This is a genomic window from Microbulbifer sp. ARAS458-1 (assembly GCF_045348205.1).
In the GTDB taxonomy this organism is placed as follows: Bacteria; Pseudomonadota; Gammaproteobacteria; order Pseudomonadales; family Cellvibrionaceae; genus Microbulbifer.
In genome coordinates this window covers 705,470-762,760 of the sequence record NZ_CP155838.1, presented here as the reverse complement: position 1 = coordinate 762,760, position 57,291 = coordinate 705,470, and the positions used below count along the sequence as shown (strand labels likewise).

Here is a 57,291-nt window from a genome sequence, read left to right as displayed (position 1 = left end):
CAAAAAGTCGAAATCCTTACCAGCAAAAATGTGCAGCCAAACCCCAACTGGCTCAACTTTGTGGTGACGGCGAAGGCACGCAGTGCGATTCGCCACTACCTCAAGCATCAGCGCCATCACGACTCCATCGAGCTGGGGCGGCGCCTGCTGGAAAAAGCGCTGACCAAGTTCCATCTGAAAATTTCCGACTTGGAAGAAGAGCAGATCAAGCGCGGGGTAAAAGAGGCCAAGTGCGAGACGTTCGACAATCTTCTCGAGGAGATCGGGCTGGGGAATCGCGCGGCGTTTTCTGCAGCAAAACTGCTGGTGCCGCCGGGCACCATGGAGACAGAGGCGAGCAATATTTCATCGCCGCTGACCATCGATGCCCAGGAGGGCATGCTGATCAGCTTTGCCCGCTGCTGTCGCCCGATTCCGGGAGATACCATCATGGGGCACATCAGTTCCGGCAAGGGAGTGGTGGTGCACCGGGATACCTGCCGCAATGCGGCGGAGCTGCGCGAGCACCCGGAAAATATTATGGCGGTAGCCTGGTCGCCGGATGTGAAGGGTGAGTTTCTCGGCGATGTGCGGGTCGAAGTGGAATCCGAGCGGGGGATTATTGCCCGTCTGGCCACGCGTATTACCGAGGAGGGCGCCAGTATCGAGCAGATCCATGTCGACGAGAAAGACGCTCAGCACAGCGTGATAGCGCTCACGCTGGAGGTCGCTAACCGGGTGCATCTGGCGCAGGTTATGAAACGGCTTCGCAACCTGCCCGCGGTTATCAAGATCGCTCGTCCCTGATTCCCGGTAGTCCCCCCGCCCAAACAACCTCCTGGACACCCGTTTATCGGACGGGTACCGGAAGCGGACCTTCCCCGTTACGCCAGCCGCTTGAATTTTGGCGGACGCTTATTGCGACTAACTTGTGAATCTTGGTGGGCTTTTGCGGTAATTTTCCCGGATTGTGGACAGGTTCCGCATCTGGGGATTTCGACCTTTCCTCTGCTCCCCAAGCCTTTCAAACCGCGCTATATTCTCCCGCTTTCTTTTTCAGCTAAGTGGCCCCGTTCGGGCCGGGAGAGGTCATCCATGCCTAATCGTGCAGTGATAAAAACGGATAAAGCACCGGCGGCTATCGGCAGTTATTCACAGGCAGTGAAAGTCGATAACACTATCTATCTGTCCGGTCAGATCCCGCTGGTTCCGGAGACGATGGAGCTGGTTTCCGACGACTTCCGCGAGCAGGCAGTGCAGGTATTCAAGAATCTGCAGGCGGTGTGCGAGGCGGCCAATGGTTCGCTGGATGATCTGGTAAAACTGAATCTCTATCTCACCGACCTGAGCAATTTCGCCACGGTGAATGAGGTGATGGAAGAGATGTTCACCAAGCCGTTTCCGGCGCGCGCTGCGGTGGGTGTCAGCCAGCTGCCGAAAGGCGCGCAGTTCGAAGCGGAAGGGGTTCTGGTAATCTGAGACCATTTCCGGGGTTAACCCGGGGCATGCTTGCGCCGCTCGCGATTGGTCGACCAAGAGCGGCGCCGTTCGCTATAGACCCGTCTTTTTGAGCTGTTTTCCGGCTCAGTCGTTTTCCAGCAGGGTGCGGTAGCCAGCGCGGTAGTCGGGATACAGCATCTTGTACCCGCTATCCAGCATACGTTTGTTACTCATTTTCTTGGAGCGCCGCTCACTGGTGGCGACTTCTTCGCGCAGGTGCGCACTGGTGTAACCCATGGATTTGGCCAACCAGCTCTGCAGCTCGTACATGGGCACCGGCGTGCAGTCAGCGCCGATATACAGCTTCTCCAGTGGCATGCCCTTTTTCTGACCGTCGATGAGGTGCGCAAGGAAGCCGACCGCATCGTCTACGTGAATACGATTGCTGAACTGGGGCGGGGAGGGTGGTGCGCAGCGGCCGGCACGAACCTGAGACAAGAGCCGATCGCGACCCGGGCCATAGATTCCAGCAAAGCGCACCACACAGGTGTCGACCACGCTCTGCTGGGCGATTTTTTCTGCAGCGAGCAAGGCTTCACCCTGGAAGCTGCCGGGCAGGGGCTGTGAGCGCTCATCCAGCCACTGGTCTCCGCTTTGACCGTACACGCGAGTGGAGGAGATCCACAGCAACAGACGCGGAGGCCTTTCCATATCCGCGAGCGCCTGGCGCAGACAGGTGGCAGTTTCTACATAGGCGCGCTGGTATGCCTGAGGTGTACTGGCGCCGGGCGTAAAGGTGGCAATGACGACGTCGGCACCGTTTGCCAGGTGCCGATGAATATCTTCTGCCTTGGTGGCGTCACCACGACGCCAGTTGACCACATCGGCTCGACGCTTGCGGGCCAGCGCTTGCAGCGGATTGCGTCGCACACCAAAAACATCGTAGGCCTTGCGATCCAGCTTCAATGCCAGACGGGTCCCCAGATCCCCACAGCCGAAGATCCAGACTTTTTCCTTTGCCATAACCGCTCGATTAAACCCCCGGGTATCGAATTCCGATCCCAACAATTGCCGCGCCGCAATCTATCGGGCGCCACTTAGAATAGTTACTTGAGTGTAATCTGTGAATTACTGTGAGTATGCAGTCTATTGACCCTTTATAGCCAATTCAGACCATCAAGTCTGTGAACCGGGCCCACAGTACACTGCGAGCCCGGCATCCTTTTTGCTAACCGCTTGGCGGTCAGCCTCGGGATTTCACCAACCGATAGATGAACAGCAGAATCACTGCACCGACTACCGCGGTGATAATGCTGCCCAACGACAGCCCGCCGGTAGTTCCGAGGCCGACAAAGCTGCCAACCCAGCCGCCGATAAAGGCGCCGACAATACCGATGATCATGGTCACGATCCAACCACCCGGATCCGGGCCGGGCATGATCCACTTGGCCAGTGCGCCAGCAATTAAACCGAGAATAATCCAAGACAAGATTCCCATAGCGATTCTCCGCTTTGTGTATTTCGAACACTTGCCTTCCATGTATAGCAAAAAAAGCGCCAGATCACCGGTTCGGATCGGTAGTTAATAGCAAAAATTACTAACTATAAACATTTCTAATAGCATTTTTTTCTAGTTTGAGACATTTACACAGGCGACCAGCGGAGTGCCGGCAGTTTTACTGGCCGTAGGGGGGTGTTTATGAATAAACTCTATCGCCAAGATTCATCTGATTGCGTTTGCCATGACACTGAACGAACTTCGTTACATCGTCACCCTGGCTCAGGAACAGCATTTCGGCCGCGCTGCGGAGCGCTGTTTTGTGAGCCAGCCGACCCTGTCTATCGCGGTGAAAAAGCTGGAGAAGGAGCTGGGCGTCGCCCTGTTTGAACGCTCCAAGACCCGCGTCCAGGCCACGCCTCTGGGAGAGCGTATTGTCGCCCAGGCCCAACTGGTACTGGAGCAGTCCGCAGCCATCAAAGACATCGCCAGTGCTGGCAAAGATCAGCTGAGCAGCCCACTGTCCGTAGGGGCCATCTTTACCATCGGCCCCTACCTGTTCCCACACTTTATTCCCCAGCTTCAGCAACTGGCCCCACAGATGCCGCTGTACGTGGAAGAGGGCTACACCTCAACGCTGCGTCAGCGCCTGCGCAAGGGCGAGCTGGATGCGGTCATCATCGCATTGCCGTTCACCGAACCGGATGTGGTTACCCAACCTCTGTACGACGAGCCTTTCGTGGTACTGATGCCGTCGGATCACCCTCTGGCAGAGTTTGAGGCACTGAGCCCGGAACAGCTGTGTGAAGACAATGTCCTACTGCTGGGCGAAGGCCACTGTTTCCGGGATCAGGTGTTGGAAGCCTGCCCACAATTGCAGCAGTCCATCGAAAAAGAAGCCGGCAGCGGCCATATCCGCACTGCCGCCGACGGCAGCTCCCTGGAAACCCTGCGCCATATGGTGGCCTCGCGCCTTGGTATTACCGTGCTGCCGCTGTCCGCCGCCGCGGCCTCACAGTACGCCACCGGGGTACTGGTGACCCGCCCGTTTGTGACGCCAGCGCCGCAGCGCACCGTGGCCCTGGCCTGGCGTGCCAGCTTCCCGCGGCACCGCGCCATCGATATGCTGCGCGATGCCATCAACCAGTGCCAATTGCAGAGTCCGTGACTCCCAAGCAGCCAGACCCGCCCGCTCGAATGGCCCAGAAACTACTCGCCGAGATTCCCGTGACAGCCCTCAAGGGCGTGGGCGCCAAACTGGCGGAAACCCTCGCCAGGCTGCATATCAGATCTCTACAGGACCTGATGTTCCATCTACCCGCCCGCTATCAGGACCGCACCCGCGTGGTTCCACTGGCGGGCCTGCTCCCGGGAATGGATGCGGTAGTTGAAGGCGAGGTACGCGCCGCCGACGTCACCTTCGGTCGCCGCCGCAGCCTGGCGGTGCGCCTGCAGGACACCACCGGTAGCATTACCCTGCGCTTTTTCCATTTCACCGCCGCGCAGAAAAATCGCCTGTCCCCCGGCACCCGGGTCCGCTGTTACGGGGAAGCCCGCCGGGGCAGCGCGGGAATAGAACTTTATCACCCAGAAACCGAAATTCTTGGGGAAAATATTTCGCCAACCGCGCAAACTCTCACCCCCATTTATCCCCTGACGGAAGGTCTGGGGCAGGGGCGCCTGCGCGCCCTGATCGGTCAGGGACTTGGCTGGCTCGCCGACGGCAATGTCACCGAACTGCTGCCCGCAGACCTGCTTCCGCGCGCACTGCAGATGCCACTGGCCGGTGCGCTGATGTACCTGCACCAGCCGCCGGCGGACGCCGATCTGTCGCAACTGGCCGAAGGGCAGCACCCGGCACAACAGCGCCTAGCCCTGGAAGAACTGCTGGCCCACCACCTGAGCCTGCTGGAACTGCGCCGCAGCGCGTCGAAGGTAAACGCACCACCGCTGTCCGCGAATGCGGCACTGGATCGAGACTTTCTCGCGCGGCTACCGTTTGCGCCCACCAACGCGCAGCGGCGGGTGGGCGGCGAGATCGCCGAAGACCTGGCCAAAAGTACGCCGATGATGCGGCTGTTACAGGGCGATGTGGGCGCGGGCAAAACCCTGGTCGCGGCGCGCGCCGCGCTGCAGGCCATCGGCGCCGGCCACCAATGCGCGGTGATGGCGCCGACGGAAATTCTCGCCGAGCAGCACCGCATCAACTTCAGCGGCTGGCTGGAGCCTCTCGGTATTACCGTGGCCTGGCTTACCGGCAGTATGAAAGTATCGGAAAGACGCGCGCAGCTGGCCGCAATCAGAAGTGGCGAAGCCCAGTTGGTAGTAGGTACTCACGCACTGTTTCAGGAAGGTGTGGCGTTCCACCGCCTGGCCCTGGTGATCATCGATGAACAGCACCGCTTCGGCGTGGCCCAGCGACTGCAGTTGCGCGAAAAAGGTTCGGTTGAAGGTGCTACCGGTGAACAACAGCGCACACAACCCCACCAGCTGATCATGACCGCCACCCCGATCCCGCGCACCCTCGCCATGTCTGCATTCGCCGACCTGGACTGCTCGGTGATCGATGAACTGCCGCCTGGGCGCCAGCCCATCAACACCGTGGCCATCTCCAACGAGCGCCGCTACGACGTGATGGCGCGGGTGCACAGCGCAGTGCAGGAAGGGCGCCAGGCGTATTGGGTATGTACCCTCATCGAGGAATCGGAAACCCTGCAGGCCCAGGCCGCCGAATCCACCGCCGAGGAACTGGCAGACACTCTGAACGGAGTGCGCGTGGCACTGGTACACGGACGCATGAAGCCGGCAGAGAAAGACCAGGTGATGAAGGCCTTCAAGGCCGGTGAGGTGGATCTGCTGGTGGCCACCACGGTAATCGAGGTAGGCGTGGATGTACCCAATGCCAGTTTGATGATTATCGAGAACCCGGAGCGCCTGGGCCTCGCTCAACTGCATCAGTTAAGAGGTCGGGTTGGGCGGGGCAGTATCGCCAGCCACTGCGTACTGATGTACTCCACCCCGCTGTCTGCAAATGGCCGCGCCCGTCTGGAAGCACTGCGCAATCACGCGGATGGTTTTGCCATCGCCGAGGAAGACCTGCGCCTACGCGGTCCCGGAGAGATTCTCGGTACTCGTCAGACCGGCGAGATCCAGCATCGTATCGCCGACCTGCAGCGCGATGCCCACCTGCTACCTCAGGTACAGAAAATCGCCGCGGCACCACAACTAACCGCAGAGTCCCGCGCGGCCCTGGTACGCCGCTGGTTACACAACAAGCCCCGCTTCGCCGAAGCCTGAACCCGGCCGCCCCCGGCTCTCGCACAGGTCGCACTTCCCCCGGTTTTTGAGAACCGCCGCGCGCAAAACGCGGTGCCCCCATATGACTGAGACCATCTGGTCACATCGGGTCACTAATATTTTTGCGCTCCGGCCCCGGCAATGGCAGCCTGCGCCTACTAATAGGTTGCAACAACAGCTAACAGGCGGCCGACCGCCCCCACAGCAATCAGGAAACTCCCGGTGACCAGTTTTCTCCGCCCACGCCACTTAAATCTCCGCCGCAGCCTCAGCGCCATTGCAGTCCTGCTGGGTGCCGCATTGATGCACACATCGACACACGCGCAGGGTTTTTTCGGCGGTAGCGACGAACCTATCCCCCACCTCACCCTCGCCCGCACCGAAGTAGCCGCAGAGGTACCCACCCCACTGGTTGGCAATGATTTTGAAAGCATGCTCGCGCAGGCGACCAACAGTGGCACCCTGAGCGCGGCCAAAGAAACCGCGAACCGGGAGTTCGCCGACTACCTACGCGCCCGCCTGGATGGCGCCCTGCGCGAATTCTTCGCCGATGAAGACATCCCTCTGTACAGCGACAACAACTCGCTCATTCTGTACAACTTCATCGATATTTCCGTGGTGAAGCGATTAAGCGGCCTGAAAAACAGTGGCGATTACGAAATCGAAAGGGGCAGCCTGAGCGCCAGTGGTGACTACCACCTGCGCCTGCAGGCACCCGGGGAGCGGTTGCTGGTGGAGAGACGTGTCGACATTGCCGATCTGCGCCTGAAGGGTAAGTACCAGATCAAAACCTCACTACGCGGCGATGCCGGGGAAGACAACACCACCGAAGAATTGCGTCAGATGGCAGACCAGCTGGTTAAGCGCGTCATCGACCACATCGAAGACGACCTGGAAGCCGACGCTCTGCGCGAACTGCAGCACCGCAGCTGACGACTTTCTCGCGTCACCGCACCGGTGGCGCCTCCAGCACTGCCCATACAGCTCACTGCTAATTCACTCCCCCGTTGCCCGCCGCGACCCACCTCACACAACTGACTACTACTGACGCACAAGTCACCGAAATTTTTTGCTCTCTGCACCGATAAGTGGCAGCCTGTGACAGACGTCTAAAAATGATAGAGCGGATTCATCCGCCACAGAGCGCCCCATCAAACAGCGCCGATAAAAATTATCCCGGTATAAAAATCAAAACAGGGAGCGATGCATGAGAACCCAAGGACTCCGTCGGCTATTCGCCGCCGGTATGGTTAGCCTTGCGCTATCCACCAGTACCAGTGCCCAAGACAGCTTCTGGGGTGGCGATGACCACACCCCCAGCCTGGCCATAGCAGCCACTGAAATTCAACTCGATGTACCCATGCCGGTATCCAGTGGCGATATGCAGCTGATGCTTGCACTGGCTGGCAATGGCGGCGGTCTTGCGGACCTGAAAAAAGAAGCCATCCGCAATTACACCCAGCATATCCACAGCGAGCTGGCGCGTGTTCTGTACGGATATCTGGAGGATGAAGAGGTACCGCTGGTTGCGGAAAATGGCCTGCTCCAGCTGCAGAACAAACTCAACCTCAAGGTGATCAAACACCTGAGTGCCATGAAACCGAAAGGCGATCACGATCTTGAGCAGGGCAATGTGACCCTGAAGGGTGAATTCCGCTACATCCTGAGCAATCGCAGTGGAACCGCACTGCGCGAACAGCGCGTCAGTATCGACGACATGAAAATCACCGAGAAGTACCGGGTGCGCACCTATCACGACAATCGCGCCGGCGAAGACACCACCGAAGCGGCCATCAAGGAAGCCCTCACCGAAATGGTTGAAGAGCTGGTGGAGGCGATGGAGGACAATCTCGAGGCGGATGAATTGCGGGATATGGCCGCACTCTAGACCCCCTCCGACCGAACTGAAAAGGGCGAGCCGCACCAGCGGCTCGCCCTCTATTTATCTCGACTGACTTAAAGAAATCAGGCCGAAGAAGAGCTTCCTTCCCCGTTTGTCACGACGCTGTTGTAATTGTCGTCATTGAACGTATTTACATCCAGTGCACCCTCGCTGTTGGCCACAATGGTGCTCACCACCGAGTCACCGGTAATGTTCACCGCCGTGCGCACCATATCCAGCAGGCGATCCACGCCCATCACAATGGCAATGCCTTCCACCGGCAGGCCCACCTGACTCAGTACCATCGCCAGCATGATCAGGCCAACACCCGGCACACCGGCAGTACCCACAGATGCGAGCGTCGCAGTCAGGATTACCGTCAAGTAACCCATCAGGCCAATCTCGATACCGTACAGCTGAGAGATAAACACCGTCGCCACACCCTGCATGATCGCTGTGCCATCCATATTGATGGTCGCCCCCAGCGGAACAGTGAATGACGCAATCTTGTTATCCACACCCAGACGCTTTTCCACCGTCTGCAGGGTAACCGGAATCGTCGCCGCAGAAGACGCGGTACTGAATGCAAATGCCATCGCCGGGCGCATTTTCTTCAGTAACTTGACTGGATTCAAACCAGACAGCAACTTCAACAAAAGCGGGTATACCCCAAAAGCGTGAATCAGCAGCGCCAGCAGCACCACGCCAAAATACTTCGCCAGTGTCGGAATGGCATCTAGACCCAGCAGCGCAATCTTGTTCACCAACAGCGCAAACACCCCGTAAGGCGCAAACACCATCAGCACACCCACCATCCTCAGGATGACCTCGTTCAGATCATTAAAGAACGCCGCCACCCGCTGTCCCGGCTTGCCGCTGCGGGAAATCGCGTAACCCAACAGCAGGGCAAACACGATGATCTGCAGCATGTTGCCTTCTGCCATCGCCATTACCGGATTGGTCGGGAAAATATTTACCAGTACATCAGACAGGGGAGGGGATTCTTTCGCTTCGAACTGCGCATCCCCCGCCAGGTACTCCATACCCACACCGGGCTGAATCACCAGCGCCAATAGCAGCGCCAGGGAAATGGCCACGGCCGTCGTGCACAAGTAAAGCAGCAGTGTTTTCCCCGCCAACACCCCAACCCGGCTACCCTCAGACAGCGCACAGGCACCACAAATCAGCGATACCAGCACCAGCGGTACTACCATCAACTTCAGCGACGCAATGAAAATCCGCCCGATGATGTCGAACAGACCATTGGTGAGGTAGTTGTTGATAAATTCGGTAACCGTCGCACCCAACACCTGACTGGAGTTGAGTACATTGAACAACAGGCCAAGCAAGATCCCCGTGATCATGGCCAGTACGATTTTTTTGGTAAGCCCCATGGTCCGTCCTGTTTTTGCATCTACCTTTCAAATGGCAGATTTTCTGATCGTTTTCAGCGCTAATTATATTCGGGCGAAGGTGGTGATACCGGGTACAGTCTTGTGAGACCTTCAAAAACAGGATGTTTTTGCAGAGCCCCCATGGATGGATTCACGGGGGGCCGCCTAGGTCGTGTCTCACAAGACTGTGCCCGGTAGCGCCACCGCCACCGGGTTTGTTCAGAGCCTCTTATCTGGGTAAAGGCAGTGCGCCACTATATCCACCCCACCCCCAAGGGGCAAAGCGAGTTCCCCTGAAACCCTCGTCAGGTACAATGCGGTTAATTCAAACCAGCATAACCCCGCGCGGAGTCTGCGTTGTACCACTCCCCCTTTGAGGCCATCGGCGACTGGCACCCACAACCCCTCGAAAGCTTGCACGGCCACACCCCGCCGGACCACCTCCTGCCCTGGCTGCAACACAAAGGGTCCCTCACCGCCGCCCTCAAACACCTGAGCCACGGCGAGTTTAGCGTACAAATACTCAACCAGGGTTGGCACATCCCCAACCTCGAAGAGCGCCGCGCCCTCAACCTCAAGGAACGCACCCGCGCCCTGATCCGCGAAGTCCTGCTCTACGGCAGCGACACCCAGCCCTGGGTCTACGCCCGCAGCGTCCTCCCCGAGCGTACCCTCGCCGGGAAATCCCGCTACCTGCGCAGCCTCGACAACCGCCCCCTGGGCGAGCTCCTGTTCAGCCAGCCGGACATCCGCCGCGGCCCCATCGTCCTCAACCGGCTCAAACGCAACTCCCAGTGCCAGCTGGCAGAGCTGGACCAGAGCGAAGCCCATGCCTGGGGCCGCCGCTCCACCTTCTGGCTGCACGACAAACCTCTGCTGGTTGCAGAGACCTTCCTCAGCGGGTTCAATCCCCACAAACCGCCAATGACCTAGTGCCCTGAAGAAACGGGAAAGAATACGGGAACTGCCATGCAAGCCATTCGCCAACAAGTCCAGCAGCGCTTCGCGCAGCACTGGCCCAGCGTACAGCCCTACTGGCAACTGGCGCGACTGGACAGGCCCATCGGCTCACTGCTGTTGCTGTGGCCAACCTGGGCCGCACTGTGGATTGCCGCCAAAGGCTGGCCGGGGCTGCACCTGTTTGTGGTGTTTACCCTGGGTGTAATTCTTACCCGCGCCGCCGGCTGTGCCATCAATGACTTCGCCGACCGCGAGATCGACGGCCACGTAAAGCGCACCAGCCAGCGTCCCCTGGCCACTGGCGCCGCCACCCCAAAAGGCGCACTGATGCTGTTCGCCGGCCTGATGCTGCTGGCATTTCTGCTGGTGCTCACCACCAACAAACTGACCATTTTGCTGTCACTGCCGGCGCTGGTGCTGGCCTTCTGCTATCCCTTCGCCAAACGCTACACCCATTTGCCACAGGTGGTACTGGGTGCGGCGTTCAGTATGGGAATCCCTATGGCATTTGCCGCGGTCACCAACGCGGTGCCGGCGGTAGCCTGGGTGCTGTTTACCGCAAACCTGCTTTGGACCGTGGCCTACGATACCTTTTATGCCATGGTTGACCGGGACGACGATCTGAAGATCGGGGTGAAATCCACAGCCATCCTGTTCGGCGATATGGACCGGGCGATGACCGGCTGCCTGCAGGGCATGGTGATTCTGGCCTTACTGATGCTGGGAGGGCGCGCGGAGCTCGGTACGCTGTATTACTGCGGGGTTGCGGCGGCGGGCGGGCTATTTTGCTATCAGCAGTGGCTGATTCGCGATCGGCAACGGGAACCCTGCTTCAAGGCATTTCTCAATAACAACTGGGTCGGAATGGCAATTTTCCTGGGTATTTTTTCTCATTATCTGTGGAATTAGGCGCAAGCGGCCACCCGCAAACCGGGCTTCCCGTACGGCTGTCATATTTTTGTCACTAAAGTGACGTTAAATGGCCACTCTAGAATAGTCAGTTAAATGACAATCACTTCAGTTAGGGTATGGCAGGCAGATGCACAGCAAGACGATCCTCATAGTCGACGACGAAGCCCCGGTGCGGGATATGTTACGGGTAGCTCTGGAAATGGCGGATTACCGTTGTCTTGAGGCGGAAAATGCCCAGGCGGCCCACGCGCTGGTAATCGATGAAAAGCCGGATCTGATTCTGTTGGACTGGATGCTGCCGGATGTTTCCGGTGTTGAGCTGGCCCGCCGCCTGAAGCGGGATGAACTGACTTCTTCGCTGCCGATCATCATGCTTACCGCTAAGGGTGAGGAAGACCACAAGATCAAGGGTCTGGAGACCGGTGCGGACGATTACATTACCAAGCCGTTTTCACCCCGCGAGCTGGTAGCGCGCCTGAAGGCGGTGTTGCGCCGCGCGGGCCCGAGCACGCCGGAGGAGCCGCTGACCGCGGGTGGCCTGGTGCTGGATCCGATCAGCCACCGGGTGACGATCAATGGCAATCCGGTGGATATGGGCCCGACCGAGTTCCGCCTGCTGACGTTTTTCCTGAGTCATCAGGAGCGCGCTTACACCCGTACCCAGTTGCTGGACCATGTTTGGGGGGGCAACGTGTATGTTGAGGAGCGCACCGTGGATGTTCACATCCGTCGCCTGCGCAAAGCCCTGACCGTCGATGGCCACGAGCGCTACATCCAGACCGTGCGCGGCACCGGCTACCGCTTTTCTGTACAGACCGCGGAAAGGGTGTAACCTACACCCAAGAATTGTAGAGGGCTCCGTAGCGGGTCCTGTGGCGGTCGAGCCCCGGGTATAAGTTTTTGAAAAAATTGTCGGGAGCAATTTTCAGCAGCTTTAGCTGCCCGTAGGGCTGAGCACAGGGATGTGCTCAGCTAAACCGCTGTGAATACTTCCCTGTACGCTGCGTCGGCGACATCCCTGTCGCCGACGCTTTCAAAAACGCTTACCCGGCACTCGACCTTCGCTTAGAACCTCGGTAGTTTTTCCAGTTACCGGGTTTACCTACCTGAAACAAGATGGCCAAACCATCATGCTCGATCGCAGTATTGGCGAGTTTTCCCGCTTTATCATTATCGCCCTCGGCACCACCATTCTCGGTTTTGCCAGCGGCCACTGGTGGCTGGCGCTGTGCGCTGGTCTTGCCGCCTATGTTTTCTGGTTGCTGTGGCAACAAAATCAATTTGATCGCTGGCTCGCCAACGGCCGCCGCGGCCCGGCGCCGACGAATTTTGGCGTGTGGGGGGATATCACCGACGATTTCTACCGCATGCAGCGCCGTCACCGCAAAGAGAAGCAGAAGCTGCACGCGATGCTGCGGCGGGTTCAGGACAGCACCAGTGCATTGCGCGAGGGTATTGTGGCGCTGGAGGACGATGGCAATCTGGCGTGGTGGAATCCGGCCGCCGGGCAAATGTTGCGTTTACAGACGGACGATGCAGGCCAGCCACTGGTCAATTTTGTGCGCGACCCGCGTTTTGTCGAGCATATGTACGAGCGTATGGGTGGCGGCAAGCGGGCGAATCAGCAGCCGATCACGCTGCCGGCACCGGGGGATGATTCACGGATTCTACAAGTGGAGGTGACGCGCTTCGGCCAGGATGAGGCGCTGGTGATTGTGCGGGATATTACCCGGCTGCATAACCTGGAGCAGATGCGGCGGGATTTCGTGGCGAATGTTTCCCATGAGCTGCGCACGCCGCTGACGGTGATCGCCGGTTACCTGGAGACGCTGCAGATGAGTGGCCAGGCGCCGCGCAATTGGGACAGACCCCTGGGGCAGATGAGTGAGCAGACGGTGCGTATGACCAGTCTGGTCAACGATCTGCTGCTGCTGGCGCGGCTGGAGACATCCGAACGCGACAGTGGGCGCGACCAGGTTTCGGTGCGCGAGCTGATGGAGCGGGTGGCTGGCGAGGCCCGCTCACTGAGTGGCGAGCGCCACGTGATTTCCGTAGCCTGCGATGAGGATTGCACGATTACCGGCGACGCCGGCGAGCTGCACAGTGCTTTCGCCAACCTGGCGTTCAACGCGGTGAAGTACAGCCCGGATGGCGGGCCGATTGAGCTGCGCTGGCGCACTGATGCCAGCGGCGGGCATTTTTCGGTGAAGGACTCCGGTATCGGTATAGACCCGATGCATATTCCGCGCCTGACGGAACGCTTCTACCGGGTGGACGCCGGTCGCTCCCGCGAGAGTGGCGGCACCGGTCTGGGTCTGGCAATCGTGAAGCACGTGTTGCTGCGCCACAGCGCAAATATGAGTGTCACCAGTGTACCCGGCCGCGGCAGTACTTTTACTCTGAACTTCCCCACCCAGAAGCTGACCCAGGTCAGTTCTGAGGCGAGTTAATAAAGTAATCAAACAGAAAGGGGCCAGCAGGCCCCTTTTTTATTTTTGCCTGTTTATCAGCAGCGGAGTCTTACAGCTCCATACCAAACTGCAGCGCCGCACCCAGGGTGTCCCCTGAGGATTTGATCGCCGACAGATGGAAGTGCAACACATCGAATGGGCTGAATCCGATACCTGCGGTCAGTGCGCCATCGTAAGTGTCCTTGAGGTCGTGGCGGTAACCCACCCGCAGCTGCACCCAGTCGAACAGGTCCGCTTCCGCGCCCAGGCGCAGTACTTGCACTTCACCGGCACCATCAAACAGCTCTACGGCATTCAGATCAGCATCCGCCAGCAAAGTGAACACCTCACCGGTGTAGCCAACACCCGCAGTCAGCTGCGGATCCAGTTGGATCTCCACACCACCCTGCACGGTGTCGTATTCCTGAGCAATGGCATTTCGCAGGGAGACACCGCCCTGCAGCTGGCCGAAATTGATCGTAGCGCCCAGATCCAGGTTGAAATTGGTGTGTTCCAGGGTGTAGTCATCGACCTCGAAATCGTCGCTGTCGAAGTTGGCGATGGTTTCGATGTATTCGATGGACTCCACGCGCTGGTACTTGGGCGTTACGCCGAGGGACACCTGATAGTCCTTGAAGGTAAAGTTGCGTGCGGCGGCGAAACCGATCTCCTGCATCGAGTAACCGAAGGCTCCGGCCGCGGTTTCCAGATCATCCTCGTCGAATAGTTGTTCGCCAAAGTTTTCCAGCAGTGCAATATCCGCATCCGCCAGCTGCACATCGGTGGCAATAAACGCGGACTGGCGAACAAACAGCAGGCCAGAGGCAACACTGTTGGGAATGGCAACGGTCAGTTGCGCGCCAGCATCGGCGGTGAGACGGCCTTCGTCGAGCAACTGCAGCTGCTCGAGGATGTAGTCGGCGTCGTCCTGGTTGGCGGTGAAGCCATCCAGCTCATCGATAAAATCGGTAAGATCTTCGCTGGTATCGATAAAGTCATTCTGATCATTGGCGATCAGTCCGAAGTCAAAGGTCAGTGCAAAATCATCACTTTCGCCGAAATTCGTCGCGGTTGCGGGATTGATCAGCGCACTGTAGGTGTAGTCGCCCCCGGCAACTCCGGCACCGGCCATGGCGCTCCCGCGCCCGGAAAAAATTTCCGCAGCAACCGGCGTTGCACTCAGCATCGCCGTGGCGGTGAGTGCACCGGCCAATCGGTTTTTTGTCCACTGTTTCATCTAAGCCCCCAATAATAATCGTTTAATAGTCATCGCACCTTTCGGCGCACAGTCAGAAGTTTGCTTTTATGCCCGTTATGCGTGTTGTTATCGGCGGCGCAAAAATAAACGTGAGAGGGGAAAGGCACAATGGCCCTTTCGGGGTGTTTTGCGAACTACTTCTCAGGGATATTGTGACGCGAATTCGCTGAATGGCGGGTGGCAGAGGGAATTGACAGGCCCCAGGCGGGGCCTCCTGACGAAAAAATGTACTCTCGGTCCGACGCCCGGTGGGTTATTCCAGTTCCTGCAGGGGGCGCGCTTCGCCACCGGCAACATATTCCGGTGAACGGTCGTCTGCGAGCGCTTCCGCTTTGCGTTTCCCGATGGTGATATGCACCACTTTGCGCGCGCTGTCGCGGATCAGGATATGTTCGCGACCTTCATCGTCCACCGGCAGGTTGCGCTCGCCAATCAGGCCATCGCGCAGGGCGCGCAACTGCGGCACATCGCGGTAGCGGTCCAGGTCTTTGGACAGCTTGTGCTTCATGCGCTCGGATTCGTGCAATGCCGCCGACGTTTCACGGTATTTCGCAAAGAAAAACACCGCCGCGATGGCGGCGAAAATGGCGAGGGTGGTTTCAAACCATGGGGGCATAGTGTGGTTTCCTTAACTGTATTGGCTCGTTGTTCCGGTATCTCGAAGGCGCCTGCCCAGCTGGCTCCTACAAGGTGCGGTTCCTCGTCATCTGCCACACCAATAACTGGTTGTTGGCGGGCAGGTAATTGTTTTCGGTTCTTTGCAACCCCTGGGCCTCGGCGAGCTGGTCCAGCCACTCCAGATCGCGAATCCCGCGCAGCGGGTCCCGCTCTTTCAGCCACACATCAAAGTCCGCGTTGCCGGGGCCGATATACTCACCGTCAATTTTCACCGGGCCATAGACGATCAGTTGGCCGCCAGGCTGCAGCACCTGCGGCAACTTCTGAAAGAACATCTCCACCGCAGTAGCCGGCATAATGTGCAGTGTATTGGCGGTAAACACAGTGTCCACCCGCAGAGGTGGCCAGTCACTGCTGACATCCAGTGCAATCGGTGCGGGCAGGTTGGCCGCGGGGCTGTGGTGGAGCCAAGCCTGTACCTGGTGCAGGTTTTGCGGCCGCTCGCTGGTCTGCCAGTTAAGATGGGGCAGGTGCGGGGCGAAGTACACCGCGTGCTGGCCGGTGCCACTGCCGACTTCCAGTACCCGGCGACTGTCCGCCAGCAGGCGCTTTAGATGAGCCAGGATGGGTTCGCGATTGCGCGCGGTGGAGGGGGCGTCAGGAAGCTTGCTGTCGCTCATATTCAGGCGGGCTGTTCATCGCGCAGAAACACCCAGTCATTGCCCTTGGAGTGTTCTTCACTGAAATAGTAACCGGCGACATCGAAATCTTTCAGTTGTTCAGCCTTCTTCACCCGGTTGTCGATGGCCCAGCGGCTCATCATACCGCGGGCTTTTTTGGCGAAGAAACTGATCATCTTGTATTGGCCGTTTTTCCAGTCCTTGAAATGCGGGGTGAAGATCTCCCCCTGCAGCGCTTTTTTCTGCACCGATTTGAAGTACTCGTTGGAGGCCAGGTTCACCAGCTCTTTGCTCTTGAGCACCTGTAACTGTTCATTCAGCGCCGCAGTGATCTTGCCATCCCAGAATTCATACAGATTCTTGCCGCCGCTATTGGCAAACTTTGTGCCCATCTCCAGCCGATAGGGCTGCATCAGGTCCAGCGGGCGCAGCAGGCCGTAGAGGCCCGAGAGCATACGCAGGTGTTTTTGTGCAAAGGCAAAATCCCGCTTGCCCATGGTCTCCGCTTCCAGCCCGGTATACACATCGCCTTTGAAGGCGAGGAGGGCAGGGCGGGCGTTTTTATCCGTGAACGGACGCTTCCAGCTGTGGAAACGATCGTAGTTCAGTACCCCCAGCTTGTCAGAGATCTTCATCAGACTAGAGATATCCTGCGGACTCAGAGCCTTCAGTTCCTTGATCAACGCCGCGGACTCCTTGAGAAAATCCGGCTGGGTGGTGTCCAACGCGGGAATTTCACTGTCAAAATCGAGGGTTTTTGCGGGGGAGATAACGATTAGCATAGGGAATCACTACTGATGATTTTCGTCATTCCGGTCCAGAGCCTGTGCCGGACTTGATCCGGTATCGGGATCCAGAATCCGGAGTGCTGGATTCCGGCCTGCGCCGGAATGACGGTATTTAGAGGGCGTTGGATTATTCTGGCTTCAAAATGTGCTGCCACCAGTTGAGTGGCGTCTGCCCATCCACCGGATCGTACACATTACCGTAGTACCAGACACTGTTGGCACCGTCACAGACACTGTTGAGGATCTGCTCAATCTCGGCAAAGCCACAGCTTACATGGATGCTGTACACCAGCAGGCGCGGGCTTTCCAGATCCAGCTCGCCGCCAAGTTTTTCCAGCTGCGGGGTCAGTTGATCGGAGAGCCTGGTGCTGTCTTCGCGACAGAAGATACGCACCGCCAGGTTCCCGGAACGCTTGACCAGATCAAAACTGGGTTTTTCCGGGTCGTCGCGATTGACCTTGATGGTGTCACCGCTGGCGATGCCCTTGATAAAGGCCGGGGAGCGCACCAGCTGTACGCTGTCGTCCTCATTGACCCGCACCTGCATGCGCTCTACCACCGGCTCTCCATCGGGATTCATACCGGCAAACAATTCGATAATCTGCAGTGCGGTCGTCATAACCTCTCTCTCCGGACTGTGTACAATATTGTGCGAACCGCATTATACAGGGAGAGGATCATGTTTCCGCGTTCATTCACCAAGCGCCTCCTGGCCACCGCCACCGCCGCCTCTTTGACCGCCTCCATCTTTGGCTGTTCGGTCAATCCGGTTACCGGCAAGAAGGAGCTGTCGCTGATGTCCCAGAGCCAGGAAGTAGCCCTCGGTGAACAGCAATACCCCAAAGCCCAGCAGACCCAGGGTGGTGAATATCTGGTCGATCCCGCACTACAAAGCTACGTAAGCCGTGTGGGCCAAAAGCTGGCCAGAGTGTCCGACCAGCCCAATTTGCCTTACGAGTTCGTGGTTCTGAACAACTCGGTGCCCAACGCCTGGGCGCTGCCCGGTGGCAAGATCGCCATCAATCGCGGCCTGCTGGTGTTGCTGGAAGACGAGGCGGAGCTCGCAGCAGTTCTCGGCCACGAAATCGTGCACGCCGCCGCCCGTCACTCCGCCACCGCAATGTCTCAACAGCAGATTCTCGGCGCGGGCATTGCAATCCTGGGTGCCACCACTGAAAACACCGCCTACGGCGATCTGATTTCTCTGGGTAGCCAGTTCGGGGGCTCCGCCTATATTGCCAAGTACGGCCGCGATAACGAGCTGGAGTCCGATGAGTACGGCATGAAATACATGGCCGCCGCCGGCTACGACCCGCAGGGTGCGGTGCGTCTGCAGCAAAAATTCGTCGCGTTGTCTGAGGGCAAACAGGCGAGTGGCCTGGATGCGCTTTTCGCCAGCCATCCGCCATCACAATCCCGTGTCGATGCGAATATCCAGCACGCAAAAAACCTCGGCGGCGGTGTGACCAACCGCAATGAATACCAGCGTGCGATCGCGCAGCTCAAGAAAGATGCCGATGCTTACAAGAGCTATGACGCGGCAGTGGCTGCGGCACAGAAAAAGGATTATGACCGCGCTCTGATGCTGGCGCGCCAAGCGCAGAAGCAGCAACCAAAAGAAGCCGCATTCTTCGCATTGGAAGGGGATCTGCTGGCGCAGAAAAAGCAGTACCAGTCAGCACTGCAATCCTATGAAACCGCGGTGCAGAAAAATCCGACGCTATTTTCCAATTGGCTGATGCGCGGCATGCTGAACGCGCAGCTGAATAATTACACCGCCGCCGAGAGGGACCTGCAGCGCTCCACCAGCTATCTGGATACCCCCCATGCGCACTACTACCTGGGGCAGGTTTACGAAAAACAGGGCAACACCAAGAATGCCCTGAGCCAGTACCAGATTGCCGCACAGGACAGCGGAGATATTGGCACCAAGGCGCAGGCGCGGATGCAGGCGCTGGGTAGCCAGGGGTAAGCATCTCTATTTCTAAAATAAAAAAAGCGGGCGAATTTCTTCGCCCGCTTTTTTGTGCTTGATTTTCCGGAAGGAAATTACAGCTGAACGGTTACGCCCAGGCTGAAGATATCCAGATCGTCATCGTCGCGATTTGAAGTATAAGAGACTTTACCAGCCACATTGCGGTTAAAGAAGTGAGTTGCATTGAATTGGTAAGTTTCATTTTCCGCGTAAGCAGCACCCACTGAGGTGTCTTTATTGAAGTAAAACTCAACATTACCCCCCCAGTAGACGTCAGCGTCATCGCTGTCAGTCAAAGACAACCCTGCCGTCAGATACTGACCACCGGCCAGTGCGGTGAAGTATTTGGAAGAAACGCTGCGGTAGTCAAACTCATCATCCACTTCAGCGGTAAAGCCGATGTAGTCGGTTCCGCTCAGTTGGTGATTGTACTTGCCGCGGAAAAACAGCACGGTGTCAGAGTCTTCGACTTTCTGAGCTTCTACCTCGGCAAGCAGATTTGGAGTGAACAGAAAGCCAGCTCCGGCACTGTATACGTTAGTGGAGTTTAGATCTTCAAGCTCACCAAACACTTTCCACTGTCCGGTGTAGTATTCGCCACCAAGCTGCAGGCTATCGCTATCGCCGCCATCATAATCTGTGTAACGAAAGCCGCCATAGATATTGGAAACCGGCAGGATGTAGTTGAATTCCTTGCGTGGACCCAGAGTTTCCAGGGCGCCGAAATAGTACTGAGATCCGAAGCTCAGTGTATCAGTTTCAAAATTTCCGTAGTCAGCGGAAGTGTAATCAACATCGGTAAAAGAATTATATTGATCCGCGGAGGCAACCGCAGAGGCCAGCATCAGAGGCAGTGCTGCAAACTTGAACTTCATAGAAGCGTTCCCTGTTTAATTTACATCTGTACTTTCGTACCCATCCAACTCATCCGTTCGACCCTCTTCTGGGTCCCGGACAAATTCGGCGCGGATTCTAAGTGCAGGAAAATTTAAGTGCAACGAAAGAATTAATTGCGACGTGCGTCTCAAATACAGTTTGATTCCGGTAGTTTAGCTACAGTCGCAGGCGTATTTTGCTTGGGGACAACTGAACCAAAGCTGAATAGTATTTAAAGAGAGAAATTTACAGAATATGCGCCGTGAGGGGAGCTTCGGCCTGCCAAAGAGTTTTCTCGCTGTATATTGGCATTACCAAAACAGTATATTTTTATCGGTAACTAATTCTCAATTAAAACTGGTACGAAACACTGAAATGGAAAAAGGGCTGCAACTGCAGCCCTTTGTAAAAATAAAAACCATGGAAACTCAACTTATCCGAACTCTGCCGATGAATAAATCGGGGGGACTCTAGTGGCCCATGCGGGAAGTTGTGTAACGGTTCGCACGGGCCACTAGCGCATATTCTTTTCATTACCGTGGCGAATATCGGCACCTTTAACCAGGTACACCACCTGTTCGCAGATATTCTTCGCGTGATCGCCAATGCGTTCCAGTGAACGCAGGGTCCACAGCACATTCATCACCCGGGAAATACTGCGCGGGTCTTCCATCATATAGGTGACCATTTCGCGGATCGCGCTGCGGTAGTCCATGTCCACCTGCTCATCTTTGGCCAGGGTTTCCATGGCGGACTTGACGTCGAAGCGGGTGTAGGCGTCCAACGCGTCGTTCAGCATCTTGCGCACGGCGTTGGCGATATGGCGGATCTCGGTGTAGCCGCGGGGCGCCGTGCCTTCGTCGGTGAGGGCGATGGCCATCTTTGCGATCTTGCTGGCCTCGTCGCCGACGCGCTCCAGATCCCGGGCGATGCGGATAACCGACATCACCATGCGCAGGTCGGAGGCGGCCGGCTGGCGTTTGGCGATGATCAGGGTCGCGTGCTCGTCTACTTCCATTTCGCAGCGGTCGATTTCCTCTTCCACCTGCAAAACCTTTTCCGCCAGTTCGCTGTCGGCGTTGGCGAGGGCTTCTACGGCATCGGCTACCTGGCGGGTGACCAGGCCACCCATTTCCAGCATTTCCGTCTTGAGGCTTTCAAGGTCTTCGTTGAACTGGCGGGAGATGTGTTGATCGAAATGCATTTCCATAACTTTGTGTGGGCTCCCCCCAACCTTAGCCGAAACGGCCGGTAATGTAGGCTTCGGTGAGATCGTGTTCGGGATTGGTGAACACGGTCTCGGTGTCATTCACTTCCACCAGTTTTCCCAGGTGGAAGTAGGCGGTGCGCTGGCTGACCCGCGCGGCCTGCTGCATGGAGTGGGTAACGATGGCGATGGTGTAGTTCTCTCGCAGTTCGTCGATCAGCTCCTCGATGCGGGCGGTGGCAATCGGGTCCAGCGCGGAACAGGGCTCGTCCATCAGGATGACTTCCGGGCTCACGGCGATGGCGCGGGCGATACACAGGCGCTGCTGCTGACCACCGGAAAGGCCGGTGCCGGGCTTGTCCAGGCGATCCTTCACTTCGTTCCACAGGCCGGCGCGACGCAGGCTGTTTTCCACGATTTCATCCAGTTCCGCGCGGCGGCTGGCGATGCCGTGAATCTTGGGGCCGTAGGCGACGTTGTCGTAAATGGATTTGGGGAAGGGATTCGGCTTCTGGAACACCATACCGACACGGGCGCGCAGGGGAACCACGTCCACCTTGGGGCCGTAGATGGCTTCGCCGTCCAGGCTCAGTTCGCCTTCCACGCGACAGCCCTCGATGGTGTCGTTCATGCGGTTGAGACAGCGCAGGAAGGTGGATTTACCGCAGCCGGAAGGACCGATCATGGCCACCACCTGGTTGCGGCCGATATCCAGGCTCACATCGTGAATCGCCTGGGTCTCGCCGTAAAACACGTTCACATTGCGCATGCGCAGCTTGGCGTCGTCGCAAAACGGCGATCCGACGGTACCGTCCACTTGGCTATTTGGATTAGCCGCTCTGCTTTTCACTTCTGTCTGCTCCGCTACCGGTTGGGTGGCTTCTTTCTGCGCCGGTACAGCTTCGCCGGCGTTCAGGGTCATGGTACTCATGGCTCTTTCTCGATTCGCTATCTTAGCATTCACAGGTAACGGGGCGAGTTACCAGCGGCGCTCAAGTTTTTTACGCAGCCACACTGCGCAGGTGTTCATGGTGATCAGGACTGCCAGCAGTACCATGATCGCGGCGGAGGTGCGCTCCACGAAGGCGCGCTCGGGGCTGTCGGCCCACAGGAAAATCTGTACCGGCAATACGGTGGACGGGTCGGTGATGCCGTGGGGCACATCGACAATAAACGCCACCATACCGATCATCAGCAGCGGTGCGGTCTCACCCAGGGCCTGAGCCATACCGATAATCGCACCGGTGAGCATGCCGGGCATGGCCAGCGGCAATACATGGTGCAGCACCACCTGCATGCGCGACGCACCCATGCCCATGGCTGCTTCACGAATGGACGGCGGCACGGACTTGAGCGAGGCGCGGCTGGAAATAATGATCGTCGGCAACGTCATCAACGTCAGCACCAAGCCGCCCACCAGCGGCGCCGAGCGCGGCAGTTCGAAGAAGTTGATAAAGATCGCCAGGCCCAGCAAACCGAACACGATGGACGGTACCGCGGCGAGGTTGTTGATATTCACCTCGATCAGATCGGTCCAGCGGTTCTTCGGCGCGAATTCCTCCAGGTAGATGGCCGCGGCCACACCGATGGGGAATGACAATGTCAGGGTCACCAGCAGGGTGAACAGTGAGCCGACCAAAGCCGCGCGGATACCCGCCTGTTCCGGCTCGCGGGAGTCACCGTTGGTAAAGAAGGTGGTGTTGAAGCGCTTTTCCAGCTCACCGCTTTCGCGTAGTGCCAGAATCCATTGCGCTTTCTGCTCGGAGGTACGGCCGAGGAAACCCTCTTTGGTTTTGGACAGGCTTTTTACATAGGTGTCCACATCGTCATCGGCGTTAAACCACAGGGTTTCAGTTTTGCCCAGCAGCTGCGGGTTTTCCTGCAAACGCTCGCGCAGTTCAAAGCCGGCACCGTTGGACACCAGCGAGTAGAGCTCGCGCTTGTCGCGACGGCCGGTCACTTCCGGGAAGCGCTCGCGCAGGGCGTTGCGAATCACCGCATCAAAGTTGGCCCAGGCCAGGCTTTCCTCGTCCACGGTTTCGATGCCGAGGGCGGCCGGGTCGTAGGTCACCTGCAGCTGGATATCCGTCTGTACAAAGGCACTGCTGCCCTTGCTGATGATATCGGTGAACAGCACCAGTACCGCCAGCACGCCAAAGGCGATGCTCGCGATACCAAACCCGCGGAAGATTTTTTCCTTGCGGTGACGGCTGGCGAGCCGCGCTTCGATGCGCTCGCGGACCTGCTTCTGGGTCAAGTTGGATTGAGTCAGATCAGTCATACTGTTCCCGGTATTTTTTCACTACGTGCAGGGCGATAAAGTTCAGAATCAGGGTGCTGATAAACAGCATCAGGCCGAGGGCAAACGCGGCGAGGGTCTTGGGACTGTCAAATTCCTGGTCGCCCACCAGCAGGGTCACGATCTGCACCGTTACTGTGGTCACCGACTCCAGCGGGTTGGCGGTGAGGTTGGCAGCCAGACCCGCGGCCATCACCACAATCATGGTCTCGCCGATCGCGCGGGATACCGCCAGCAGCACGCCGCCGACAATGCCGGGCAGTGCAGCCGGAATCACCACCTTGCGCACGGTTTCCGATTTGGTGGAGCCGAGTCCCAGGGCGCCGTCACGCAGGGACTGAGGTACCGCGTTGATCACGTCGTCAGAGAGCGACGACACGAACGGAATAATCATCACCCCCATCACCAGGCCGGCGGCCAGGGCACTTTCACTGGAGGCTTCCATTCCCATGGACTGGGCCACTTCGCGCACGAAGGGTGCCACTGTGAGGGCGGCGAAGAAGCCGTATACCACGGTGGGTACGCCGGCGAGAATCTCGATCAGGGGCTTGGCAAATGCGCGCACCTTGTTGCCGGCGTATTCGGCGAGATAGATGGCGGACATCAGTCCCACCGGCACCGCCACAAACATGGCGATGGCAGATACCATCAGGGTACCGGTAAACAGGGGCACCGCACCGAAGGCGCCGCTGGAGCCGACCTGGTCCGAGCGCAGTGCCATCTGCGGGCTCCAGTGCAGGCCGAACAGGAATTCGGTCACCGGTACCGACTGGAAGAAACGCAGGGATTCAAATAGCACCGACATCAGAATGCCGACGGTGGTAAAGATCGCGGCGCAGGCGCAGGCCAGCAGGATTATCCGCAGAACTTTTTCCACTTTCTCACGGGCGCGCAGCTCCGGAGAAATACGCAGTAGGGTGTAGACACCCAGGCCGGCCGCCAGGATCAGGGTGATTGTGGTCTGCATCCAGCGGCCACTTTGCCGCAGGCTGACCAGATGATCTGCCGCTGCCTGAATCTGTGGCGTAGTTGCGCCAATAAGGTTACCCGCGGCCAGGTTCTGGATCTGCGCGTACAGCAGGTTCTGGCCGGAGATGGTTTCCGGCTTGTCGGCAATACCACCCAGCACCAGGGTGCGAATAATCGCGTCGTCGAACAGCATCCATAAGCCCAGAATGACCAGGGCCGGCAGGCCGCACCAGAGGGCGGTGTGCACCCCGTAATAATTGGGCAGGGAGGCGAGACTGCGTACACCACCGCGGCTGCGAGCGGTGGCGATGGCGCGGCTGAAGCCGGTACCGTAGGCCACCAATACCAGCAACAACAGCAGGGCGAAGAGAGTGGGGGTCTGCATCGATTCGCTCGGTTATCTGTGATGAAGTAAAACGCCGGCCATTATCCGTAGTTGTGGCCGTAATTCCATGAGATTCAGCAATGGCGCATATACGTAAACGGCCAAGCCCCCATTTGGTAAAGGGACTCGGCCGGTAATTCCGTCTACCTGTCTGGCTTAGCTTTATTTTGCTGCCAGGTTGGTCAGCGCGTTCAGCTTGCGCACATTGGTGGCCACTTGCTGACGCTGTGCATCGGGCAGAGAGATCATACCCTTGTCGGCAAGGTAACCTTCTTCACCCCAGGCGCGCTCGTTGGTGAGCTCGGCCAGGAATTGTTTGATCCCGGGGACCACGTCCACGTGTGCTTTCTTTACATACACGAACAGCGGGCGGGAAACCGGGTAGCTGTTGTCGGCGATGGACTCGAACGTCGGTTCCTGACCTTCGATCACGGATCCCCGCACCTTGTCCGCGTTCTGGTCGAGGAAACTGAAACCGAAAATACCGAGTGCATCAGGGCTGGCAACCAGCTTGTTCACGATCAGGTTGTCGTTCTCACCGGCTTCCACGTAGGCGCCGTCTTCACGCACGTTGTGGCAGATGGCCTTGTAGGCATTTTTGTCGGAAGACTTCTTGGCCGCGATCCAGTCGAACTTCTTGCAGCCACCTTCCATTGCCAGTTCGGCAAAGGCGTCGCGGGTACCGGAAGTCGGGGGCGGGCCCAGTACTTCAATTTTGGTCGCCGGCAGGGTCGGGTTTACGTCTTTCCAGGTCTTGTAGGGGTTGGCAACCAGAGTCTCGGAACCGTCCGGGTTCGGCACGTCTTTGGCCAGGGCCAGGAAGATGTCCTTGCGGGTCAGCTCGAATGGCGCGGACGTCTTGGCATTGGCCAGCACGATGCCGTCGAAACCGATCTGTACTTCCACCACGTCCACGCCATTGTCGTTGCACATGTCCAGTTCGGACTGTTTGATGCGACGGGAAGCGCCGGTGATATCCGCGGTGCTCTCGCCCACACCCTGACAGAACAGCTTCATGCCGCCGCCGGTACCGGTGGATTCAACAACTGGGGTCTTGAACTGGGTGGCGCGGCTGAAGCGCTCGGCAACCACAGTGGTGAACGGATATACGGTGGATGAACCCACGATGCTGATATGATCGCGCGCCGCCAGAGCAGCATTGGACGCCGCGATGGTCAGGGCCGCGAGGGCGGAAGCCAGTACTTTTTTGCTCGCAGAACGGTTGTTCATGATTTCTCCAGAAATGGTCGCGAATTGGTCGAGAATTAGTCTGTAGTCTCTGCACGCCGCGCATGCTATTTCGAACTGGTGACGATTCTATGAATGAAAAGTTACAAACAGATTACAGTCATCGGCGCAATTTATGACCGCCCCTTGAAATCCGGTCGCCTCAACAGCCGCAGCCGGAACTGGCGCAATTTCTGACCGAAAGGTACGCTCTCACTTATTAATAACAAACAAAAAAGATGGTTTGAGAGACCTTCCATGAAGTTTCTACTAAGCAGCGCCGATACTCTGGACCGCTTTGCCCACCGCTGCGGTGGGGTTTTGGGCTGGTTTACCCTGGCCATGGTGGCGGTCCAGAGCCTTGTGGTCGCTCTGCGCTACGGGTTCGATGGCGGTTCTCTGGCCCTGCAGGATGCCGTGACCTACCTCCACGGCGCCGCCTTTATGCTGGGCCTCGCCTACGCAATGCAGGCCAATGCCCACGTGCGCGTGGATGTGATCTACCGCATCTTGTCCGCCCGTGGCAGGGCCTGGGTAGACGCTGTGGGCTGCCTGATATTCCTGCTGCCCCTATGTGCCTTTATCGGGTACGGCAGCTGGCAGTTTGCCGCCAGCAGCTGGGCGGTGAACGAATCCAGCAACAGTGCCGACGGCCTCGGGGGAGTCTATCTGCTGAAAAGTCTGATTCCCCTGGCCGCCGCCACCCTCGCTGTGCAGGGATTGAGTCAGTTTGCGCGGGCACTGAATACCCTGATGCAGGTGGAGGCCGGCAGCGACGAGAGCAGATTTTCACAGTCCTCCACCCAGGCATCTGCTCGTCCACAGGCCGAGACACAGCTCCACCCGCTGGTGCGGGAAGCCGCCCCCGGTTCGGCTTCGGAGGTGGGCGCATGATCGAGCTGATCCCCCTGTTGATGTTCCTCGCGGTATGCGCAACGCTGATGCTCGGCTATCCGGTGGCCTTTACCCTGGGCGGCACTGCCCTGCTGGCCGCGGGCCTCGGCATTGTTGGCGGCATCTTCGATGGGGAGTTGCTCCGGGCCTTCCCGGACCGGCTCTACGGCATTATGCAGAACGGCACCCTGATGGCGGTGCCGCTGTTTGTGTTGATGGGTGTGATGCTGGAAAGAGCGCGTATCGCAGAGGAGCTGCTGACCAATCTCGCCCGGGTCTTCTCGGGGATTCCCGCGGGCATGGCGGTCTCCGTGGTGGTGGTTGGGGCGCTGCTCGCCGCCAGTACCGGTATTGTCGGCGCCACCGTGGTAACCATGGGGCTGATGTCCCTGCCCACCATGCTGAACCGCGGCTACTCCCCAAAGCTGGCCACCGGTACTATCTGTGCGACGGGCACCCTGGGCCAGATTATTCCCCCGTCCATTGCGCTGGTACTGCTGGGGGATACCCTGTCCAACGCCTACCAGCAGGCGCAGTTGAGCCAGGGGATTTTCAATCCCAAACCGGTGAGTGTCGGCGACCTGTTTATGGGGGCGATCATTCCCGGGCTCTTGCTGGTGGCCGCCTATATTCTCTTCCTGCTGTTTATCGCCCGCCGCGAGCCAGCGACCCGCCGCACGGCGGCGGAAGAGGTGGATCTGCTACAGACCCTGAAAAGCCTGTTTCCACCCATTGCGCTGATGTTACTGGTACTCGGCTCGATCATCACCGGTGCCGCCACGCCCACGGAAGCCGCCGCGGTCGGCGCCCTCGGTGCGGGCATTCTGGCCTGGGGTCGCGGCGCGCTGAACTGGGAGCGAGCCGGGGAAGTGGGGCAGAGCACTTTGCAGGTCACGGCGATGGTGTTCGCCATCCTGATCGGCGCTTCGCTGTTCTCCCTGGTATTCCGGGGTTTTGGCGGTGAGGAAGTGGTTACCCACTTTTTTGAAAGCCTGCCCGGGGGCGTGGTCGGTGCCACTTTGCTGGTGATGCTGGTGATCTTTTTACTCGGCTTCATCCTCGACTTTATCGAGATCACCTTTGTGGTGGTGCCCATTGTCGGACCGGTACTACTGGCCATGGGGCTGGACCCAGTGTGGCTGGGTGTCATGATCGCCCTGAATCTGCAGACCTCGTTCCTCACCCCGCCGTTCGGTTTTGCGCTGTTCTACCTGCGCGGCGTGGCGCCAGCGGAGGTGGCCACCGGCGCCATCTATCGCGGTGTGGTGCCATTTATCGCGATCCAGTTACTGGTCATGTGCCTGCTGGCACTGTGGCCTGCCCTGGCGACCTGGCTGCCGGCGTATGTCACATCGTGATGAATGGAATGACCGGGCGATCGAACCAGCCGAAAAATGCCGCGGGGGGCGGCAAATTCACCCACTCAGGACTGGCTAATTAGTGCCCAGATTGTGCTAGAATGCGCCACCCGGCCAAGGTGACTCCGTATGCACTGCCGGGCCAATAAATCTAAGAATTTGTGAGCACCTGCGATGTCCGCCATTGATGAAGAACCGCAACCCAGCGGTACCCTGACCCTCCAGACCCAGTCCATGCCTCGGGACACCAACCCGCAGGGCGACGTGTTTGCCGGCTGGCTGATGTCACAGATGGACGTGGCCGGTGCCATCCTCGCCCAGAGCATCGCACGCGGCCGCGTCACTACTGTCGCCGTTGGCAGCATGGTGTTCCTGCGCCCAGTACCCGTGGGATCCACCGTCAGCTGTTACGCGGAAGCGGTTGAAGTAGGACGATCGTCCATTAAAACCATGGTGGAAGTCTGGCTGACCCGGGTAGATACCGGCGAGCAGGTGAAAGTCACTGAGGGTGAGTTTGTATTCGTCGCCATTGACGACCGCGGACGGACCCGGCCGCTGCCCTGAAGCGATCAGCAGATATCAGCTCAGATTGGGGCCGTCAGCGGCCTCAGTGCATTCCCCCCGATTCCGGCAACACCACGCCCAGGCTACGCAGTTGGGCGGCCAGCTGTGGATCATTGGTTTGTCGCCAGCGCTGGAACAGTTGCAGGATATCCGTTGCATCCATCGCCTGGTGGCGACCACACACCGTCGCCACCAACTCCAGCAGGCGGGCAAAGCGCTCCGCCAGCTCACTGAAAACACGCCGATTGTGCCGGGCATTTTCACCCAGATAGTCGTAAGCGCCTCCGCCCATCCCGATGAAATAATCCCGACTGATCCCCCGACGCGCGTAGTTTTCCGGAAAGAGCGCACCCATAAACAGAGCCAGGTCACCCAGTTGCCGCAGGATCAGACAGCGATGGTAATGACTGTCGACCTCCACCGCATCGCGATATAGCAGCGCCAGCGGACGTACAGAGATCTCACCCTGGTCATAACTGAACACCTGATCACTATCCCCAAACCGTGCCAGTAGGCTACCCAGATACCACAGAGTTTCCTCCTGTGGACGAGGGTCCAGATCGTCGGCACCGGCCTGCAGGCGCTCGCGAAAAAACTCGGCCAGTGTCTGCTCAAAGGTGGTTGGTGATACGGATGGCATCAGTTCCTCCTTCTTCTATCTGTCTCTGTAAATATAAATCTGCCTTTATCCCGCTTCTATTTTTTGACCCCGGTTTTTTATAAAAATTTTTTCTAAAAAATCCGTTTTTGGTCCCCTTGAAAAATGTTGAAGCGTTCCTATTTTCGCGATTGTCGGAAGGGCAAGCCCTTCCCGGCGACCAACCTTTAACATTGAAACATCCAAATGCTTATTGGGAGGAAATCCGATGAGTATCAGACCGCTCTACGACCGGGTGGTTGTGAAACGCCTTGCCGCGGAAACCACCACCAAGGGTGGCATCGTTATTCCGGACAAGGCCGCTGAAAAACCCACCCAGGGAGAAGTGATTGCCACCGGCAGTGGCGCTCAGCTGGATAACGGCGAGCTGCGCCCGCTGGCAGTCAAGGTGGGAGACCGGGTGCTGTTTGGGCAGTACGCCGGCACCGAACTCAAACACGACGGCGAGACTTATCTGATCGTAAAAGAATCCGACATCCTCGCCGTGCTCGAAGAGGTCACTGAAAGCGAACAGGAGAAAGCCGCATGAGTGCCAAGGTAGTCAAATTTTCTGACGACGCCCGCGAACGCATGCTTGCGGGTGTAAACATTCTCGCCGATGCCGTCAAAGCCACTCTTGGGCCCAAGGGCCGCAATGTGGTGCTGAGCAAAAGCTTCGGCGCGCCGCGTGTGACCAAAGATGGTGTATCTGTAGCCAAAGAAATCGAGCTCAAGGACAAGTTCCAGAACATGGGCGCGCAAATGGTGAAGGAGGTCGCCTCAAAAACTGCCGACGTGGCCGGTGACGGCACCACTACAGCCACCGTACTGGCCCAGGCCCTGGTGCGCGAGGGACACAAGTCCATTGCCGCCGGCATGAACCCCATGGACCTGAAGCGCGGTATCGATACTGCGGTAAAAGCCGCGGTAGAAGAGTTGGCGAAATTGTCCAAGCCCTGTGACGACACCAAGTCCATCGGCCAGGTCGGCACCGTATCTGCCAACTGGAACGAGGATATCGGCAAGATCATCGCAGAAGCCATGGAGAAGGTCGGCCGCGACGGTGTCATCACCGTGGAGGAAGGCAAGTCCCTGCAGAACGAACTGGAAGTCGTCGAAGGCATGCAGTTCGATCGCGGTTATCTGTCGCCGTACTTCGTCACCAACCAGGAGAAGATGCAGGCGGAGCTGGATAACCCCTACATCCTGCTGTTCGACAAGAAGATCAGCAATATCCGCGACCTGGTGCCGCTGCTGGAATCCGTCGCCAAGGCCGGCCGTCCGCTGGTGCTGATTGCCGAGGATATTGAAGGTGAAGCTCTCGCCACCCTGGTGGTCAACAGCCTGCGCGGCACCATCAAGGTCGCAGCGGTGAAAGCGCCGGGCTTTGGCGATCGCCGCAAGGCCATGCTGGAAGACATTGCCATTCTCACCGGCGGTACCGTCATCTCCGAAGAAGTCGGCCTCACCCTGGAGAAGGTCGAGCTGGAGCAGCTGGGCAGCGCCAAGCGCGTCGTGATCAGCAAGGACAACACCGTGGTCGTGGATGGCGCCGGCGACAAAACCGCCATCGATGGCCGCGTGAAACAGATCCGCGCGGAAATCGAGAACTCCACGTCCGACTACGACAAGGAGAAACTGCAGGAGCGTGTGGCCAAGCTGGCCGGCGGTGTTGCGGTGATCAAGGTCGGTGCCGCCACCGAAGTGGAAATGAAGGAGAAGAAAGACCTGGTGGACGACGCCTTCCACGCGACCCGCGCAGCGGTGGAAGAGGGCATTGTGGCCGGCGGTGGTCTGACGCTGGTGCGGGTTGCCGACAGCCTGCGCAAGAACGGCCTCAAAGGTGCCAACGACGATCAACAGGTGGGTATCAATATCGCCCTGCGTGCGATGGAAGAGCCTTTCCGCCAGATCATCGCCAACGCCGGTGTCGAGGGTAGCGTGGTGCTGAACAAGGTCCGCTCTAACGAGAGCGCCAATTTCGGCTACAACGCCCAGACCGGAGACTACGGCGATATGCTGGAGTTCGGCATCATCGATCCCGCCAAAGTCACCCGCTCTGCGCTGCAGAACGCGGGCTCCATCGCGGGCCTGATGCTGACCACCGAAGTGATGGTGGCTGACAAACCGGAAGACAAAAAATCAGAACCTGCGGCAGACGCCTACGACTACTGATTTTCTTCCGTAGACCCATCCCCAGTGCTTTTCTTTTTGGGGCCGCAAGGCCCCTTTTTTCTTTGGGGAAACAGACCCCGTCAATTAAATACCCCGACCTTCAGCCAGAGTCGCACTCAGGGCCTGCTTACTGATCTCGTTAACCCGGGATGAAAGTTTCAGCAGCAGATTGCGTAGAAAGTCGTGGGTGATACTGGCCGATTCTGCGATCGGCTTGAGGCCGAGAAACTGCATAATTTTCTTCACCAGCAACGCCACCAGACTTACCGAGCCAACCAGCAGCTTGACGCCGCTGTTCAACACTATGGCCAACTGATCCATCAGGGTGAAATAGGTGGTGGCGGTAAAATTGATTACACGACCGGCGAACTCCATGCACTTTTTCACCACGTAGATGATGGCATCGTTCAGCCATTCGATGGCCGACATTGTCTGCCCGATGACCGCCTTGGAGCGCAACCAGGCTTCAACGCCGCTATCGGTGCGGGCAGCCGGGCGCATAGCTCGAATGGCTTCCCAGCTCTTGTCTTCTACCGAGTCCTGGTAAAGAGCCATATCGTGGTAGGTTTTCCACGGCACCAAGCCCGGGGAAGGCAAAAAGAAATCGCGATCGGTGCTGGGTGTGTGCACAAAGGGCCAGATGGGGATACAGGGCACAATATCGGTGCGATGGTAGGCTCGAAAGATATTGTCATCACTCAACAGGCGGGTGCACTGCTCAGAAAAGCCGATCAAGCCCACCCGAGGACTTCCGAAAGAGTAAAGTTTTGGAAAATGCGCCGTGTGTTTGCGTACCCACTCCGCAGCAATCGTGGCCAGCGCGCCACCGAGACTGTGCCCCAGACAATGGACACGGGTACCGGCCGGCAACCCGTTCACGAAAACGGAAATCTGCGGCAACATTGACTGGAACGCTTTGTTGAACCCGTCGTGAACCGGCTGGCCACTCGCAGAGGCAGACAGGGTGAGGTTGAGGTTTGTCAGCCAATCCGCCAGATATTGTGTACCCCGAAACAGAATGAAAGCGTGGCCCTTCAGGTTGTTCTGGCCCAGAAGCAGGAACCCGAATGCCGTCCTAACCTTGATAAACCCCGGCCCCCCGGTCTTGCCTTTCAGCATATTCTCTTCATAAAACGACAGGTTACCGCCGTATTTATGATTCAGGTGGGTAATGGCATCTTGCAGAACCGGGAATTTGGTCAGGGCATATACTTCACTGGACAGACTGGCCGCCTGTTCCGGAGTCAACTCTATCATTAGAAAATATCCTTTTTAGCGTCAGGCTCTACATCCCACGTACACTTGGTAATGAATGGCTGCCGATCCACATTGATCACCTCATCGTCCTGAGTGAGCTCGCAGGTCACCACAAGTGGTTTCCCGCGCGATTCCGCATTCTCTTCACGCTTTCGCTTCACTCCAGACCAGATTTTGTATTCCTGATCGTTGTAGATCACGTTAATCAGCTGACCGACTACAAATTCCTGAGGAAGAAGATTCACCACATGCCGGGCATAGACACCGGGCATTTCAAAATGGCCGGTTTTATCCGTGACTACTTCATCCTGATTTTTACTCTGATAATCGGTAACCCTTATCACTCTGGCACCGATAGCAGGCTTTCCCTCGAAAAGAATCACACCGGATATAGGCGAAAACGTGCAAACCTTCCCCGCATCAAAAATAGACATAGGCGATGCTGTCCCTGAAATACAAACCAACAAAACGCACAGAAATAAATTGCGTAACATTATCGTAATAACCTGTAACTCGGATCGGCTTTAACCAATCCGTGTGCGCCGACTATTGCTGCATACTAATAGCCCACTGACCAATGTCAAAAATATAAAATGGTGTCAGAGTCAATTTCCAAAACATGAACCATAGTACCACCTGATGGATTAATAGGTGGGCTTAACACGGTGAGAACGAGGGGATAACGTGCCGACTGAAGATTATGGCGATGTAGATTTTAGTCGGCACGCTTGGGGGAAAAGCGATGGAAAGGCGGAGTATTATTCCGGCACTCTGTTCCGGGTATTGTAATAGGCTTCTTCACTGATTCGGTGGTACGGAATCACTTGTGATTCAAACTCCCGGAAGGCTTTGTATATGCGGCTGAACTGCGGATCTTTCGCGGCAGTTTCCTGCATGATGTCCAGATTGATTTTCTTCAGATGGGCAATGACATCATCCGGCAGTTTTCGCAATTCCACCCCATGTTCTTCCATCAGCTCTTTCAGGGCCCGATTATTGCGTGCGGTGTATTCGTCGAGCATATCCTGATTGGCGTCGCGGGCGGCGGTGCGCACGATGGCCTGCAGGTCTGCGGGCAATTTCTCGAAAGCGGTTTTGTTGATGATGATCTCGAGGATTGAGCCGGGCTCGTGCCAGCCGGGGTAGTAGTAGTATTGGGCGATCTGGTGGAAACCGAACGCGAGATCATTGTACGGTCCGACCCATTCGGTGGCGTCGATCACGCCGGTCTGCAGCGCGGTATAGAGTTCACCACCGGGGATGGTGACGGCGGTGCCGCCAGCACGGTTCAACACCTCGCCACCGAGTCCGGGGATGCGCATCTTGAGACCTTTGAGGTCGTCGACGGAATTAATTTCCTTATTGAACCAGCCCGCCATCTGCACACCGGTGGAGCCGCCGGCCATGGGAATCAGGTCAAACGGTGCGTAGAGCTCTTCCCACAATTCCAGCCCGCCGCCATAGTGCAGCCAACCATTCATTTCCTGGGCGTTCAGCCCAAAAGGTACCGCAGTAAAAAACTGGGCTGCGGGGATCTTTCCTTTCCAGTAATAGGCGGCACCGTGACCGACCTGGGCGGCGCCACTGGACACCGCACCGAATACCCCCATGGCCGGGACCAATTCGCCGGCGCCGAAGACTTTTATTTTCAGGCGGCCGTTGGACATCGTTTCGACATTGTTCGCGAAGCGCTCCGGGGCACTGCCGAGACCGGGGAAATTTTTGGGCCAGGTGGTGACGAGTTTCCACTCGAAGGTTTGCTGGCCCGAATTTTTCAGGTGAGAGTCTTCGATAGAGGTGACGGTCTGAACCTGATCGGAGCGGGAGATCACCAGGGTACCGAAGGTGAGCACCAGCAGGGCGAGCAGGCCGAGGATAACGGGTGGATACCAGTTTATTTTTTTCATGTCCGTTTGATTTTTATTTTTCGTTTTATTGCGTCACCCCGAACCTGGCCCGGGATCCAGCGGGAATGGCAGGGTATTTGAGGTTGCTGCCGGTTCTGTGGTTTCTGGATCCCGGATCAAGTCCGGGATGACGTTGTTGCGTAAATATACCGTTGTCGATCGTAATTACAGGGGCTGTAGTTTGGCCATGGATACTACCAGCCATTTGGCCCCGGCGTCGTCGAAGTTGACCTGCACTCTTGCGCGGGGGCCGCTGCCCTCGAACTGCACCACGGTACCTTCACCGAATTTTGCGTGGTCGACGCGGCCGCCGAGGGCGAGCGGGGGCAGGTCGTCGTCGAACTCCGGGGCCGGGTCGGAGAACTGGCCGACACCACCGCCGAACTTGCCATAGTTGGGCTGAAACAGGGGTTTGGAGACTTCGGTTTTCAGCCGCACCTCGTGAATATATTCCACCGGAATTTCGCTCACAAACCGGGACGGCTTGTTGTAGGTCTCGCTGCCGAACAGGCGGCGGCTTTCCGCGTAGGTGATATACAGTTTCTTCATGGCACGGGTAATGCCCACGTAACAGAGGCGGCGCTCCTCTTCCATGCGCCCGGGCTCCTGCGCAGACATCTTGTGCGGAAACAGGTTTTCCTCCACACCGGCCATAAACACCAGCGGGAACTCTAAACCTTTGGCCGAATGGAGGGTCATCAGCTGCACCGCGTCTTCAAACTCGTCCGCCTGACCTTCGCCGGCATCCAGCGCGGCGCTGTCGAGGAACTGGTTGATCAGTGGAATCTCTTCCTCGTCTACCGCCTCGCCATCGGCGTCCACGGTGGGTATGCCGTCGAAGCCGCGACAGGCACTGACCAGTTCCTGCAAGTTCTCCACGCGGGTCTGGCCTTTCTCGCCCTTTTCCTTGCCGTGGAATTCGATCAGGCCGGTCTGCTCGATGGCCAGCTCGGCGATATGATCGAGGGTTTTATCGGTGCTCTCTTCGTCCAGTGCATCGATCAGGCTCAAGAAGTTGGCCAGGGCGTTGCCGGCGCGTGCGGCGAGGACTTTCTGTTGCAGCATCTTTGCCGCGGCGTCCCACATGGAGCAGCCGTGTTCGCGGGCGAACTGGCGCACCATATCCACAGTGCGCGCGCCGATGCCTCGAGTGGGGGTATTCACCACCCGCTCGAAAGCGGTGTCGTCGTGGCGGTTGGTGATCAGACGCATATAGGAAAGCGCGTTCTTGATTTCCATGCGCTCGTAGAAGCGCTGGCCGCCGTAGATGCGGTAGGGCACCTGCTCGCGCAGCAGGCCTTCTTCCAGCACCCGCGACTGGGCGTTGGAGCGGTACAGAATGGCGATGCTGTCGCGACGGTTGCCATCGCGCACCCAGTCCTGGATACGCTCGACGATAAAGCGTGCCTCATCCTGTTCGTTGTAGGCGGAGTAGAGCGCAATCGGCTCGCCCTTGTCGCCCTCGGTCCACAGCTCCTTGCCGAGGCGGCCGGTATTGTGGGCGATCACCGCGTTGGCGGCGTTCAGGATGGTGCTGGTGGAGCGGTAGTTCTGCTCCAGGCGCACCGTCTGCACGTCTTTCAGGTCGGCTTCGAAGTGCTGGATATTCTCGATCTTGGCACCGCGCCAGCCGTAAATGGATTGGTCGTCGTCACCCACCGCGGTGATCGTGCACTGGTCGCCGGCCAGCAGGCGCAGCCAGGCGTATTGAATGGTGTTGGTATCCTGGAACTCGTCGACGAGGATATGGGGGAAACGGCGGCGGTAATGGGCGAGTATGCCGTCGTTATCCCGCAGCAGTTCGTGGGCGCGCAACAGCAGCTCGCCGAAATCCACCACGCCGGCACGCTGACAGGCCTCTTCATAGGCGCTGTATATCCGCACCATGGTCTGCAGCCAGGGGTCTCCGGTGAGCTGGATATACTGCGGGCGAATGCCTTCATCCTTCTGTGCACCGATCCACCACTGGGTCTCACGCGGCGACCACTTCTTCTCATCCAGCCCCAGCTCGTTCTGCACCCGCTTGATCAGGCGCAGCTGGTCATCAGAATCGAGAATCTGGAAGTTTTGCGGCAGCTTCGCTTCGGCCCAGTGGGCGCGCAGCAGGCGGTGGGCAAGACCGTGGAAGGTTCCTACCCACATGCCGAAGGTGTTCACCCCCAGCAGTTCCTCGATACGCCCGCGCATCTCCCGCGCGGCCTTGTTGGTAAAGGTCACTGCCATAATGGAGTAGGGCGACGCCCCCTCCACCTGCATCAGCCAGGCGATACGGTGCACCAGCACACGGGTCTTACCCGAGCCGGCGCCGGCCAGAACCAGTTGATTGCCCGGCGGCGCCGCGACGGCTTCGCGCTGGGGGTCGTTGAGGGGGTCTAAGAGTTCAGATACGTCCATGGGGCGGATTGTATCAGGGGTAGGCGGAGAACTGGGTATATAAACAGGGTTTTGTGGTCTGCTAGGTTCTACCACAGTGGCGGGCCTGCTACCGGGTATAGCTTTGCGAGACACGCCGTAAACCCATCCCTGGGGGCTCGGCTGCGGCCGTCCTGGCCGCAGACGGTCTCGCAAAGCTATACCCGGTATCAGCCCCTTAGCATCAGGCGACGTGGCACCAACACTCGCCAGCACCGAGCCATGCCGCTAAACTGCACAGCTTGAACCAGAGAAGGTGTTGTCGTGAAGCCAGCGGAAGTCACGCAGAAGATCAGCGAACAGCTGAGTTCCATGCGCAAATCTGAGCGCAAGGTTGCGGAATATATCCTCGCCAATCCCGGCGAAATCATTCATATGCGGATCGTCGATCTCGCCACCGAAGCCCAGGTGAGCGAGCCCACCGTGGTGCGCTTCTGCCGCGCCGTCGGCTGTTCCGGCTTCCAGGAATTCAAGCTCAACCTGGCCCAGCAGCTCGCTTCCAGCCCCAGCTTCGGCCAGATTGCCGTTACCGAAACCGACACCATCGCCGAATACAAACGCAAGGTGTTCGACTCCACCGTCGACACCCTGCTCAACGTGCGTGACAAGATTGACGGTCGCGCCCTGGAGGCCGCCGTTTCCGCCATCGCCGCCGCCAAGCGGGTGGAATTCTTCGGTTTTGGCGCCTCAGGTGCTGTCGCGGCCGACGCCCAGCACAAATTCTTCCGCCTGCAGATGGCCACCGCCGCCCACTCCGATCACCATATGCAGAGTATGTCGGCCATGAGCATGCAGCCCGGCGATGTGGTGGTCGCCATCTCCCAGAGCGGGCGCACCTCCTCGTTGCTGCGCTCCATGGAAATGGCCAAGGCACAGGGCGCTATCGTGATCGGCCTCGGACCCAGCGGTTCACCGATGACACGCCAGTCCAGTATCCCACTGGAAGTGGACGTGGAAGAAGATATCGAGCTGTACACACCACTCTCCTCCCGTATCGCTCACCTGGTGGTGATCGATGTACTCGCCATCGGCGTCGCCCAACGCAAGGGACCACAGCTCCAGGAGCACCTGCTGAAGCTGAAAAAAGGTCTGTACAACCTGCGTGAGGAAAAGCACTAAACAGGACGGGAAATGCACGGAAGCAGCGACCAACCTACGGAAACCTTCGACGAACAACAGGGTCTCGGTCTCCCGGAAAAGCGCCTGATTGTGGTCGCGGCCCTGTGCCAGGGGTTCGCGCTCTATGCGCTCAAATTTTTCGATGCCGTAAACCACTGGTCGCCGGTGTGGCAGTTCCTCTGTTACACCGTCGCTATTGCCATGCCACCGCTGGTGATTGTCACCGTCACACCACGCCTGGCGCGGGGTTACTGGTGGGTAATTGCGGGCTATAGCGCCGTGCTCGCCCTGCTGGCCAGCTACCGGGGGTACCAATGCACTCCTGCAGATACGATCCAGTGCGGCTGGCCCCACGATTTTTGCATCGCTGTCGGGATTGCGACCTTTATCGTCGCTTTTCTGTTACGTGCCAGTGGCACAGAGCGGCTGCGCCGCCCCAGTTATCCGGCACTGTTCCATTACTCCTGGGATATTGCCCTGACTACCGGTCTCACTCTGGTGTTTACCGGTATCTTCTGGCTGATCCTGATCCTGTGGCAGGCCCTGTTCAAACTGGTGGGCGTGGCGTTCTTCGAGCAGCTGTTTGAACAAGACTGGTTCTTTTATCCGGTCACCTGGCTGGTCGCCGGTTGCGGCGCCATTCTGTTCCGCGCTCAGCAGAGCTTTGTTCTCACGCTCAAGCGCCTGCTGCGTACCATGCTGGTGGCGCTGTTGCCGTTACTGGCGGTTCTCACCATCGTATTTCTCGCCACCCTGCCTTTTACCGGCCTGCAGCCTATCTGGGATACCGGCCGCGGCAGTGCACTGCTGCTGTGGCTGGTGGCACTGCTGCTGTTCTTTACCAACGGTGTGATCCAGGACGAGTTCCCGTTCGCCCGCTACCCCGGGTGGATCAATCGGGTACTTTTACTGGCGCTGGTGCTGGCGCCGTTTTACACCGTTTTTGCGCTCTATGGTGTAACCCTGCGGGTCCAGCAGTACGGCTGGACGCCGGAGCGGCTGTGGGGCGGAGTGGTCACACTCACCCTGGCGCTGCTGGCACTGAGTTACAGCCTCTCCATCCTGCGCTGGCGCGGTCACTGGGCGGAGCGGTTGCGGCGGATCAATACCGGGCTGGCACTGTGGGTGCTGGCGATTTGCCTGGTAACCCAGTCACCGCTGGCCAACTTCTGGCGCATCAGCGCCGACAGCCAGGTGGCGCGACTGGCGGATGGACGGGTGGCGCTGGCGGATTTCGATTTCTACTTTCTACGTAACAAACTGGGGCGACCGGGACTGGAGTCGCTTCAGGCGCTGCAGTCGCTATCGGTCGTCAAGCAGGATAAGAAAGTCGCAGCGTACATCGAACAGCTGCTGGAGAAAAAAGATCCCGTCTGGGCGCTGCGTGAAAACCCGCTACAGGTAGAAGCCAGGGAACGGGAAATGCGCGAGATTCCGATACTGCCCGAGGGGGCGCCGCCTCCCCCGGATGCTGCCCAGTTACAGCGGGATAGCCGGCTCTGCCAGGCAGAACAGCAAAACTGCCTGTGGCTGGTTCAGGATCTGGATGGGGACGGGAAACCCGAGTACCTGTTGTTTATCCACGGGTCGCGCAGCGATGGCAACCACTGGTTGCACATTAAAGCGCACACGTCCGGGCAACAAGGATGGCGACCGGTTTCCAGCAGCAGGCGCAATACAGAGCTTTCGTTCGCGGAGCTGCAACAAAAGCTTTCGGGCGGTCAGTTCAATCTGCGCCCCCCGCGCTGGCAGAGCCTGTATCTCGGCGATGAACTGATGTTCGACCCGACCCAGTAAACCACTGACCGCCTGTATCCACAAAATAAACGCCACTGTCATGGAAACCACAGGCCGAGGCGGCTACCATGCCCCCGCCCGCCGCTGCCTGTGCTAAGGCCAGCGCCAACCCAGTGATGTACCCGGGTGACTTTTCACCCGCTTTATACCCAAGGTTTTATGCCCCCGAATTTTTTCGACGCCGAAGGCAAGCCGCCGCGCTGGCTCGCTCCCTGTCTCGCCGCATTGGTGGCGCTGACGCCATTTGCCATCGATACCTACCTCCCGGCAATTCCCGCCATGGCCATGGCGCTGGGGGTAGAGGTGGCGCAGGTACAGCACTCGGTATCCAGTTATCTGCTGGGGTTCGCCGTGGGCCAGTTGATTGGTGGGCCACTGTCGGACCGTTGGGGGCGCATCGTTACAGGCACTATCGGGCTCGCCATCTTTATCGTCAGCTCGGCGCTGATCCTGTTTGCCAACACCGTGGAGCTGCTGGTGGCGCTGCGCTTTTGCCAGGCACTGGGCGGCGGTTTTGCCACGGTGATCTGCGGCGCCATCGTGCGCGACCTGTACCACGGCCGCGACGCGGCGCGGATCATGTCGATGATCGCCACCATGATGCTGATTGCCCCCATGGCGGCGCCGGCAATCGGCGCGACCCTGCTCACTTTTGGTGACTGGCATGCGATCTTTATCTTCCTGCTGGTGTACGGCCTGCTAATGATGATCCTGGTGCGCGGGGTGCTGCCGGAGACGGTATCCAAGTTCCGCCGCGCGCGCCGCCAGCGGGAATCCCGCCGCAGCATGCTCAAAGGCTATGCGCAGATCTTCCGCACCCCCCGTGCACTGGGATTTCTGTTCGGGCAGGCGCTGATCAGTGGCAGTATGTTTATCTACATCACCACCGCACCCTTCGTGTTTATGGAGCACTTCGGGGTATCTTCCGCCACCTTCCCCATGCTGTTTGGCAGCTGTGTGCTGGGGCTGGTGTTGATGGTGCAGCTGAATATCCGCCTGCTGAAGGTATTCGAGCCCCGCCAGATTCTGCTGGCGGGTATGGCGCTGCAGCTGGTTTCCTGCGCACTGCTGCTGGCAAGCACTTTATATTTTGGTCAGGAGCAGGTGTTGCTGGCGTGGATGGTTCCGCTGGTGATGGCGATGGGTGCCATCGGCATCATCACCCCCAATTCGGCGGCCTGCTATCTGGAGTTTTTCCCCAGGATCAGCGGTACCGCCAACGCGCTCTACGGCGCTTCGCTGTTTATCTTCGGTGGGGTGCTGGGGGGTGCGGTGAACGCGGTGCATACCGGCACACTGGTGCCGATCGCTCTGGGAATGCTGTGCTGTTCCGCAGCGGCCCTGTGTATGGCGCTGTTTGTGGCGCGGGCGCGCCAGCCGATCGAGATCGAGGAGCGGGCGCTGCGGGTGTAAGCCGCGGCCGCCCGCTTGCGGCCTTCAGTTAATACCTTCCGCTTTCAGTGCCTTCTGCACCCCTTCGCGTTGGCGCATGTGCTCGGCAAAGGCCTTGAGCCTGGGCCAGCTGTCGGTATCCACATCCGCCTTGCTGCACCAGTTGTACACGGTAAACAGGTAGGCGTCGGCGATACAGAAATCGCTGCCCATCAGATAATCCCCGGCCACATTGTCTTCCACATACTGGAAGCGCTTGGCCAGTTTCTCCTTGGCGGCAGATTTCTCCTCGTCACTACCGCCCCAGAACAGGGGTCCAAAGGTCTTGTGAATTTCGCTGGAAATGTAGTTCAGCCACTCCAGCACCCGATAGTGATCCAGGGAGCCGTATTCCGGGGCGAGTTTTTGTTCCGGCTTCTGCTCCGCCAGAAACTGCACGATGGCCGGCCCCTCGGTCAACAGCTCGCCACCTTCCAGCTGCAGCGCCGGCACGTAGCCCTTGGGGTTCACCTCGGTGTAATCGCCGCCGCTTTCCAGCTCCTTGGTTTTCAGGTTGACCTTGCACAGTTGCAGATCGATACCCGCCTCGCAGGCGACGATATGCGGGGACAGAGAACAGGCGCCGGGGGCGTAAAACAGCTTCATGGTTTCCTCCTGATCGTGCTGATCGTGACAGTCATCCGCGACCGTGGGGCGCGGCGTAATCCAGCTCCGGACCCACGGGCACGATGCCGGTGGGATTGATATTGCGGTGGCTGGCGTAGTAGTGGGTCTTGATATGGTGGAAGTCCACCGTGTCGGCGACCCCGGGCCACTGGTAAAGCTCGCGTACATAGCCCCACAGGCTGGAATAATCCGCCAGTCGCTGCTTGTTGCACTTGAAGTGGCCGTGGTACACGGCATCGAACCGGATCAGTGTAGTAAACAGTCGCCAGTCCGCTTCCGTCACGCGATCACCGGTCAGGTAGCGGTTACTCTGCAAGCGCTGCTCCAGCTGTTCCAGCACTTCAAACAGCCGGTGGTAAGCGGCCTCGTAGGCCTCGGCGCTAGTGGCGAAACCGGCACGGTACACACCGTTATTGACGTTTTCGTAAACCAGCGCGTTGGTGGCATCGATGTCCCCGCGCAGATCCTGTGGATAAAAGTCCTGCTCGTCGCCGGTCAGTTTATTGAACGCGCTGTTGAGCATGCGGATGATCTCCGCGGACTCGTTACTGACGATCTGTTCGCGCTTTTTGTCCCACAACACCGGCACCGTCACCCGCCCGGAATAGTCCGCGCGGTTGCGGGTATAGATCTGGTGCAGATAGTCACTGCTGTATAGATGATCGCCACTGCTGCCTTCGTCCTTATCGAAGGTCCAGCCGTTTTCCATCATGTAGGGGCTGACCACGGAAACGTCGATGTAGTCTTCGAGGCCCTTGAGCTTGCGGAATATCAGGGTGCGATGGGCCCAGGGACAGGCGAGGGAAACGTAGAGGTGGTAGCGGCCTTTCTCCGCCTCGAAGCCGCCCTCGCCGCTGGGGCCGGCGCTACCATCGGCGGTGATCCAGTTGCGCAGCTGCGCCGCCTCGCGCTCGAACTCACCGCCACTTTTGTCCGTGTCGTACCACTTGTCTTTCCACTCGCCGTTTACCAGCAGTCCCATCGCAGCGTCTCCTTATTTGCTCTTCACTTTGGCCATGGCGTGGTCGAAGCTGAATCGGCCCGCGCCAGCGCAAGCCAGAATCAAAAAGCCGCCGGCAATGGTGATATTTTTCATAAACATGATCTGCTGCATCTGATCACCGGGCACATTGTGGAACATCCATGCACTGATCAGACAGAAGGCGGCGATCGCCAGTGCCACCCAGCGGGTAAAGAAGCCGAACAGAATGGCGAGACCGCCACCCAGCTCCAGCAGGATTACTAATGGCAGAAAAAATCCGGGCACACCGGCGGAGGCCATATATTCCTGGGTTCCGGCATAGGCGCCGATCTTGCTGTAGCCGGCAACGATAAACATTACGGACATCAGAATACGTCCCACCAGCTTAGTGAAATCGCAAAGTACAGGGCTGTTCATAACGAAGTCCTCGTGAAGGTCCCTCAAACAGGGTATCAAAGGAGCAAGTGTATGGAGTGATAACGCTATTTAGTGTAATTCGAGATTTCGCAATGAAAACCGCAGTTTTTCGACGGAAAGGATCGACTTTTTAGAAGGGATTTTTTAGCAGGGAATTTGAATAAATACGGGAAAGCGGGGTTTAGCCAAACCCCGCCAGAATCTGGTCCATGACCCGGGAGGCCTTGCCGCCCTCAGAGCCGGCGACCGGGTGCCGGCCCGCGCCGTTCAGGTGCTTCACCATATTTTCAATATGGAAAAACTGAATATTCTCAGGGTGGGCAATATCGGCGGTTTCGCGGTCATCGCCCGCTTCGAGCTGCAGTGGATTCTCCGCAAACACGGAAAAGCGGATTGTGCCTTTGGCGCCGTAGATCACCACCTCGTCACAGTAGTCACTGGCGCCGAAATTCCAGAAGCCGGCACCGGTGGCGCCATTTTCAAATACCCAGCAGGCGGAAACCGCATCTTCAGCGTCATACAGATTCTGCTGATTGACCGCGATACCGCGGGCGTCGGCGATGTCACCGGCCAGGTGAATAAACAGATCGAGGCCGTGGCAGGCCAGATCGACAAAGTGCCCACCACCGGATACCGCCGGGTCGGTGCGCCAGTCGTACTCCGGTGACAGATCCGCGGCGGAAGGCGTGCGCGCATAGCTCCAGTTGATATGCCGGATGGCGCCAATTCGACCGCCATCAATCCACTGTTTCACCTGTGCGAAGCGGGGCAGGGAGCGGCGGTAATAAGCCACAAACAGCTGTGCATCCAGCCCGTCGAACGCCGCGGCGATTTCCTCACACTCGACATAGTTGAGCGCCATGGGCTTTTCCAGACAACAGTGTTTGTTGGCACTTGCTATCTTCAGGGCATACTCGCGATGGCTCCCCGGCGGGGTCGCCACATAGATGGCATCAATCTCCGGATCGTTGATCAGATCGTCGGCGCTGGCATGGGTTTTCGGCACACCGTGGCGAGCGGCGTAATCGCGCAGCTTTTCCTTGTCCCTGCGCATTACCACAAGCAGTTTTGAGCCGGCCACCTTGTTGAACGCAGGGCCACTTTTCAGCTCAGTGACATCGCCGCAGCCAATAATGCCCCAGCGGATTTCAGCGCTTTCACTTGCCATCTATTCCATCCCTTCTAACCATTGGTAACCCAGCGACAATCAGCCGGTGCCATCACTCGACCAGCGGCAGGCCTTCGCGCAGCGCGCGCAGCAACAGGCAGGCTGCGGGGCCGGCACGGTCGCGGTCAGCGTACACCAGATAGACGGTGGCTTCCCGCTCCCAAGGCTCTTCGGTGCGCAGAGGTAACAGGCGGTCGGCAGAGAGGGAATCGCGAATGCGGGTCTGCGGCAGCCAGGCAAAGCCCAGTCCGCGTTCGATCAATTCAATGGAGGTATGCACGTTGGTGACGGTGATACGCTGATCCGATCCGAGCCAGCCAGCGTCCTGGCGGTTCTTCAACGCGGAATCCCGCATCACGATCTGCCGCGCCGCTTTCAGGTCCTCGCGGTTAACCGGCCGCCCCAAGTGATGCAGCGGGTGGTCAGGGTGGGCCACCGGCACAAACTTTACTCGCGAGACGGGCATCCCCACAAATCCCTGGGGCACCCGCGCGGTAAGAATGAAATCCACTTCCTGTTGCAGCAGCAGCTCCTCCCCACCGGAGAGCACCGTTTCGCGAATTTCCAGTCGGGTATGGGGGTACTCACTAGCAAAGCGCTCCACCGCGTTGAACAGCGCCTCGTAATCAAACAGCACATCCACCGCCAGACGCAACTGCGCCTCGGTCCCCTCCGCTAGACTGGCGGCAACGGACTCCAGTGCCTCCGCCTCATCCAGCAATCCACCGGCGCGGTTCAGCAACACGCGCCCGGCATCGGTCAGTTCCGCCTTGCGCCCGCGTACCTCCAGCAGCGCTACGCCTAGACTCTCCTGCAACTTGTGCACCGCGTGATTGATCGACGACTGGCTTTTGTGCACCGCATCTGCGGCCTGGGAAAAGCCCCCGTATTCCACCACTGCCTGAAACATACGCCACTGTTCCAGCGTTACCTTGGCCATTGACTGTCCTTTGTCCGGGTTGTGAGGATGATTCCGCGGAGCAATACGGAAATCCAGTTAATCTATCGAGCCTGTCGAATATTAGCTGCGATTATTTGCCATTTTCTGGCGATTTTATCGGCCTATACTGCCCGAAATGAAGGAGCAGAACCATGCCTAATATCACACACAAGGTCACTGAGAACAGCACGGGCGACGCCCGTATTCGTCCCGCAACCCGGGTTGTGGCGGGCCATCCATCTGCCGACGGCGCCGGTGTGAAGATTCATCGGGTGGCGGGCTTCCAGTCCCCGGACTTCAGCCCGTTTCTGATGATCGACGAGATCCGCTCGGAAAATCCCGACGACTATATCGCCGGATTCCCGCCACACCCGCACCGCGGTATCGAAACCCTCACTTATATGTTGAGCGGCGAGTTCGAGCACCAGGATCACCTGGGCAATCGGGGCGCCATTCACCAAGGCGGCGCCCAGTGGATGCGCGCTGGCCGCGGCATTATCCACTCGGAAATGCCATCCCAGGGGGAGGGTGGAATGCACGGCTTCCAGCTGTGGATCAACATGGCGGCGAAGGACAAGATGAGCAAACCCGCCTGGCGGGATATTCATCCGGAACAGGTGCGGGAAGTCGCACTGGATGAGGACGGCTCGCTGATCCGGCTGATCGCCGGCCAGTGGCAGATTGGCGGTGAGCCAGAATGTGGCCCGCTACTGGAGGCGGCGGCGGAGGCTTCGGTTGCGGATCTGCGCCTGAATGCTGGCACGGAAGTCATCCTGCCAGTCCCGCGATCCCATTCGGTGCTGGCCTATATTTACCGCGGCGCGCTGGACACTGGGCGCGGTGTGGTCGATCGAGGCAATCTGGTGTTGTTTGGTGACGGTGATTCCATACAATTGCGCGCGCCAGACAAGGGCACGGGTTTGCTGTTGCTGCACGGTGCTCCTCTGGGCGAGCCCGTCGCTCACTACGGGCCCTTTGTCATGAACTCTCGCGAAGAGATCGAGCAGGCGGTGCGCGACTACAATAGCGGCACACTGACCGATTGAAGTGACGCGGGGTTCTACACACTCTGTTTGATGAGCGCCTGATTTGCCAGGCGCCTACCCGGCACGCGAGTCAGCCTGCGCTGTTTGCCTGCCGGGCGGGCTCTTACAGTTTCTGGCAACCCATCGTTTTTTATTGGTAAGCCCCGGTATTGGAGTTCCCGCGCACACATGGACGTCTATTACATTTTCTGTTTTCTCGCCGCGGTGTCCGTGTTTCTGGGATTTATCAACCAGTATGTGTTGCGAACCCAGACCACCATCGCCATCACCGCTGGCTCGCTGGCGCTTTCCCTGATCGTCACCGGCCTCGGCAAACTGGAAGTGGTCGAACTGCGCGACTGGGTGGCGCAGCTGCTGCCGCTGATGAATCTACCGGATCTGCTGCTGAAGGGGATGCTGGGCTTCCTGCTGTTTGCTGGCTCCCTACATATCGACCTGCTAATGCTGCGCAATCAGAAAGTGGAAATCACCCTGCTGGCCATTGTCGGCACTTTGATTTCGACCTTCGCAGTCGGCTACATGCTGTATTTCTTTTTCGGCCTGATCGGTATGCCGGTCGAACTGGTGTACTGCCTGTTGTTTGGCGCACTGATCTCTCCCACCGACCCCATCGCGGTGCTCGCGATCATCAAAAGCATGAAGGCACCGGAGCAGGTTTCGATTCAGGTGGAAGGAGAGTCCCTGTTCAACGACGGCTTTGGCATGGTGGTGTTCGCGGTGATTTACGCGCTGGCGTTCCAGGGCACCGAGCCTACCGTGGCGGCGATCAGCCACCTGTTTATGGTGGAAGCCCTCGGCGGTATTGCACTGGGCCTCGCCATTGGTGGCCTGTTTCACTGGCTGATCTGCTCCACCAACGACCACAGCCTGGAACTGTTGCTGACCCTGGTGATACCCACTGCCGGTTTTGCCGCGGCCAATATGCTCGGGGTGTCCGGTGCTCTGGCGATGGTGGTGGCCGGAATCATCATCGGTAACTTCACCCGGGAAAAAGGCTTCTCACGCATGAGCCAGCACGAGCTGGATAACTTCTGGTCCATTACCGAGGAATTCCTTAACGGGATTTTGTTCCTGATGGTGGGTCTGTTCCTGATCACCATCGACTTCAAGCCCATCGACTACCTACTGATCGTCGCCGCTATCGTGATCGTGTTGCTGGGGCGGGTGGTGGCGGTCGGTTTGCCGTTCCTGTTCCTGAAGCGCCACCGCCGCTACCACCCCTACACAGAACGCATCCTGATCTGGGGTGGCCTGCGCGGTGGCCTGGCATTGGCACTGGCGATGTCAATTCCCGCCGGCTATGTGGTGGATGGCGTTCGCGAAGATGTCACCCACGATCTGCGCCACCTGTGGGTGGTGATGACCTATGGCGTGGTACTCTTCTCCATCGTGGTTCAGGGTTCCACCATCGCTCCACTTATCCGCCGCAGTCGCGAGGCCAGCTTTTCCGAAGGTACGCCACCGACACCACAATCCGATTAAAATTGCCGCACCGCGGCCCCGTTACAGCCTATAAGATTCGCCATGCCGCACGACAATTTCCTGATACAGACCGTTATCTTTCTCGCCGCTGCGGTGGTTTCGGTACCACTGGCCAAGCGGCTGGGCTTTGGCTCGGTGCTCGGTTATCTGGTCGCCGGGGTTCTGATCGGCCCCCACACCTTTGGCCTGGTGGGGGATACCAGTGAAGAACTGCATTTTGCAGAATTCGGCGTGGCGCTGATGCTGTTTCTCATCGGTCTGGAACTGCAACCGCGGAAACTCTGGGCGCTGCGTGGCGCCATCTTCGGTACCGGCGGGGCCCAGGTACTGCTGACCGCGCTTGCGATCTGCGGTCTGGCGATGGCGCTGTTCGACTTTGGCTGGCGCACCGCGACCGCTGTGGGTCTGGTGCTCGCACTTTCCTCCACCGCTATCGTATTGCAGTCGCTGTCGGAAAAAGACCTGCTTAAAACGGAGGGCGGACGCAACGCGTTCAGCGTATTGTTGTTTCAGGATATTGCCGTCATTCCGATTCTGGCTTTGCTGCCGCTGCTGGCTACCGTAGAGATTGCCAGCAACCCGGACGGCCTGCAGGGCTGGACCTATGCACTCGCGGTGCTGGGTGCGGTGGCCGGTCTGATTCTGGCCGGGCGCTTTCTGCTCACGCCGCTGCTGCGCATTGTGGTCGGCACTCGCACCCGGGAACTGTTTACCGCCTGTGCATTGCTGATCGTGCTGAGTGCCGCGGCGATCATGTCGGCGCTGAACCTGTCCCCGGCCCTCGGTACTTTCATCGCGGGTGTGGTGCTGGCAGATAGCGAGTTCCGCCACGAGCTGGAAGCGGATATCGAACCCTTCAAGGGTCTGCTGCTGGGGCTGTTTTTCCTTGCCGTTGGCGCCAATCTCGATCTGGCACTGGTCATGCAGCAGCCGCTGCTACTGCTTGGCTTGCTGGCACTGCTGGTACTGGTGAAATTCGCCATTCTGTTTGCCCTGGCGCGCCTGCGCGGTATGGCGCGGGGGGAAGACTGGCTATTTGCGCTATCGCTGGCACAGGCGGGGGAGTTCGGTTTCGTATTGCTGGCCTATGCCAGTCAGAACCATGTGCTGCCGACGGATGTAAGCAGCGTGCTGATTGCACTGATCGCTCTGTCGATGGCATTTACACCGCTGTTACTGTTGGCCTACGAGCAACTGATCCAGCCGCGTTTTTTCAGTGGCCCACGCCAGCCGGACGTCGCGGACAGCGCACCCCACGATGATGGGTCGCCGGTCATCATTATCGGATATGGCCGCTACGGCCAGATTGCCGGGCGCCTGCTGAACGCTTGTGGTTTCGATACCACCCTGCTGGAACACAACGCAGAACAACTCGAACTGGTGCGCCGCTACGGTATCAAGGCCTATTACGGCGACGCATCGCGGGAGGACCTGCTGCACGCCGCGGGAGCGGACAACGCGAAGATCGTTATCCTTACCCTCAGCGATCAGGCCGCATCGCTGGAAATCATCAGCCGCATTCAGAAGCACTTTCCGCATCTCACCATTCTCGCGCGGGCGCGCAATCGTATGCACCAGTACGCGCTTATGGAAGCCGGGGTGAAATACATCTACCGGGAAACGGTGGACAGCGCCCTGGAAATTGGCGCCGGTGCGCTGCAGCTGCTGGGCCTCTCCAGGCACCAGGCCCAGCGCTCCGCGCGCAAATTCAAACAGCATGACCAGCGTATGCTGGAGTCACTGTTCCCCTACTGGCGCGATGAATCCCAGCACGTGGCAAAAACCAAGATTTATCGCGAGCAGTTACTGCAGGCCCTGCAGGAGGATCGCCGCGATCCCGACCTGCACCTGGATCACTACTGGGGCGACCGGGATACGCGTGCGGAGAAGGGGAAAAACGACAAGGCCAGAAAGATGCAGCCAGGTCTGTAGCCGGCGCTACCCACCGCTCGGTCACTGTTGTTTTTGCGGGGCGGCAAATTGCTTGCGCAGGTAGAACATCAGCCGTTTGAGCTGCTCTTCGTTCAGCTCATCGGCAAACCCCGGCATCATGATTTCCTCACCATTCACTGTACGGCGTATGCCCTTCAGTATGGCCTGACGTAGATTGTGGTCGTCTTCGGCACCCACAGTGGAGTTGTGTACCAGTGACGGGTAGTACCCGTCTTTGCTGCCGGTGCCATCCACCCCGTGGCAGGCGGCACACAGCCCCAGATACAGACGCGAGCCGTCTGCGCTCAGCTTCGGATTCAGCTCGTGCACCAGAGGATTGCCGCGCATGATGATGACGTCTGTGGCGGGAGATCCGCGCTGCTGACGGGGGACCCGCGCTTTGCCTTTGACCGGCGGAATGGTGCGCAGGTAGGTGACCATGGCGTTGATATCTCCATCATTCATCCGGGAAAGGCTGAACTGGATGGCCTCCCCCATGGGGCCACCGGCCTGCGCCAGGCGATTAACGTGGCCGGTTTTTAGGTATTGGGTCAGCTGCTCTGCACTCCAGTCCCCAATGCCGCTATCGCGATCCGGGGTGATGTTGTAGGCCTCCCAACCATCCAGCACCGGTCCTCCCCCGAGAAAACCTTTTTCGGTTTCATCGTACGCCTTTTGTTGAAATGCCAGCCCGCGGGGAGTGTGGCATTCGCCACAGTGTGTCAGAGCCTGAACCAGGTAGGCGCCGCGGTTCCAGGACTCACTCTGTTGCGGATCGGGTTCGAAGGGCCCGGTGGGTGTGAACAGATAGTTCCAGATTTTCAGTGGCCAGCGTGCGCTCAGTGCCCGTGGGATTTTGTTCGGCGGCGGCGTATCGTGGACCGGTGCCACACCAAACAGAAAATAGGCATACAGTGCCTGAATATCGGCATCGGTAATTTTGGTGTAAGACTCATAGGGCATGGCGGGGTAGAGGTTGCGCCCACCCTTTCCGACTCCCTGGCGCAGCGCGCGGTCAAACTCCTCCAGTGTCCAGGTGCCGATACCAGTGTTGATATCCGGGGTGATATTGCTGCTGTAAAGCGTGCCGAGCATTGGAATGGACATGGGGCGGCCGCCCGCAAACGGAGTACCACCGGTGCGGGTATGACAGGCCTGACAATCCCCGGCGATCGCCAGGTAACGCCCCTTCGCAATCAGTTCAGGCCGGTTCAGTTCCGTATTCACTTCCGACACTGCCGCCTTGTCCCATACCTCCTGCGCGTACAGTAGCGCCACCGGCAGCAGGCAACTGACAGCCACCAGCCACATCCCACGCACCCCCATCATCACACCTCCTTGAGCAGGGTATCCGCCAGACGCAGGGCGAGGGCAGCGATGGTGAGGGTGACATTGACGGTGCCCACCGTGGGCATTACGGAGCTGCCGGCAATAAATAGATTGGGGTGGTCGAAGGTGCGGCAGTCCTTGTCCACCACCGAGTCCGCCGCATCGGCCCCCATAATGGTGGTGCCGGTAATATGGTTGTTGGGCGCGAATTCATCACTGAAGGTGACATCGGTGCCGCCCATCACTCTAGCGATTTCCCCGTAGGTTTTCCGGGTGTGCGCAGCACTCTTCGCCACGTAATCGTCAATGCTGTAAGTGATTTCCGGGCGCGGTATACCGCTGGCATCCTTCTCTGAGGTACTGGGACGAATCCGGTTGTTGGGCTGCGGCAGTATTTCGTGGAAGCTGTTGAACTCCACGTAACGGGCCGCGCGTTCGCGGATACGTGTGTTGAGCTCGGGAATATTGATCGTATCCTGCTGGCGCAGTACACCGCGGGCGGTTTTTTCCACAGCAGACATATTCGACAGGTGCAACTTCTTACCGGCATACTCCGCGCGAAACTCGCCGTCCCGGAAACCAACCACCGAGGTCATTTCCTGGGGTCCACGGCCCGGCCATAGAGGCTCGTCAGCGTAAAAATGTACGCCGGTGCCCGGGTGATCCATCAGGTTGCGGCCCACCATATCGGAGCGATTACCGACACCGGTGGGGTGCTTGCGGCCGTAGGAAATCAGCATCAGTTTTGGCGTTTCGATACCGTTGGCGGCGAGGATGAAGTGCCTGCCGGAAACCCGATGATCCATGCCCATGGGGTCCTTGTACTCCGCGGCAATAATGCGATCGCCCTCACTCACCAACCGGTTTACCACCGCACTGTGAATCAATTCGGCGCCGTGCGCCTCCGCCTTATCCACGTGCACAATACCGTTGTACATGGCGCCGATGGGGCAGATGGGCATGCAGTTGTTATTCCCGCAACAGGTGGGGCGGCCATCGTACGGGCGGCTATTACGTGCCACCGGCTCGGTGACCACTTTCCAGGCGGGATTGTGGCTGTTCATACGCCTTTTTACGCGGGCTTCATTAAATGACAGCGGTAACGGCTGCATTGGGTAGCCGGTACTGCGGGGTGAACCCAGGTCTTCCTCTTTTGGGCCCCAGACCCCCAGCTCCTGCTCTGCACGGTGGTACCAGGGTTCCAGATCGCTGTACTCGATAGGCCAGTCACGGCCCACACCGTAAAGGCTTTTTAATTTGAAATCGCTGGGGAGAAAGCGCCAGCAGGAAGCCGCCCAGTGCCAGGTGGTACCACCTACCGCGCGAATATACTGAGAATTGAACGGGTGGCTGCCCTTGAGGATCAGGTAGTCATTGGCAAACTCGCCATATTCGGGATGCGGTGCCCAGGACGGTGAGCGGTAGGCCGCCATAAAGTCAGACTTGTCTGGCTGATTGCGAAAACGTTCCACAGTCTGCCAGCGGGGTATGCGGGGCCCAGCCTCGAGAATAATCACCGATTTACCCGCTTTAGCGAGCGTATTCGCCACCAGGGCGCCCGCCACCCCGGACCCGACCACGACGAATTCGGCTTCCTTGCCTGCCAAAATCTAGACCCTCCCGAGTTTCAGGTTGGGTGCACTGGACCAGTCGCCCGGTTTACCGGTGCAGTAACTGGGTACCGGGAGCGCATCAGCGGTGAGCCGATATATCAAGGCGCGCTCGAAGGTTACCAGCGTCTTACCCACCGTACCCAGATACCAGGCGGCGACAATCAACCGCGCCACCGGCGAGCGGCGATCCGCGGAGCTCGGGTCTTCAGGCAGGAGATCCAGCTGTTGGGCAAAGGATGGATACTCGCTGTTCAGGGCAGCCAACAGGCGTGTGGCGACACGGCGATCAATATGAGTATTCACCGGCAGTGGATGCAGAAGTTTCTGCGACACAGAGAAAAATTTACTGAGCCGGTGCCCGGCTTCTTTGGCGCTGTCTGGTAGCTTGTCCGCCTGTACCGCAGGTAGGGAGCTGGCGCCTGTCAGTAGTCCACAACCGAGGTAGAGCTGCGTGCGAATGAATCGGCGCCGATCGGCTGCCGGAAAATCATCGGCGCGCTCACCGCCATTGGATCTCACCCCGGAATTTGAAATACCTGCGCCCACGCCGCCTCCCGCCCGCAAAATGCTCCGCTACAGGGAGTATAGGAAAGGCTGCTGCGACCGCATTCTGAAAACACCAGGCTCCCGGTACCGGGAACGGTAGTACCTCATTTGTTTCACTAGTGCGGTGGCGCCGGATTACTTCTGGGGTTTCTGAGCCACTAGAATCAGTGCCTCCGTGTCAAAACCCAGCTCTCTCGCCCGGCGCACGTACCGCTGCAACACTGCGTCCGGTACCGTGGGCGTGCGCGACAGCAACCAAAGATAGGAACGGTCCGGCCCGGACACCATGGAGTAGCGATAGTCCTCATCCAGCTCAAACACGATATAGGAGCCATAAAAAGGCCCGAAGAATGAGACCTTCAGGTGCCCCACATTCGGAGCATCGACGAAGTAGGCTTTGCCTTCCGCCTCCTGCCATTTGGCGTTCTCGGCATCAAATCCACGATTCACTACCTTCACACCGCCGTCTTCACGCAGGCTGTATTGAGCGGTTACCTGGCTGAGGCCCCGCTCGAAGGAATGATCCAGACGCGCGATTTCATACCAGGTACCCAGGTAGCGGTTGATCTCGAAATCCTCCACCGGTTCCACACCATCGGGAACACCGGTACAGGCGGACATCAACATAGTCGCGGCAATCAACAAACACCGTATCAGGTAGGGCACATCAGCATCCTTTCGCCGGTTAGGTTTTCCAGGGGTTACTGTCGGTAAAAGTCGCGATATACAGCGCCTCTACCTTTTCCCTGGCCCATGGGGTTTTACGCAGAAACTTCAGACTGGATTTCACCGAGGGGTCATTGCAGAAGCAATTTACCGGCACACGATCCGCAAGCCCTTGCCAGCCGTAGTGCTGCTCGAGCTGCAACACGATGGTTTCCAGCGTTACACCGTGCAGGGGATTATTGGGTTGTGGATGATGCATCTTAAGAAGCGTCACTCTGTGAGGTTGCGGGCGGAGTCTACGCAGATATGAGTGAAAAGAAACGGGGGTGTCGGCCGGGGCCAGCTTCAGGGCGCCAGCCACCATTTCAGAATGAGTGACACACCGCCCAGCGCCGACACACTCATCAACCAGATTGCCAGCATCCAGCCCAGCCGCTTCCAGGTGGCACCTTCCTGCTTCATCAGTGATAACCCTCGGTGCCGACTTTGCCACGAAACACCCAGTAGGCCCACCCGGTATACCCCAGGATCACCGGAATGATAAACACCGCGCCCACCAGTAAAAACAATTGGCTATCGCGCGGCGCGGCGGCCTCCCAGAGCGTAATCGACGGCGGAATCATGTTGGGAAAAATACTGATACACAACCCGATAAAGCCCAGTAGGAACAGCGCCAGCGCCATCAGGAACGGCAGCAGTTCATGACCCTTTTTCAGGCTCCAGAAAAATACACCGGTGCAGATAATCACCAGTAAAGGAACCTGCGCGGTTAACAGGACCTGGGGCATTTCAAACCAGCGGCGCCAGTATTCATTACTCAGAAACGGAGTTGCCAGGCTTACCGCAACCAGTGCCCCTACGGTGGCTATCCCCAACCCGTAGGCGAGACGGTGTGCATGCCGCTGGCATCCACCCTCGGTTTTCCGAATCAACCAGGTGGCACCCAGCAGCGCATAACCGATTACCACAGCAATACCGGTAAGCACGCTGAACGGGCTCAGCCAGTCGAGCCAACCGCCAGCATAGGCGTTGTTCTCCACCTCAATACCCTGCAGGATGGCACCAATGGTAATGCCCTGTGCCAGCGCTGCCACGGTGGAGCCCACGGTAATTACCAGATCCCACAGCGGCTGGTGGGCGGGATCCCGCCAACGGAATTCAAATGCCGCTCCGCGAAATACCAGCCCCAGCAGCATGGCGATCATCAGTGGATAGGTCGCCGGCAGGATGATGGAATACGCAAGGGGGAAAACCGCCAGAAGTCCGCCACCACCCATGACCAGCCAGGTTTCATTCCCATCCCAGAACGGGGCAATGGAATTGATCGCCTGGTCGCGCTCCTGCCCCGGTGCCAGTACGGGAGAGAGAATACCAACACCCAGATCAAAGCCATCCAGCACCACATAAGCAAAGACGGAAAAGCAGATTAACCCCGCCCAGATCAGTGGTAGATCAAGACTTTCCATGGGTACCTCCCTCGTGATCTGACGTGGCTGGCGCCAGGCTCGATGCCGGCGTGATACCCGCAGCGTAAGTCGGTACCTTGTCCGGCCCTGATTCACCGCGACTCGGCGGGTGCGCCATTAGGCGCAGCAGGTAAAAAATCCCCATACCAAAAATTGCCGAGTACACCACGATAAAGGCGATCAGCGACGCCGCCACCGCCGGCGCATCCAGCGGCGAGGCGGAATCCACCGTTCGCATCAAGCCGTATACGGTATATGGCTGACGACCGACCTCGGTAGTGATCCAGCCGGCGATTACCGCCACGAACCCGGCAGGGCCCATGCACACAGCAGCCCGATGCAAACTCCGCGACACGTACAGGCGCTTTCGCCTCCGTGCGATCAGGCTCCAGATTCCCAGCGCCAGCATGGCGAAGCCGATCGCCACCATCACCCGGAAAGACCAGAATACCACCGCGACCGGCGGCCACTCCTCGCGCGGAAAATCTGTCAGACCCGGCAATGGCGCATTCGGGTCGTGTTTAAGAATCAACGAACCCAGCTTGGGTATGGCAACCTTGTAGTGCACTTTGGCCGCCTCTTCGTCCGGAAATCCGAACAGGATCAACGGAGCGCCATCGGGACTGGGGTCGAAATCCCCCTCCATCGCAAGCACTTTTACCGGCTGATGTTCCAGTGTGTTCAACCCGTGCATATCCCCCGCCAGGATCTGCACCGGGGTGACAATTACCGCCATCCACATGGCCATCGAAAACATTTTGCGGGCGCCGGCATTACTGCGATCCCTGAGCAAATGCCAGGCACCGACACCACCCACTGCAAATGCGGTGGTAAGGTACGCCGCAGTGACCGTATGTACCAATCGGTATGGGAAGCTCGCGGTGAAAATTACGTCCCACCAGGAGTCGCCAACAATAAACTGGCCCTGATCATTGATTTCAAAGCCCGCGGGTGTCTGCATCCAGGAATTCACCGACAGAATCCAGAACGCGGAAACGAAAGTACCCAGCGCCACCATACAGGTCGCGAAAAAGTGCAGGCGCTTACCCACCTTGTTGATACCAAACAGCATCACGCCGAGAAACCCCGCCTCAAGGAAGAAGGCTGTGATCACTTCATACCCCATCAGCGGGCCGATCACCGGACCGGCCTTGTGGGAAAACTCGGACCAGTTGGTGCCGAACTGGTAGGACAGCACGATGCCCGACACCACACCCATGCCAAATCCCACCGCAAAGATTTTCAGCCAGTAGCGATACAGGTTTGCATAGACGCCGCGGCCGGTTTTTAGCCACAGTCCCTCCAGCACCATCAGATAGCTGGCCAGACCGATGGAAAAAGCCGGAAAAATAAAGTGGAAAGACACGGTAAATGCAAACTGCACCCGCGCGAGAAAAACGGCGTCTAGATGCTCGAACACAACCTGGGTACC

General features: G+C 58.5%; 54 protein-coding genes (1 of these 54 running past the window's edge). 22 read left to right on the top strand and 32 right to left on the bottom strand.

Annotation, left to right across the window (positions count from 1 at the left end; genetic code table 11):
- Both spoT and AAFH99_RS03040 read left to right on the top strand, forming a co-directional pair.
- Positions 1-786 carry the end of a bifunctional GTP diphosphokinase/guanosine-3',5'-bis pyrophosphate 3'-pyrophosphohydrolase gene (gene spoT, locus AAFH99_RS03045; RefSeq protein WP_043319926.1) on the top strand. It extends 1,332 nt beyond the left edge of the window, so only the last 786 of its 2,118 coding nucleotides appear in the window; its start codon lies off the left edge, out of view; it ends in the stop codon at positions 784-786.
- 288 nt (positions 787-1,074) lie between these two features.
- On the top strand, positions 1,075-1,458 hold the full coding sequence (locus AAFH99_RS03040) for a RidA family protein (protein ID WP_043319925.1): 384 nt from the start codon (positions 1,075-1,077) through the stop codon (positions 1,456-1,458).
- Positions 1,459-1,563: 105 nt separating this feature from the next.
- On the opposite strand, the gene AAFH99_RS03035 is transcribed toward AAFH99_RS03040, so the two are convergent.
- Together AAFH99_RS03035 and AAFH99_RS03030 are read right to left on the bottom strand one after the other, a co-directional pair.
- A complete protein-coding gene (locus tag AAFH99_RS03035) occupies positions 1,564-2,442 on the bottom strand; it encodes an NAD-dependent epimerase/dehydratase family protein (RefSeq protein ID WP_043319924.1) in 879 nt (292 codons plus the stop codon).
- 220 nt (positions 2,443-2,662) lie between these two features.
- Entirely contained in the window at positions 2,663-2,917 is a 255-nt protein-coding gene (locus tag AAFH99_RS03030; RefSeq protein ID WP_043319923.1) for a GlsB/YeaQ/YmgE family stress response membrane protein, read from the bottom strand.
- Between the two features lie 244 nt (positions 2,918-3,161).
- Here AAFH99_RS03030 and AAFH99_RS03025 point away from each other — a divergent pair, with 244 nt between their 5' ends.
- From AAFH99_RS03025 to AAFH99_RS03010, 4 genes are all read left to right on the top strand, one after another.
- Positions 3,162-4,085: a hydrogen peroxide-inducible genes activator gene (locus tag AAFH99_RS03025; protein WP_043319922.1), complete on the top strand. Its 924-nt coding sequence runs from the start codon at positions 3,162-3,164 to the stop codon at positions 4,083-4,085.
- 29 nt (positions 4,086-4,114) lie between these two features.
- A complete protein-coding gene (recG, locus tag AAFH99_RS03020; protein ID WP_406828613.1) occupies positions 4,115-6,214 on the top strand; it encodes an ATP-dependent DNA helicase RecG in 2,100 nt (699 codons plus the stop codon).
- Positions 6,215-6,436: 222 nt separating this feature from the next.
- Entirely contained in the window at positions 6,437-7,147 is a 711-nt protein-coding gene (locus AAFH99_RS03015; protein WP_406828612.1) for a hypothetical protein, read from the top strand.
- A gap of 274 nt (positions 7,148-7,421) precedes the next feature.
- On the top strand, positions 7,422-8,102 hold the full coding sequence (locus AAFH99_RS03010; protein ID WP_043319919.1) for a hypothetical protein: 681 nt from the start codon (positions 7,422-7,424) through the stop codon (positions 8,100-8,102).
- 77 nt (positions 8,103-8,179) lie between these two features.
- Here the strand turns inward: AAFH99_RS03010 and AAFH99_RS03005 are convergent, their stop codons facing one another.
- On the bottom strand, positions 8,180-9,490 hold the full coding sequence (locus tag AAFH99_RS03005; RefSeq protein WP_406828611.1) for a dicarboxylate/amino acid:cation symporter: 1,311 nt from the start codon (positions 9,488-9,490) through the stop codon (positions 8,180-8,182).
- Positions 9,491-9,847: 357 nt separating this feature from the next.
- On the opposite strand from AAFH99_RS03005, the gene AAFH99_RS03000 reads away from it, so the two are divergent.
- From AAFH99_RS03000 to phoR, 4 genes are all read left to right on the top strand, one after another.
- Entirely contained in the window at positions 9,848-10,423 is a 576-nt protein-coding gene (locus AAFH99_RS03000; protein WP_406828610.1) for a chorismate--pyruvate lyase family protein, read from the top strand.
- A 36-nt stretch (positions 10,424-10,459) separates the two neighbouring features.
- Positions 10,460-11,359 carry a 4-hydroxybenzoate octaprenyltransferase gene (ubiA, locus tag AAFH99_RS02995; RefSeq protein ID WP_043319917.1) on the top strand — a complete coding sequence of 300 codons (900 nt, stop codon included), beginning with the start codon at positions 10,460-10,462 and terminating at the stop codon, positions 11,357-11,359.
- 130 nt (positions 11,360-11,489) lie between these two features.
- Positions 11,490-12,194, top strand: coding sequence for a phosphate regulon transcriptional regulator PhoB (gene phoB, locus AAFH99_RS02990; protein ID WP_043319916.1), 705 nt, complete (start codon positions 11,490-11,492; stop codon positions 12,192-12,194).
- Between the two features lie 298 nt (positions 12,195-12,492).
- Positions 12,493-13,812 carry a phosphate regulon sensor histidine kinase PhoR gene (gene phoR, locus AAFH99_RS02985; RefSeq protein WP_051687262.1) on the top strand — a complete coding sequence of 440 codons (1,320 nt, stop codon included), beginning with the start codon at positions 12,493-12,495 and terminating at the stop codon, positions 13,810-13,812.
- Between the two features lie 70 nt (positions 13,813-13,882).
- Here the strand turns inward: phoR and traF are convergent, their stop codons facing one another.
- The 5 genes from traF to AAFH99_RS02960 form a co-directional block, all read right to left on the bottom strand.
- Positions 13,883-15,049 carry a conjugal transfer protein TraF gene (gene traF / locus AAFH99_RS02980; protein WP_081848124.1) on the bottom strand — a complete coding sequence of 389 codons (1,167 nt, stop codon included), beginning with the start codon at positions 15,047-15,049 and terminating at the stop codon, positions 13,883-13,885.
- A gap of 274 nt (positions 15,050-15,323) precedes the next feature.
- Positions 15,324-15,686 (bottom strand): hypothetical protein, encoded by a 363-nt coding sequence (locus tag AAFH99_RS02975; RefSeq protein ID WP_043319914.1) that lies wholly within the window; start codon positions 15,684-15,686, stop codon positions 15,324-15,326.
- Between the two features lie 67 nt (positions 15,687-15,753).
- Entirely contained in the window at positions 15,754-16,368 is a 615-nt protein-coding gene (locus AAFH99_RS02970; protein ID WP_043319913.1) for a DUF938 domain-containing protein, read from the bottom strand.
- A gap of 2 nt (positions 16,369-16,370) precedes the next feature.
- The gene (yaaA, locus tag AAFH99_RS02965; RefSeq protein WP_043319912.1) at positions 16,371-17,150 is read right to left on the bottom strand and encodes a peroxide stress protein YaaA; all 780 of its coding nucleotides are present in this window, start codon (positions 17,148-17,150) and stop codon (positions 16,371-16,373) included.
- Between the two features lie 133 nt (positions 17,151-17,283).
- Positions 17,284-17,775, bottom strand: a complete 492-nt coding sequence (locus AAFH99_RS02960; RefSeq protein WP_043319911.1) for a DUF4265 domain-containing protein — start codon at positions 17,773-17,775, stop codon at positions 17,284-17,286.
- Between the two features lie 60 nt (positions 17,776-17,835).
- On the opposite strand from AAFH99_RS02960, the gene AAFH99_RS02955 reads away from it, so the two are divergent.
- A complete protein-coding gene (locus AAFH99_RS02955) occupies positions 17,836-19,128 on the top strand; it encodes a M48 family metalloprotease (RefSeq protein ID WP_406828609.1) in 1,293 nt (430 codons plus the stop codon).
- A 77-nt stretch (positions 19,129-19,205) separates the two neighbouring features.
- On the opposite strand, the gene AAFH99_RS02950 is transcribed toward AAFH99_RS02955, so the two are convergent.
- The 6 genes from AAFH99_RS02950 to AAFH99_RS02925 form a co-directional block, all read right to left on the bottom strand.
- Complete coding sequence (locus tag AAFH99_RS02950; protein ID WP_406828608.1) at positions 19,206-20,006, bottom strand: putative porin; 801 nt, start codon at positions 20,004-20,006, stop codon at positions 19,206-19,208.
- 515 nt (positions 20,007-20,521) lie between these two features.
- Positions 20,522-21,217 (bottom strand): phosphate signaling complex protein PhoU, encoded by a 696-nt coding sequence (phoU, locus tag AAFH99_RS02945; protein WP_043319908.1) that lies wholly within the window; start codon positions 21,215-21,217, stop codon positions 20,522-20,524.
- Positions 21,218-21,242: 25 nt separating this feature from the next.
- Positions 21,243-21,983: a phosphate ABC transporter ATP-binding protein PstB gene (pstB, locus tag AAFH99_RS02940; protein ID WP_255875126.1), complete on the bottom strand. Its 741-nt coding sequence runs from the start codon at positions 21,981-21,983 to the stop codon at positions 21,243-21,245.
- A gap of 210 nt (positions 21,984-22,193) precedes the next feature.
- Complete coding sequence (gene pstA, locus AAFH99_RS02935) at positions 22,194-23,495, bottom strand: phosphate ABC transporter permease PstA (RefSeq protein ID WP_406828607.1); 1,302 nt, start codon at positions 23,493-23,495, stop codon at positions 22,194-22,196.
- Positions 23,488-24,867 (bottom strand): phosphate ABC transporter permease subunit PstC, encoded by a 1,380-nt coding sequence (pstC, locus tag AAFH99_RS02930; protein ID WP_406828606.1) that lies wholly within the window; start codon positions 24,865-24,867, stop codon positions 23,488-23,490. Before pstC ends, pstA begins: the two co-directional genes overlap by 8 nt.
- Before the next feature lie 162 nt (positions 24,868-25,029).
- Positions 25,030-26,097 carry a PstS family phosphate ABC transporter substrate-binding protein gene (locus AAFH99_RS02925; RefSeq protein ID WP_051687261.1) on the bottom strand — a complete coding sequence of 356 codons (1,068 nt, stop codon included), beginning with the start codon at positions 26,095-26,097 and terminating at the stop codon, positions 25,030-25,032.
- 255 nt (positions 26,098-26,352) lie between these two features.
- Between AAFH99_RS02925 and AAFH99_RS02920 the strand changes: the two genes are divergently transcribed.
- The 3 genes from AAFH99_RS02920 to AAFH99_RS02910 all read left to right on the top strand — a co-directional run bounded on the left by AAFH99_RS02920 (position 26,353) and on the right by AAFH99_RS02910 (position 28,910).
- Positions 26,353-26,988 (top strand): TRAP transporter small permease subunit, encoded by a 636-nt coding sequence (locus AAFH99_RS02920; protein WP_406828605.1) that lies wholly within the window; start codon positions 26,353-26,355, stop codon positions 26,986-26,988.
- Positions 26,985-28,346, top strand: coding sequence for a TRAP transporter large permease subunit (locus tag AAFH99_RS02915; protein ID WP_406828604.1), 1,362 nt, complete (start codon positions 26,985-26,987; stop codon positions 28,344-28,346). Before AAFH99_RS02920 ends, AAFH99_RS02915 begins: the two co-directional genes overlap by 4 nt.
- A 174-nt stretch (positions 28,347-28,520) precedes the next feature.
- Positions 28,521-28,910 carry an acyl-CoA thioesterase gene (locus AAFH99_RS02910; RefSeq protein ID WP_043319902.1) on the top strand — a complete coding sequence of 130 codons (390 nt, stop codon included), beginning with the start codon at positions 28,521-28,523 and terminating at the stop codon, positions 28,908-28,910.
- 43 nt (positions 28,911-28,953) lie between these two features.
- Here AAFH99_RS02910 and AAFH99_RS02905 read toward each other — a convergent pair whose 3' ends face one another.
- Positions 28,954-29,550, bottom strand: coding sequence for a hypothetical protein (locus AAFH99_RS02905; RefSeq protein ID WP_043319901.1), 597 nt, complete (start codon positions 29,548-29,550; stop codon positions 28,954-28,956).
- 226 nt (positions 29,551-29,776) lie between these two features.
- Here AAFH99_RS02905 and groES point away from each other — a divergent pair, with 226 nt between their 5' ends.
- Positions 29,777-30,097 carry a co-chaperone GroES gene (groES, locus tag AAFH99_RS02900; RefSeq protein ID WP_043319900.1) on the top strand — a complete coding sequence of 107 codons (321 nt, stop codon included), beginning with the start codon at positions 29,777-29,779 and terminating at the stop codon, positions 30,095-30,097.
- Positions 30,094-31,722: a chaperonin GroEL gene (groL, locus tag AAFH99_RS02895; protein WP_043319899.1), complete on the top strand. Its 1,629-nt coding sequence runs from the start codon at positions 30,094-30,096 to the stop codon at positions 31,720-31,722. Before groES ends, groL begins: the two co-directional genes overlap by 4 nt.
- 84 nt (positions 31,723-31,806) lie before the next feature.
- On the opposite strand, the gene AAFH99_RS02890 is transcribed toward groL, so the two are convergent.
- From AAFH99_RS02890 to uvrD, 4 genes are all read right to left on the bottom strand, one after another.
- On the bottom strand, positions 31,807-32,979 hold the full coding sequence (locus AAFH99_RS02890; RefSeq protein WP_406828603.1) for a lipase family protein: 1,173 nt from the start codon (positions 32,977-32,979) through the stop codon (positions 31,807-31,809).
- Positions 32,979-33,413, bottom strand: a complete 435-nt coding sequence (locus tag AAFH99_RS02885) for a DUF6795 domain-containing protein (RefSeq protein WP_051687260.1) — start codon at positions 33,411-33,413, stop codon at positions 32,979-32,981. Before AAFH99_RS02885 ends, AAFH99_RS02890 begins: the two co-directional genes overlap by 1 nt.
- A 324-nt stretch (positions 33,414-33,737) precedes the next feature.
- A complete protein-coding gene (locus tag AAFH99_RS02880) occupies positions 33,738-34,886 on the bottom strand; it encodes a TRAP transporter substrate-binding protein (RefSeq protein WP_406828602.1) in 1,149 nt (382 codons plus the stop codon).
- Positions 34,887-35,051: 165 nt separating this feature from the next.
- Entirely contained in the window at positions 35,052-37,280 is a 2,229-nt protein-coding gene (uvrD, locus tag AAFH99_RS02875; RefSeq protein ID WP_406828601.1) for a DNA helicase II, read from the bottom strand.
- Positions 37,281-37,562: 282 nt separating this feature from the next.
- Here uvrD and hexR point away from each other — a divergent pair, with 282 nt between their 5' ends.
- The 3 genes from hexR (at position 37,563) to AAFH99_RS02860 (ending at position 41,627) form a co-directional block, all read left to right on the top strand.
- Complete coding sequence (gene hexR / locus AAFH99_RS02870; RefSeq protein ID WP_043319894.1) at positions 37,563-38,417, top strand: transcriptional regulator HexR; 855 nt, start codon at positions 37,563-37,565, stop codon at positions 38,415-38,417.
- Positions 38,418-38,429: 12 nt separating this feature from the next.
- Positions 38,430-40,214, top strand: a complete 1,785-nt coding sequence (locus AAFH99_RS02865; protein WP_406828600.1) for a DUF4153 domain-containing protein — start codon at positions 38,430-38,432, stop codon at positions 40,212-40,214.
- A 159-nt stretch (positions 40,215-40,373) separates the two neighbouring features.
- Positions 40,374-41,627, top strand: a complete 1,254-nt coding sequence (locus AAFH99_RS02860; RefSeq protein ID WP_406828599.1) for a multidrug effflux MFS transporter — start codon at positions 40,374-40,376, stop codon at positions 41,625-41,627.
- A 24-nt stretch (positions 41,628-41,651) separates the two neighbouring features.
- Here the strand turns inward: AAFH99_RS02860 and gstA are convergent, their stop codons facing one another.
- The 5 genes from gstA to AAFH99_RS02835 form a co-directional block, all read right to left on the bottom strand.
- Positions 41,652-42,251 (bottom strand): glutathione transferase GstA, encoded by a 600-nt coding sequence (gene gstA / locus AAFH99_RS02855; RefSeq protein WP_406828597.1) that lies wholly within the window; start codon positions 42,249-42,251, stop codon positions 41,652-41,654.
- A gap of 31 nt (positions 42,252-42,282) precedes the next feature.
- Positions 42,283-43,254, bottom strand: a complete 972-nt coding sequence (locus tag AAFH99_RS02850) for a glutathione S-transferase family protein (protein ID WP_043319890.1) — start codon at positions 43,252-43,254, stop codon at positions 42,283-42,285.
- Positions 43,255-43,266: 12 nt separating this feature from the next.
- A complete protein-coding gene (locus AAFH99_RS02845; protein WP_043319889.1) occupies positions 43,267-43,671 on the bottom strand; it encodes a DoxX family protein in 405 nt (134 codons plus the stop codon).
- Positions 43,672-43,852: 181 nt separating this feature from the next.
- Complete coding sequence (locus AAFH99_RS02840) at positions 43,853-44,839, bottom strand: Gfo/Idh/MocA family protein (RefSeq protein ID WP_406828596.1); 987 nt, start codon at positions 44,837-44,839, stop codon at positions 43,853-43,855.
- Between the two features lie 52 nt (positions 44,840-44,891).
- Complete coding sequence (locus tag AAFH99_RS02835; RefSeq protein ID WP_043319887.1) at positions 44,892-45,779, bottom strand: LysR family transcriptional regulator; 888 nt, start codon at positions 45,777-45,779, stop codon at positions 44,892-44,894.
- Positions 45,780-45,931: 152 nt separating this feature from the next.
- On the opposite strand from AAFH99_RS02835, the gene AAFH99_RS02830 reads away from it, so the two are divergent.
- From AAFH99_RS02830 to AAFH99_RS02820, 3 genes are all read left to right on the top strand, one after another.
- Positions 45,932-46,825, top strand: coding sequence for a pirin family protein (locus tag AAFH99_RS02830; protein ID WP_406828595.1), 894 nt, complete (start codon positions 45,932-45,934; stop codon positions 46,823-46,825).
- Positions 46,826-46,993: 168 nt separating this feature from the next.
- Positions 46,994-48,307 (top strand): sodium:proton antiporter, encoded by a 1,314-nt coding sequence (locus AAFH99_RS02825; protein ID WP_043319886.1) that lies wholly within the window; start codon positions 46,994-46,996, stop codon positions 48,305-48,307.
- 42 nt (positions 48,308-48,349) lie between these two features.
- Entirely contained in the window at positions 48,350-50,239 is a 1,890-nt protein-coding gene (locus AAFH99_RS02820) for a monovalent cation:proton antiporter-2 (CPA2) family protein (protein WP_406828594.1), read from the top strand.
- A gap of 21 nt (positions 50,240-50,260) precedes the next feature.
- On the opposite strand, the gene AAFH99_RS02815 is transcribed toward AAFH99_RS02820, so the two are convergent.
- The 8 genes from AAFH99_RS02815 to AAFH99_RS02780 all read right to left on the bottom strand — a co-directional run bounded on the left by AAFH99_RS02815 (position 50,261) and on the right by AAFH99_RS02780 (position 57,279).
- Complete coding sequence (locus AAFH99_RS02815) at positions 50,261-51,568, bottom strand: c-type cytochrome (protein ID WP_406828593.1); 1,308 nt, start codon at positions 51,566-51,568, stop codon at positions 50,261-50,263.
- Positions 51,568-53,175 carry a GMC family oxidoreductase gene (locus AAFH99_RS02810; protein ID WP_406828592.1) on the bottom strand — a complete coding sequence of 536 codons (1,608 nt, stop codon included), beginning with the start codon at positions 53,173-53,175 and terminating at the stop codon, positions 51,568-51,570. Before AAFH99_RS02810 ends, AAFH99_RS02815 begins: the two co-directional genes overlap by 1 nt.
- A 3-nt stretch (positions 53,176-53,178) precedes the next feature.
- Positions 53,179-53,727, bottom strand: coding sequence for a sugar dehydrogenase complex small subunit (locus AAFH99_RS02805; protein WP_051687259.1), 549 nt, complete (start codon positions 53,725-53,727; stop codon positions 53,179-53,181).
- Positions 53,728-53,862: 135 nt separating this feature from the next.
- Positions 53,863-54,354 carry a lipocalin family protein gene (locus AAFH99_RS02800; protein WP_051687258.1) on the bottom strand — a complete coding sequence of 164 codons (492 nt, stop codon included), beginning with the start codon at positions 54,352-54,354 and terminating at the stop codon, positions 53,863-53,865.
- Positions 54,355-54,412: 58 nt separating this feature from the next.
- Positions 54,413-54,652, bottom strand: coding sequence for a VF530 family DNA-binding protein (locus tag AAFH99_RS02795; RefSeq protein WP_043319883.1), 240 nt, complete (start codon positions 54,650-54,652; stop codon positions 54,413-54,415).
- A gap of 86 nt (positions 54,653-54,738) precedes the next feature.
- Positions 54,739-54,855 (bottom strand): DUF2474 family protein, encoded by a 117-nt coding sequence (locus tag AAFH99_RS02790; RefSeq protein WP_081848121.1) that lies wholly within the window; start codon positions 54,853-54,855, stop codon positions 54,739-54,741.
- Positions 54,855-55,859, bottom strand: a complete 1,005-nt coding sequence (cydB, locus tag AAFH99_RS02785) for a cytochrome d ubiquinol oxidase subunit II (RefSeq protein ID WP_043319882.1) — start codon at positions 55,857-55,859, stop codon at positions 54,855-54,857. Before cydB ends, AAFH99_RS02790 begins: the two co-directional genes overlap by 1 nt.
- Complete coding sequence (locus tag AAFH99_RS02780) at positions 55,846-57,279, bottom strand: cytochrome ubiquinol oxidase subunit I (RefSeq protein WP_043319881.1); 1,434 nt, start codon at positions 57,277-57,279, stop codon at positions 55,846-55,848. The genes cydB and AAFH99_RS02780 overlap by 14 nt, the downstream gene beginning before the upstream one ends.
- Between the last annotated feature and the right edge of the window lie 12 nt (positions 57,280-57,291).

Bases quoted from the DNA above. Each gene is read 5' to 3' on its own strand.
- AAFH99_RS03040 (WP_043319925.1), top strand. From the start codon at position 1,075: ATGCCTAATCGTGCAGTGATAAAAACGGATAAAGCACCGGCGGCTATC.
- AAFH99_RS03035 (WP_043319924.1), bottom strand. From the start codon at position 2,442: ATGGCAAAGGAAAAAGTCTGGATCTTCGGCTGTGGGGATCTGGGGACC.
- AAFH99_RS03030 (WP_043319923.1), bottom strand. From the start codon at position 2,917: ATGGGAATCTTGTCTTGGATTATTCTCGGTTTAATTGCTGGCGCACTG.
- AAFH99_RS03025 (WP_043319922.1), top strand. From the start codon at position 3,162: ATGACACTGAACGAACTTCGTTACATCGTCACCCTGGCTCAGGAACAG.
- recG (WP_406828613.1), top strand. From the start codon at position 4,115: ATGGCCCAGAAACTACTCGCCGAGATTCCCGTGACAGCCCTCAAGGGC.
- AAFH99_RS03010 (WP_043319919.1), top strand. From the start codon at position 7,422: ATGAGAACCCAAGGACTCCGTCGGCTATTCGCCGCCGGTATGGTTAGC.
- AAFH99_RS03005 (WP_406828611.1), bottom strand. From the start codon at position 9,490: ATGGGGCTTACCAAAAAAATCGTACTGGCCATGATCACGGGGATCTTG.
- ubiA (WP_043319917.1), top strand. From the start codon at position 10,460: ATGCAAGCCATTCGCCAACAAGTCCAGCAGCGCTTCGCGCAGCACTGG.
- phoB (WP_043319916.1), top strand. From the start codon at position 11,490: ATGCACAGCAAGACGATCCTCATAGTCGACGACGAAGCCCCGGTGCGG.
- phoR (WP_051687262.1), top strand. From the start codon at position 12,493: ATGCTCGATCGCAGTATTGGCGAGTTTTCCCGCTTTATCATTATCGCC.
- traF (WP_081848124.1), bottom strand. From the start codon at position 15,049: ATGAAACAGTGGACAAAAAACCGATTGGCCGGTGCACTCACCGCCACG.
- AAFH99_RS02975 (WP_043319914.1), bottom strand. From the start codon at position 15,686: ATGCCCCCATGGTTTGAAACCACCCTCGCCATTTTCGCCGCCATCGCG.
- AAFH99_RS02970 (WP_043319913.1), bottom strand. From the start codon at position 16,368: ATGAGCGACAGCAAGCTTCCTGACGCCCCCTCCACCGCGCGCAATCGC.
- yaaA (WP_043319912.1), bottom strand. From the start codon at position 17,150: ATGCTAATCGTTATCTCCCCCGCAAAAACCCTCGATTTTGACAGTGAA.
- AAFH99_RS02960 (WP_043319911.1), bottom strand. From the start codon at position 17,775: ATGACGACCGCACTGCAGATTATCGAATTGTTTGCCGGTATGAATCCC.
- AAFH99_RS02955 (WP_406828609.1), top strand. From the start codon at position 17,836: ATGTTTCCGCGTTCATTCACCAAGCGCCTCCTGGCCACCGCCACCGCC.
- AAFH99_RS02950 (WP_406828608.1), bottom strand. From the start codon at position 20,006: ATGAAGTTCAAGTTTGCAGCACTGCCTCTGATGCTGGCCTCTGCGGTT.
- phoU (WP_043319908.1), bottom strand. From the start codon at position 21,217: ATGGAAATGCATTTCGATCAACACATCTCCCGCCAGTTCAACGAAGAC.
- pstB (WP_255875126.1), bottom strand. From the start codon at position 21,983: ATGCGCAATGTGAACGTGTTTTACGGCGAGACCCAGGCGATTCACGAT.
- pstA (WP_406828607.1), bottom strand. From the start codon at position 23,495: ATGACTGATCTGACTCAATCCAACTTGACCCAGAAGCAGGTCCGCGAG.
- pstC (WP_406828606.1), bottom strand. From the start codon at position 24,867: ATGCAGACCCCCACTCTCTTCGCCCTGCTGTTGTTGCTGGTATTGGTG.
- AAFH99_RS02925 (WP_051687261.1), bottom strand. From the start codon at position 26,097: ATGAACAACCGTTCTGCGAGCAAAAAAGTACTGGCTTCCGCCCTCGCG.
- AAFH99_RS02920 (WP_406828605.1), top strand. From the start codon at position 26,353: ATGAAGTTTCTACTAAGCAGCGCCGATACTCTGGACCGCTTTGCCCAC.
- AAFH99_RS02915 (WP_406828604.1), top strand. From the start codon at position 26,985: ATGATCGAGCTGATCCCCCTGTTGATGTTCCTCGCGGTATGCGCAACG.
- AAFH99_RS02910 (WP_043319902.1), top strand. From the start codon at position 28,521: ATGTCCGCCATTGATGAAGAACCGCAACCCAGCGGTACCCTGACCCTC.
- AAFH99_RS02905 (WP_043319901.1), bottom strand. From the start codon at position 29,550: ATGCCATCCGTATCACCAACCACCTTTGAGCAGACACTGGCCGAGTTT.
- groES (WP_043319900.1), top strand. From the start codon at position 29,777: ATGAGTATCAGACCGCTCTACGACCGGGTGGTTGTGAAACGCCTTGCC.
- groL (WP_043319899.1), top strand. From the start codon at position 30,094: ATGAGTGCCAAGGTAGTCAAATTTTCTGACGACGCCCGCGAACGCATG.
- AAFH99_RS02890 (WP_406828603.1), bottom strand. From the start codon at position 32,979: ATGATAGAGTTGACTCCGGAACAGGCGGCCAGTCTGTCCAGTGAAGTA.
- AAFH99_RS02885 (WP_051687260.1), bottom strand. From the start codon at position 33,413: ATGTCTATTTTTGATGCGGGGAAGGTTTGCACGTTTTCGCCTATATCC.
- AAFH99_RS02880 (WP_406828602.1), bottom strand. From the start codon at position 34,886: ATGAAAAAAATAAACTGGTATCCACCCGTTATCCTCGGCCTGCTCGCC.
- uvrD (WP_406828601.1), bottom strand. From the start codon at position 37,280: ATGGACGTATCTGAACTCTTAGACCCCCTCAACGACCCCCAGCGCGAA.
- AAFH99_RS02865 (WP_406828600.1), top strand. From the start codon at position 38,430: ATGCACGGAAGCAGCGACCAACCTACGGAAACCTTCGACGAACAACAG.
- AAFH99_RS02860 (WP_406828599.1), top strand. From the start codon at position 40,374: ATGCCCCCGAATTTTTTCGACGCCGAAGGCAAGCCGCCGCGCTGGCTC.
- gstA (WP_406828597.1), bottom strand. From the start codon at position 42,251: ATGAAGCTGTTTTACGCCCCCGGCGCCTGTTCTCTGTCCCCGCATATC.
- AAFH99_RS02850 (WP_043319890.1), bottom strand. From the start codon at position 43,254: ATGGGACTGCTGGTAAACGGCGAGTGGAAAGACAAGTGGTACGACACG.
- AAFH99_RS02845 (WP_043319889.1), bottom strand. From the start codon at position 43,671: ATGAACAGCCCTGTACTTTGCGATTTCACTAAGCTGGTGGGACGTATT.
- AAFH99_RS02840 (WP_406828596.1), bottom strand. From the start codon at position 44,839: ATGGCAAGTGAAAGCGCTGAAATCCGCTGGGGCATTATTGGCTGCGGC.
- AAFH99_RS02835 (WP_043319887.1), bottom strand. From the start codon at position 45,779: ATGGCCAAGGTAACGCTGGAACAGTGGCGTATGTTTCAGGCAGTGGTG.
- AAFH99_RS02830 (WP_406828595.1), top strand. From the start codon at position 45,932: ATGCCTAATATCACACACAAGGTCACTGAGAACAGCACGGGCGACGCC.
- AAFH99_RS02825 (WP_043319886.1), top strand. From the start codon at position 46,994: ATGGACGTCTATTACATTTTCTGTTTTCTCGCCGCGGTGTCCGTGTTT.
- AAFH99_RS02820 (WP_406828594.1), top strand. From the start codon at position 48,350: ATGCCGCACGACAATTTCCTGATACAGACCGTTATCTTTCTCGCCGCT.
- AAFH99_RS02815 (WP_406828593.1), bottom strand. From the start codon at position 51,568: ATGATGGGGGTGCGTGGGATGTGGCTGGTGGCTGTCAGTTGCCTGCTG.
- AAFH99_RS02800 (WP_051687258.1), bottom strand. From the start codon at position 54,354: ATGTTGATGTCCGCCTGTACCGGTGTTCCCGATGGTGTGGAACCGGTG.
- AAFH99_RS02795 (WP_043319883.1), bottom strand. From the start codon at position 54,652: ATGCATCATCCACAACCCAATAATCCCCTGCACGGTGTAACGCTGGAA.
- AAFH99_RS02790 (WP_081848121.1), bottom strand. From the start codon at position 54,855: ATGAAGCAGGAAGGTGCCACCTGGAAGCGGCTGGGCTGGATGCTGGCA.
- cydB (WP_043319882.1), bottom strand. From the start codon at position 55,859: ATGGAAAGTCTTGATCTACCACTGATCTGGGCGGGGTTAATCTGCTTT.